General features: G+C 72.8%; 52 protein-coding genes and 1 pseudogene (1 of these 53 cut by a window edge). 21 read left to right on the top strand and 32 right to left on the bottom strand.

The window, feature by feature from the left end; translation table 11 throughout:
- Together ACFCY1_RS02585 and ACFCY1_RS02580 are read left to right on the top strand one after the other, a co-directional pair.
- On the top strand, window positions 1-801 hold the 3' portion of the coding sequence (locus tag ACFCY1_RS02585; protein ID WP_049650591.1) for an ABC transporter ATP-binding protein. It extends 126 nt beyond the left edge of the window; only the last 801 of its 927 coding nucleotides appear in the window; its start codon lies beyond the left edge, outside the window; its stop codon occupies window positions 799-801.
- Window positions 802-821: 20 nt separating this feature from the next.
- Window positions 822-1598: an ABC transporter permease gene (locus tag ACFCY1_RS02580; RefSeq protein ID WP_074001670.1), complete on the top strand. Its 777-nt coding sequence runs from the start codon at window positions 822-824 to the stop codon at window positions 1596-1598.
- A gap of 75 nt (window positions 1599-1673) precedes the next feature.
- Here ACFCY1_RS02580 and ACFCY1_RS02575 read toward each other — a convergent pair whose 3' ends face one another.
- A complete protein-coding gene (locus ACFCY1_RS02575; RefSeq protein WP_181970706.1) occupies window positions 1674-2348 on the bottom strand; it encodes an LAETG motif-containing sortase-dependent surface protein in 675 nt (224 codons plus the stop codon).
- A gap of 423 nt (window positions 2349-2771) precedes the next feature.
- Entirely contained in the window at window positions 2772-4091 is a 1320-nt protein-coding gene (locus ACFCY1_RS02570; protein ID WP_375873242.1) for a choice-of-anchor A family protein, read from the bottom strand.
- Window positions 4092-4349: 258 nt separating this feature from the next.
- Between ACFCY1_RS02570 and ACFCY1_RS02565 the strand changes: the two genes are divergently transcribed.
- The gene (locus tag ACFCY1_RS02565) at window positions 4350-5330 is read left to right on the top strand and encodes a heme A synthase (RefSeq protein ID WP_074002120.1); all 981 of its coding nucleotides are present in this window, start codon (window positions 4350-4352) and stop codon (window positions 5328-5330) included.
- Window positions 5331-5399: 69 nt separating this feature from the next.
- On the opposite strand, the gene ACFCY1_RS02560 is transcribed toward ACFCY1_RS02565, so the two are convergent.
- Window positions 5400-5726: a hypothetical protein gene (locus tag ACFCY1_RS02560; RefSeq protein ID WP_053111946.1), complete on the bottom strand. Its 327-nt coding sequence runs from the start codon at window positions 5724-5726 to the stop codon at window positions 5400-5402.
- A 73-nt stretch (window positions 5727-5799) separates the two neighbouring features.
- On the opposite strand from ACFCY1_RS02560, the gene ACFCY1_RS02555 reads away from it, so the two are divergent.
- The gene (locus ACFCY1_RS02555) at window positions 5800-6441 is read left to right on the top strand and encodes a DUF2461 domain-containing protein (protein WP_049649621.1); all 642 of its coding nucleotides are present in this window, start codon (window positions 5800-5802) and stop codon (window positions 6439-6441) included.
- Window positions 6442-6506: 65 nt separating this feature from the next.
- Here ACFCY1_RS02555 and ACFCY1_RS02550 read toward each other — a convergent pair whose 3' ends face one another.
- Window positions 6507-7454 (bottom strand): heme o synthase, encoded by a 948-nt coding sequence (locus ACFCY1_RS02550; protein ID WP_074001672.1) that lies wholly within the window; start codon window positions 7452-7454, stop codon window positions 6507-6509.
- Window positions 7455-7916: 462 nt separating this feature from the next.
- Between ACFCY1_RS02550 and tkt the strand changes: the two genes are divergently transcribed.
- The 5 genes from tkt (at window position 7917) to pgl (ending at window position 14747) form a co-directional block, all read left to right on the top strand.
- Window positions 7917-10016 (top strand): transketolase, encoded by a 2100-nt coding sequence (gene tkt / locus ACFCY1_RS02545; protein ID WP_375873241.1) that lies wholly within the window; start codon window positions 7917-7919, stop codon window positions 10014-10016.
- Window positions 10017-10104: 88 nt separating this feature from the next.
- The gene (tal, locus tag ACFCY1_RS02540) at window positions 10105-11247 is read left to right on the top strand and encodes a transaldolase (protein WP_074001674.1); all 1143 of its coding nucleotides are present in this window, start codon (window positions 10105-10107) and stop codon (window positions 11245-11247) included.
- Window positions 11248-11308: 61 nt separating this feature from the next.
- Entirely contained in the window at window positions 11309-12865 is a 1557-nt protein-coding gene (gene zwf, locus ACFCY1_RS02535; protein WP_049649618.1) for a glucose-6-phosphate dehydrogenase, read from the top strand.
- Window positions 12862-13962: a glucose-6-phosphate dehydrogenase assembly protein OpcA gene (gene opcA / locus ACFCY1_RS02530; RefSeq protein WP_117489956.1), complete on the top strand. Its 1101-nt coding sequence runs from the start codon at window positions 12862-12864 to the stop codon at window positions 13960-13962. The genes zwf and opcA overlap by 4 nt, the downstream gene beginning before the upstream one ends.
- A complete protein-coding gene (gene pgl, locus ACFCY1_RS02525) occupies window positions 13959-14747 on the top strand; it encodes a 6-phosphogluconolactonase (RefSeq protein WP_049649616.1) in 789 nt (262 codons plus the stop codon). Before opcA ends, pgl begins: the two co-directional genes overlap by 4 nt.
- A gap of 96 nt (window positions 14748-14843) precedes the next feature.
- On the opposite strand, the gene ACFCY1_RS02520 is transcribed toward pgl, so the two are convergent.
- From ACFCY1_RS02520 to uvrA, 11 genes are all read right to left on the bottom strand, one after another.
- Window positions 14844-15131, bottom strand: coding sequence for an RNA polymerase-binding protein RbpA (locus ACFCY1_RS02520; protein WP_030238413.1), 288 nt, complete (start codon window positions 15129-15131; stop codon window positions 14844-14846).
- 205 nt (window positions 15132-15336) lie between these two features.
- Window positions 15337-15573 carry a preprotein translocase subunit SecG gene (gene secG / locus ACFCY1_RS02515; protein ID WP_049649615.1) on the bottom strand — a complete coding sequence of 79 codons (237 nt, stop codon included), beginning with the start codon at window positions 15571-15573 and terminating at the stop codon, window positions 15337-15339.
- A gap of 87 nt (window positions 15574-15660) precedes the next feature.
- Entirely contained in the window at window positions 15661-16446 is a 786-nt protein-coding gene (gene tpiA, locus ACFCY1_RS02510; protein ID WP_049649614.1) for a triose-phosphate isomerase, read from the bottom strand.
- Window positions 16447-16452: 6 nt separating this feature from the next.
- Entirely contained in the window at window positions 16453-17664 is a 1212-nt protein-coding gene (locus ACFCY1_RS02505) for a phosphoglycerate kinase (protein ID WP_074001676.1), read from the bottom strand.
- A 154-nt stretch (window positions 17665-17818) separates the two neighbouring features.
- Window positions 17819-18826 (bottom strand): type I glyceraldehyde-3-phosphate dehydrogenase, encoded by a 1008-nt coding sequence (gene gap, locus ACFCY1_RS02500; protein ID WP_049649612.1) that lies wholly within the window; start codon window positions 18824-18826, stop codon window positions 17819-17821.
- Between the two features lie 306 nt (window positions 18827-19132).
- Window positions 19133-20113 carry a DNA-binding protein WhiA gene (gene whiA, locus ACFCY1_RS02495; protein WP_049649611.1) on the bottom strand — a complete coding sequence of 327 codons (981 nt, stop codon included), beginning with the start codon at window positions 20111-20113 and terminating at the stop codon, window positions 19133-19135.
- The gene (gene yvcK / locus ACFCY1_RS02490) at window positions 20104-21201 is read right to left on the bottom strand and encodes a uridine diphosphate-N-acetylglucosamine-binding protein YvcK (RefSeq protein WP_079271949.1); all 1098 of its coding nucleotides are present in this window, start codon (window positions 21199-21201) and stop codon (window positions 20104-20106) included. Before yvcK ends, whiA begins: the two co-directional genes overlap by 10 nt.
- Window positions 21202-21264: 63 nt before the next feature.
- A complete protein-coding gene (gene rapZ, locus ACFCY1_RS02485; protein ID WP_234348205.1) occupies window positions 21265-22149 on the bottom strand; it encodes an RNase adapter RapZ in 885 nt (294 codons plus the stop codon).
- 118 nt (window positions 22150-22267) lie between these two features.
- Complete coding sequence (gene uvrC, locus ACFCY1_RS02480; RefSeq protein WP_117489951.1) at window positions 22268-24307, bottom strand: excinuclease ABC subunit UvrC; 2040 nt, start codon at window positions 24305-24307, stop codon at window positions 22268-22270.
- An 84-nt stretch (window positions 24308-24391) separates the two neighbouring features.
- Window positions 24392-24826: a Rieske (2Fe-2S) protein gene (locus ACFCY1_RS02475; protein ID WP_049649608.1), complete on the bottom strand. Its 435-nt coding sequence runs from the start codon at window positions 24824-24826 to the stop codon at window positions 24392-24394.
- A gap of 107 nt (window positions 24827-24933) precedes the next feature.
- The gene (uvrA, locus tag ACFCY1_RS02470) at window positions 24934-27846 is read right to left on the bottom strand and encodes an excinuclease ABC subunit UvrA (protein ID WP_049649607.1); all 2913 of its coding nucleotides are present in this window, start codon (window positions 27844-27846) and stop codon (window positions 24934-24936) included.
- A 279-nt stretch (window positions 27847-28125) separates the two neighbouring features.
- Between uvrA and ACFCY1_RS02465 the strand changes: the two genes are divergently transcribed.
- Together ACFCY1_RS02465 and ACFCY1_RS02460 are read left to right on the top strand one after the other, a co-directional pair.
- On the top strand, window positions 28126-28854 hold the full coding sequence (locus tag ACFCY1_RS02465) for a maleylpyruvate isomerase family mycothiol-dependent enzyme (RefSeq protein WP_117489947.1): 729 nt from the start codon (window positions 28126-28128) through the stop codon (window positions 28852-28854).
- Window positions 28855-28902: 48 nt separating this feature from the next.
- Window positions 28903-29556 (top strand): MBL fold metallo-hydrolase, encoded by a 654-nt coding sequence (locus ACFCY1_RS02460; protein ID WP_049649605.1) that lies wholly within the window; start codon window positions 28903-28905, stop codon window positions 29554-29556.
- 131 nt (window positions 29557-29687) lie between these two features.
- Here the strand turns inward: ACFCY1_RS02460 and ACFCY1_RS02455 are convergent, their stop codons facing one another.
- The 6 genes from ACFCY1_RS02455 to zapE form a co-directional block, all read right to left on the bottom strand.
- The gene (locus ACFCY1_RS02455; protein ID WP_375873240.1) at window positions 29688-30668 is read right to left on the bottom strand and encodes a TerC family protein; all 981 of its coding nucleotides are present in this window, start codon (window positions 30666-30668) and stop codon (window positions 29688-29690) included.
- Window positions 30669-30894: 226 nt separating this feature from the next.
- Window positions 30895-31473 carry a TerD family protein gene (locus ACFCY1_RS02450; protein WP_375873239.1) on the bottom strand — a complete coding sequence of 193 codons (579 nt, stop codon included), beginning with the start codon at window positions 31471-31473 and terminating at the stop codon, window positions 30895-30897.
- Between the two features lie 280 nt (window positions 31474-31753).
- Window positions 31754-33844, bottom strand: coding sequence for an excinuclease ABC subunit UvrB (gene uvrB, locus ACFCY1_RS02445; RefSeq protein WP_049649602.1), 2091 nt, complete (start codon window positions 33842-33844; stop codon window positions 31754-31756).
- Window positions 33845-33888: 44 nt separating this feature from the next.
- Window positions 33889-34197, bottom strand: coding sequence for a helix-turn-helix domain-containing protein (locus ACFCY1_RS02440; protein ID WP_049649601.1), 309 nt, complete (start codon window positions 34195-34197; stop codon window positions 33889-33891).
- The gene (locus tag ACFCY1_RS02435) at window positions 34194-34571 is read right to left on the bottom strand and encodes a type II toxin-antitoxin system RelE/ParE family toxin (protein ID WP_049649600.1); all 378 of its coding nucleotides are present in this window, start codon (window positions 34569-34571) and stop codon (window positions 34194-34196) included. Before ACFCY1_RS02435 ends, ACFCY1_RS02440 begins: the two co-directional genes overlap by 4 nt.
- Before the next feature lie 58 nt (window positions 34572-34629).
- Complete coding sequence (gene zapE / locus ACFCY1_RS02430; protein ID WP_375873311.1) at window positions 34630-35676, bottom strand: cell division protein ZapE; 1047 nt, start codon at window positions 35674-35676, stop codon at window positions 34630-34632.
- 126 nt (window positions 35677-35802) lie between these two features.
- Here zapE and ACFCY1_RS02425 point away from each other — a divergent pair, with 126 nt between their 5' ends.
- The 4 genes from ACFCY1_RS02425 to msrB all read left to right on the top strand — a co-directional run bounded on the left by ACFCY1_RS02425 (window position 35803) and on the right by msrB (window position 39082).
- The gene (locus ACFCY1_RS02425) at window positions 35803-36588 is read left to right on the top strand and encodes a pyrimidine reductase family protein (protein WP_074001682.1); all 786 of its coding nucleotides are present in this window, start codon (window positions 35803-35805) and stop codon (window positions 36586-36588) included.
- A 57-nt stretch (window positions 36589-36645) separates the two neighbouring features.
- Entirely contained in the window at window positions 36646-37107 is a 462-nt protein-coding gene (locus ACFCY1_RS02420; protein ID WP_107086353.1) for an indole-3-glycerol phosphate synthase, read from the top strand.
- A gap of 120 nt (window positions 37108-37227) precedes the next feature.
- Complete coding sequence (gene murC / locus ACFCY1_RS02415; protein ID WP_375873238.1) at window positions 37228-38637, top strand: UDP-N-acetylmuramate--L-alanine ligase; 1410 nt, start codon at window positions 37228-37230, stop codon at window positions 38635-38637.
- Between the two features lie 40 nt (window positions 38638-38677).
- Complete coding sequence (msrB, locus tag ACFCY1_RS02410) at window positions 38678-39082, top strand: peptide-methionine (R)-S-oxide reductase MsrB (protein WP_049649595.1); 405 nt, start codon at window positions 38678-38680, stop codon at window positions 39080-39082.
- Window positions 39083-39154: 72 nt separating this feature from the next.
- On the opposite strand, the gene ACFCY1_RS02405 is transcribed toward msrB, so the two are convergent.
- From ACFCY1_RS02405 to ACFCY1_RS02375, 7 genes are all read right to left on the bottom strand, one after another.
- Entirely contained in the window at window positions 39155-40348 is a 1194-nt protein-coding gene (locus tag ACFCY1_RS02405; RefSeq protein WP_049649594.1) for a cytochrome P450, read from the bottom strand.
- Window positions 40345-40977, bottom strand: a complete 633-nt coding sequence (locus ACFCY1_RS02400; RefSeq protein ID WP_375873310.1) for an ATP/GTP-binding protein — start codon at window positions 40975-40977, stop codon at window positions 40345-40347. The genes ACFCY1_RS02405 and ACFCY1_RS02400 overlap by 4 nt, the downstream gene beginning before the upstream one ends.
- A gap of 70 nt (window positions 40978-41047) precedes the next feature.
- Entirely contained in the window at window positions 41048-41401 is a 354-nt protein-coding gene (locus ACFCY1_RS02395) for a DUF742 domain-containing protein (RefSeq protein WP_049649592.1), read from the bottom strand.
- Complete coding sequence (locus ACFCY1_RS02390) at window positions 41398-41829, bottom strand: roadblock/LC7 domain-containing protein (RefSeq protein ID WP_049649591.1); 432 nt, start codon at window positions 41827-41829, stop codon at window positions 41398-41400. The genes ACFCY1_RS02395 and ACFCY1_RS02390 overlap by 4 nt, the downstream gene beginning before the upstream one ends.
- Window positions 41826-43757 carry an ATP-binding protein gene (locus ACFCY1_RS02385; protein ID WP_375873237.1) on the bottom strand — a complete coding sequence of 644 codons (1932 nt, stop codon included), beginning with the start codon at window positions 43755-43757 and terminating at the stop codon, window positions 41826-41828. Before ACFCY1_RS02385 ends, ACFCY1_RS02390 begins: the two co-directional genes overlap by 4 nt.
- Before the next feature lie 107 nt (window positions 43758-43864).
- Entirely contained in the window at window positions 43865-44875 is a 1011-nt protein-coding gene (locus ACFCY1_RS02380) for an MBL fold metallo-hydrolase (RefSeq protein WP_049651288.1), read from the bottom strand.
- A gap of 220 nt (window positions 44876-45095) precedes the next feature.
- The gene (locus ACFCY1_RS02375) at window positions 45096-46055 is read right to left on the bottom strand and encodes a GNAT family N-acetyltransferase (protein WP_375873236.1); all 960 of its coding nucleotides are present in this window, start codon (window positions 46053-46055) and stop codon (window positions 45096-45098) included.
- Window positions 46056-46382: 327 nt separating this feature from the next.
- On the opposite strand from ACFCY1_RS02375, the pseudogene ACFCY1_RS02370 reads away from it, so the two are divergent.
- From ACFCY1_RS02370 to ACFCY1_RS02360, 3 genes and pseudogenes are all read left to right on the top strand, one after another.
- Window positions 46383-47671, top strand: a pseudogene (locus tag ACFCY1_RS02370) (DUF692 domain-containing protein).
- Between the two features lie 110 nt (window positions 47672-47781).
- The gene (locus ACFCY1_RS02365) at window positions 47782-48867 is read left to right on the top strand and encodes a TIGR04222 domain-containing membrane protein (RefSeq protein WP_375873235.1); all 1086 of its coding nucleotides are present in this window, start codon (window positions 47782-47784) and stop codon (window positions 48865-48867) included.
- Window positions 48868-48956: 89 nt separating this feature from the next.
- On the top strand, window positions 48957-49739 hold the full coding sequence (locus ACFCY1_RS02360) for a TIGR04222 domain-containing membrane protein (RefSeq protein ID WP_074001688.1): 783 nt from the start codon (window positions 48957-48959) through the stop codon (window positions 49737-49739).
- 394 nt (window positions 49740-50133) lie between these two features.
- On the opposite strand, the gene hemQ is transcribed toward ACFCY1_RS02360, so the two are convergent.
- From hemQ to ACFCY1_RS02345, 3 genes are read right to left on the bottom strand one after another with little or no spacing between them, the layout of a single operon-like run.
- Entirely contained in the window at window positions 50134-50859 is a 726-nt protein-coding gene (gene hemQ, locus ACFCY1_RS02355; RefSeq protein ID WP_117489931.1) for a hydrogen peroxide-dependent heme synthase, read from the bottom strand.
- The gene (gene hemG, locus ACFCY1_RS02350; RefSeq protein WP_375873234.1) at window positions 50856-52286 is read right to left on the bottom strand and encodes a protoporphyrinogen oxidase; all 1431 of its coding nucleotides are present in this window, start codon (window positions 52284-52286) and stop codon (window positions 50856-50858) included. The genes hemQ and hemG overlap by 4 nt, the downstream gene beginning before the upstream one ends.
- Window positions 52287-52320: 34 nt before the next feature.
- Window positions 52321-52893, bottom strand: coding sequence for a Uma2 family endonuclease (locus ACFCY1_RS02345; protein ID WP_375873309.1), 573 nt, complete (start codon window positions 52891-52893; stop codon window positions 52321-52323).
- Window positions 52894-52938: 45 nt separating this feature from the next.
- Between ACFCY1_RS02345 and ACFCY1_RS02340 the strand changes: the two genes are divergently transcribed.
- Window positions 52939-53379: a DUF523 domain-containing protein gene (locus ACFCY1_RS02340; protein ID WP_049651282.1), complete on the top strand. Its 441-nt coding sequence runs from the start codon at window positions 52939-52941 to the stop codon at window positions 53377-53379.
- A 36-nt stretch (window positions 53380-53415) separates the two neighbouring features.
- On the opposite strand, the gene hemE is transcribed toward ACFCY1_RS02340, so the two are convergent.
- A complete protein-coding gene (hemE, locus tag ACFCY1_RS02335) occupies window positions 53416-54429 on the bottom strand; it encodes a uroporphyrinogen decarboxylase (RefSeq protein WP_234348351.1) in 1014 nt (337 codons plus the stop codon).
- Between the two features lie 235 nt (window positions 54430-54664).
- On the opposite strand from hemE, the gene ACFCY1_RS02330 reads away from it, so the two are divergent.
- Window positions 54665-55327, top strand: a complete 663-nt coding sequence (locus ACFCY1_RS02330; RefSeq protein ID WP_074005620.1) for a DUF3000 domain-containing protein — start codon at window positions 54665-54667, stop codon at window positions 55325-55327.
- A gap of 320 nt (window positions 55328-55647) precedes the next feature.
- A complete protein-coding gene (locus tag ACFCY1_RS02325) occupies window positions 55648-56364 on the top strand; it encodes a LuxR C-terminal-related transcriptional regulator (RefSeq protein ID WP_375873233.1) in 717 nt (238 codons plus the stop codon).
- The last annotated feature ends 142 nt before the right edge of the window (window positions 56365-56506 follow it).

Here is a 56506-nt window from a genome sequence, read left to right as displayed (position 1 = left end):
GCCGGCAAGACCACCACCATCGAGACCTGCGAGGGGTACCGCCGTCCGGACGGCGGCACCGTCCGCGTCCTCGGCCTCGACCCGGTCACCCAGGGCGCCGCGCTCCGGCCCCGGATCGGCGTCATGTTGCAGTCCGGCGGCGTGTACGCGGGCGCGCGCGCCGTCGAGATGCTGCGGCACACCGCCAAGCTGCACGCCCACCCGCTGGACGTGGACGCCCTGGTCGAACGCCTCGGCCTCGGCTCCTGCGGCCGCACCACCTACCGCCGGCTGTCCGGCGGCCAGCAGCAGCGGCTCGCCCTGGCGATGGCCGTGGTCGGCCGCCCCGAGCTGGTCTTCCTGGACGAGCCCACCGCGGGCCTCGACCCGCAGGCCCGCCGGGCCACCTGGGAGCTGGTGCGCGACCTGCGCCGGGACGGCGTCACCGTGGTCGTCACCACCCACCACATGGACGAGGCCGAGCAGCTCGCCGACCGGGTCGCCATCGTCGACCGCGGCAAGGTGATCGCCGACGGCACCACCGAGGAGCTGTGCCGCGGCGGCGCCGAGGGCGCGCTGCACTTCGACGGCCCGCCCGGCCTCGACCTCGGCCCGCTGCTCAAGGAGCTGCCCGAGGGCGCCACCGCCACCGAGACCGCCCCCGGCAACTACCGCGTCGAGGCGCCCGTCGACCCGCAACTGGTGGCCGCCGTCACCGGCTGGTGCGCGGCCTCCGGCATCCTGCCCGAACGGCTGTCCGTCCAGCGCCGCAGCCTGGAGGACGTCTTCCTCGACCTGACCGGACGGGAGCTCCGCTCATGAGCGAACGCAGTGAGGCAACCATGAGCGCCGCCACGACGGACTACTCCCCCAAGCCGGGCCCCGCGCCCGTCGGCCGGATGCTGCTCGCCCAGACCGCGTTCGAGACCCGGATGCTGCTGCGCAACGGCGAGCAGCTGCTGCTCACCGTGGTCATCCCGACCGTGCTGCTGGTGCTGTTCTCCGCCGTGGACATCGTCGCGGTCGAGGGCCCCGGCAAGCGGGTCGACTTCCTGGCCCCCGGCCTGCTCGCGCTGGCCGTGATGTCCACCGCCTTCACCGGCCAGGCCATCGCCACCGGCTTCGAGCGCCGCTACGGCGTGCTGAAGCGGCTCGGCGCCAGCCCGCTGCCGCGCTGGGCGCTGCTGACCGCCAAGACCGGCTGCGTCCTGGTGACGGAGGCGCTGCAGGTCGCGCTGCTGTCGGTGATCGCCCTGGCCCTCGGCTGGTCCCCGCACGGCAACCCGCTGACGGTCGCCGCGCTGCTGGTCCTCGGCACCGCCGCCTTCTCCGGGCTCGGCCTGCTGATGGCCGGCACCCTGAAGGCCGAGGCCACCCTGGCCGGCGCCAACCTGGTGTTCATCCTGCTACTGCTCGCCGGCGGGGTGATCGTGCCGCTGGGCAGGTTCCCCGACGCGGTGCGCCCGGTGCTGGAGCTGCTGCCGATCTCGGCGCTCTCGGACGGCCTGCGGTCGGTGCTCCAGGCCGGCGCCGGGGTGCCGTGGGCGGACCTCGGCATCCTGGCCGGCTGGTCGGTGCTCGGCCTGGCCGCGGCCGCCCGCTTCTTCCGCTGGGAGTGACCGGCGGCGGCAACGCACAACGCCCCCCGGCCACTTGGCGGCCGGGGGGCGTTGCCGTTGTCGACTGACCGGGCGTCAGCTCTCGCTGCCGCCACGGCGCTTGCGGGCGAGCAGCACGAGCGCGCCGCCGACCAGCAGCACGCCGCCGCCGGCCGCCGCGATCATCGGGGTCGCGTCGCTGCTACCGGTCTGGGCGAGCGCCGGCGCGCTGGCGGAGGGCGACGGGGTCGGGGTCTTGCTCGGGGTGTGGGTCACCGACGGGGTCGGGGTGGCCGGGGGCGTCGTGACCGGCGGCGGGGTGCTCGGGGTCACGGTCGGCGTCGGGGTGGGAGTCGGGGTCGGGGTCTTGGTGGGGGTCGGGGTCGGAGTCGGCGTGTGGCACGGCTCGATGGTCTTGGTCTCGTTGATGTTCCAGCCCTTCTCGTTCGGGTTCTCCGTGGTGGTGACCACCAGGTTCGCCTTGATCGGGGCATCGTGGTCCTTCACCGGGAAGGAGCCGTGGAACTCCGCGGGGAAGGCCTTGGCGTCCAGGACCTTCTCGCCGTCGATGGTGAGGCTGACGGTGTTCTTCACGTCGGCCTTGGGGCTGTAGTTGATCAGATCGATCACGATCTTGTCGCAGGTCACCGACCAACTCGGCACGTGCGCCGAGGCATTGGTGGCCAGTGCCAGAGGCAGGAGAAAACCGGCCGCAGCCGTGCCGGCGAGTGCCGTCGCGCCGATCGCGAAGTGCCGCTGCTGTCGCGCCATTACTTTGTTCCCCTCCGAACGGTCGTGCGCAGCAGGCGTGTTGAGTGGTACGCGGTGGCCCGCTACGACTGTCCGGGGGACTCTACCGGCACTCCCGCACCCCGCCACACCCCGCCACACCCCGCCGCACGACCGGATATCGACTGTCCGTCCGTCTTCCGATGTGCTTGGGCCAGCCCATCACAGCCGTCACCTCGCAGAACGCGGATTCGGCAAACCTGAATGGACTTCGCCACTTCAGGGAAGAACGGAGCCCCCGGTGATCAGGTTCAATCACCGAGGGCTCCGATTCGGTCAGCCGACGAACGCCGGGCCATTCCGGCCTTTCCGTCGTTTCCGACCTTTCCGTTCTTTCCGACACTCCCGTGCCTCCGACGCGCCCGCCTTTCCGGCGTTCCCGTCCGGATCGCGGGCTCAGCCGGTTCAGGCCTTCCGGGCCGCCTTGCGCCGGGCGGCCACCACGATCGCGCCGCCGGCCGCGAGCACGACCGCGCCGCCGATCGCCAGCGGCAGCACCGGACCGGAACCGGTGTGCGCCAGGTTGCCCCCGGCGTCCGGCTGGGCGGACGGGCTGCCCGAGGCCGTCGGAGCGGCCGTCGAGCCGCCGGCCGACGGGCTGCCGCTCGCGCCGGGCTTGCCGCTCGTCGACGCGGACGGGCCGCCCGAGGGGCTCGCCGAACCGCTCGGGGCGGTCGACGCGCTCGGCGTGGCCGACGGCGAGCCGCTCGGCACGGTCGGCGGGACGGTCGGCGGCACCGTCGGGGTGCCGGACGGCGTCGGGACGGTGGTGCCCGGCAGGCAGCCGGCGAAGGGGTAGTGGTGCGTCTCGGCGCCGCCCTTGCCGGTCAGCGAGGCGGCGATCACCGAGCCGTTGACCGGGCCGCCGCTGCCGAGGTCGAAGGCGGCGTTCGGCGCGAGCACGGTGCCGGCCCAGGCGGCCTGGCTGTTCTTGACCACCTTGGTGGCGGTCGGGAAGTTCCAGAGCAGCCTGGACCGGATCGCCCCGCCCGCGGCGCTCTGGAGCTTGTCGTCCAGCACGAAGGCCTTCTTGCCCTCGTCCCACAGGTGGAAGCCGGTGGTCCCGGCCGCCGCCATGTCGTACGAGCCGCCGGTGACGTTGACCACCGTCACCGAACCGGCCGGCACCTTGAGGTAGACGTCCTTGGCGCCCTGCAGCTTCGCCGCGTCGACGGTGAAGCTGTTGTACTTCGCGTCGCCGCCGGTGAGCGTCAGCTTGCCGCCCTCGGCCTGGACGGTGGCGCCGGCGGTCTGCGGGACGGCGGCCAGCGAGGTGGCGGCGGCCCGCAGCTTGGCGAACTCGGCCTTGAAGTCGATCGGCGAGGGGCCCTGGTTGACGGTGCCGGCGTGGGCCTGGGCCACCGCGCCGTCGGCCTTGGAGCCGAAGACGCCGTTGCCCTTCATCACCTGGGTGTTGTGGCCGGTGAGCTTGCCGGCCACGACCAGGGCGTTCTTGCCCGGCAGCGCGTCGACCTGGGCCTGGGTGAGCTCCTGGCCGACCGAGAAGCCGCCGGTGAAGTCGGCGTTGCCGCCGACCGCGACCGCGCCCTCGGCGTCGGGGGTGTGGGTGTCGTCGCCCTCGATGAACTCGCCGTAGAGGTTGGCGACCCCGAGGCTGCGGCACTCCTGGTCGGTGCCGACGGCCTGGGCGGCCGGCGCGACGAGCCCGGCCAGTGCGAGCGAGCCGCCTACCGCGAGCGCGGCGGCGGAAATGGGTATGCGCATGTGCAGGTCTCCGCTTGCGTGCGGGCGTAGATGGGGGGAGGGGTCCTCAAAAAGGTATGGACCAATCCGCACTCTTTCGGCCAAACGGGTGATTGGTCAAGACCAATAACCTCCTTGACCGAACCACCCCGGTTTGTCCGCGTGTCGCACCCCAGCGTGTCGCCGCCCGCCGGCTCCGCCGCCTCCCGCCGCACCACCCGCGCCACACCGCCGCGCGGCCCGTGCCCCGCCCCAAGATCGCCTGTAAGGCCGCCTACGATTGACCGCGTGCCTAATCCCTTCTCCCTGCTCGCCGAGCGCTGGCAGCCATCCGCCGAGATGGTCCGGCGTGCCACGTTCGCCGCGCTGGTGATGAGCGTGGTGATCGTCGTCACCGGCGGCGCCGTCCGCCTCACCGCCTCCGGCCTCGGCTGTACGACCTGGCCCCGGTGCACCGACGAGAGCCTGACGCCCACCGCCGAGATGGGCTTCCACGGCATCGTCGAGTTCACCAACCGGATGCTCACCTACGTGCTGAGCGCCGCCGTCGGCTGGGCCATCCTGGCCGCCCGCTGCCACCGGCCCTGGCGGCACAGCATGACCCGGCTCGGCTGGGCCCAGTTCTGGCTGGTGATGAGCAACGCCGTGCTCGGCGGCATCACCGTGCTGACCGGCCTCAACCCGTACACCGTGGCGCTGCACATGATCGCCGCGATGGCCCTGGTCTGGGTCGCGCTGCTGATGTGGGAGCGGTCCAAGGAGGGCGACGGCCCGCCGACGCTCGTGGTGCCCCGCCCGGTCCACCAGCTGTCCTACGTCCTGGTCACCGTGATCGGCCTGCTCGTCGCGGCCGGCACCCTGGTGACCGGCGCCGGCCACCACCCCGGCACGCCCAAGGACAACAAGATCGTCCCGCGCATCCCGATCGACTACGACCGCCTCGCCCAGTTCCACGCCGACTTCGCGTTCGTGTCCGTGGGCCTGGCCATCGCGGTGATCTTCGTCCTCGCCGCCGTGAAGGCCCCCCAGGCGGCCAGGTCCCGCACCAAGGAGCTGCTGGCCGTCCTCCTCCTCCAGGGCGTCCTGGGCTTCATCCAGTACTTCACCGACGCCCCCGAGCTGATGGTCGGCCTCCACATGCTCCTCGCGGCACTGACCTGGATCGCCGCCCTGCGCGTCCCCCTCGCCCTGCGCACCCGCGGCGCCGAGGCGGTCACCGACCAGCTCCCCGCCCAGACCCCGCAGCCCGCCTCGGTCTGACCGCGCACACGCCGACGGCCCGGCTCCCCCGCGTGGGGGAACCGGGCCGTTCGTCGTACCGGGACGCGGTCAGATCTGGATGCCGGCCATCCGCTTCCACTCGTACGCGCCGGTCTTGACCTTGAGGCCCAGCTCGCCCTCGAAGTCGTCGTGCAGGGTCAGCCCGGCCAGCTCGGCGGCGCGCTTGCCCACGGCGTAGCTGGGGGCGACCTGGTCGCCCCAGGCGCCGTCCGCGCCGACGACCACGATGCGGGTGGCCACGGAGCCGACGTACTCGACGACGGCGTCGCCGCCCCCGTGCTCGCGGGCGAAGCTGGTGAGGTGCTTGGCGATGCGCTTGGCGCGGCGCTCGGTGCGGGCGTCCGGCGCGGCGGTGGCGGTCTCTGCGCTGCTCATGCCCCGCATGCTACCCACCGGTAGCGCCGCTGGCGACGGGAGCGCCCTGTGCACCGGGCCACATACTGGAGGGGTGACCTTCTCCGGCTGGCCGGCCGAGGCGCTCGACTTCTACGAGCACCTGGAAGCCGACAACTCCAAGACCTTCTGGCAGGCCCACAAGGACGTCTACGACGGCGTCGTCCGGGCCCCGATGGAGCTGCTGCTCGCCGAACTGGAGCCGGAGTTCGGGCCGGGGAAGATCTTCCGGCCCAACCGCGACGTCCGGTTCAGCGCCGACAAGTCCCCGTACAAGACCCACATCGGCGCCCATCTGGAGAGCGGCGGCTACATCCAGCTCTCCGCCGACGGTCTGGCCTGCGGCAACGGCCTCTACCAGCTCGCCCCCGACCAGCTGGAGCGCTACCGCGCCGCCGTCGCGGAGGACGTCACCGGTGCGGAGCTGGAGCGGGTGATCGCCCGGGTGGAGCAGCAGGGCCCGCTGGTCGTGGGCCGGGACTCCCTCAAGTCGGCCCCGCGCGGCTACCCCAAGGACCACCCCCGGATCGGGCTGCTGCGCCACAAGGGCCTGGTGGCCTGGCAGGAGTGGGAGCCCGCGAAGTGGCTGGGCACCCGCGCCGCCCACACCCGGATCGCCGGCTTCCTGCACGCCTCCCAGCCGCTGCGGGACTGGCTGGACGGCCACGTCGGCCCCTCCGAGCTGCCCGCCCGCTGAGAACGCGAAGAGCCCCGGTCCGCCTGGACCGGGGCTCTTCGCGTAAGCCTCTGCTTCGTAAGCCTCTACTTCACGAACGGGTCGATCGCGCAGACCACCATCAGCAGCGACAGGTAGGTGATCGACCAGTGGAACAGCCGCATCTCCTTGAGCTTCGCGCCCACGATCCCGGCCTTGGCCCGCCCGTACAGCGCGTGCGCCTCGCGCAGCCAGGCCCCGCCCAGCAGCACCGCGGCGACCGGGTACAGCCAGCTCATGTGGCCCAGCGGCCAGACCGCCAGCGAGACCGCCACCATCACCCAGGAGTAGGCGACGACCTGCTTGCCGACCGCCACGTTGCCCTTGACGACCGGCAGCATCGGCACGCCGGCCCGCTCGTAGTCGTCGCGGACCTTCATCGACAGCACCCAGGTGTGCGGCGGCGTCCAGAAGAACACGACCAGGAACAGCATCACCGCGGCCCAGGACACCGAGTTGGTCACCGAGGACCAGCCGATCAGGACGGGCATGCAGCCGGCGATGCCGCCCCAGACGATGTTCTGCGAGGTGCGCCGCTTGAGCCCGAGCGTGTAGACGAACACGTAGAACAGCAGCGCGCCGAGCGCCAGCCAGGCCGACAGCCAGTTGACCCCGAAGCCCAGCAGCAGGGTGGAGACGACGGCGAGGACGATGCCGAACACCAGCGCCTCGCGCGGCGACACCATCCCGGTGACGATCGGACGCCGCTCGGTGCGCGACATGACCGCGTCGATGTCGCGGTCGATGTACATGTTGAGGGCGTTGGCGCCGCCGGCCGAGAGGTAGCCGCCGACAACGACCTTCAGCACCAACAGCATGTTCGGCACGCCCTGCTGGGCCAGGAACATCACCGGCACGGTGCTCATCAGCAGCAGCTCGATGATCCGCGGCTTGGTCAATGCGACGAACGCGCCGACACGGGCCCCGAACGGCCGGTGCGCAGGAGTCGCCCCGGTGACCCCGGCGGGACGGGTTTCGACGGCGGTCACTAACACCCCAACTGAAGATGAATCTTCGCAGGCGTCCACAGGAACGAAGGGTCCCGAATCGTCCGCTCTGCGCGTACCACGACACCATAGACGTTCCATATATCCCATCCGGCTCCGGGGTCCCCCGGCGAGGCGGAACGCACACCCCCGGGTGAACCGCCCGGGCGGGGCCGTCGAGCGCCTCCGCCGGGTCCGCTAGCCCGTCCTGACCACCGGAGCGGCGCGACGGCGCGAACCGGGAGAGTCTGGGACAAATCCATCCGCACCGCTCCAGTGGGAATCTGCATGCGGAATTGCCGGTTGTCCCAGCACGGAGGGTGAGCCGCACCCCGGACGGTAGGCTCGCGGACAGAAGCGGGATCTACCCTCCGTGACCGGCACCCCCCAGCGTCGGGACCACAGCGCCGTGGCCGACCCGGTCCCCATTCACGGGGTCACTCTTCACAATGGAAGGAGCCCTGAGACAGGGTGAGCACTGCGCCGACGAACGCATTCGAGTGGACCGATCTGGATGAGCGCACCGTTGACACGGCGCGCGTCCTGGCCATGGACGCTGTCCAGAAGGTCGGTAACGGACACCCCGGGACGGCCATGTCGCTGGCCCCGGCCGCGTACCTGATCTTCCAGCGGTTCCTGCGCCACGACCCGACCGACCCGTCCTGGGTCGGACGTGACCGCTTCGTCCTCTCCCCCGGCCACACCAGCCTGACGCTCTACACCCAGCTCTACCTCGCCGGCTACGGCCTGGAGCTGGACGACCTGAAGGCCTTCCGCGTCGCGGGCAGCCGTACCCCCGGCCACCCCGAGCACGGCCACACCGCGGGTGTGGAGACCACCACCGGCCCGCTGGGCCAGGGCATCGCCAACGCGGTCGGCATGGCGATGGCCGCCCGCTACGAGCGCGGCCTGTTCGACCCGGAGGCCCCGGCCGGCGAGTCCCCCTTCGACCACACGATCTGGGCGATCGTCTCCGACGGCGACCTGGAGGAGGGCATCTCCGCCGAGGCCTCGTCGCTGGCGGGCCACCAGAAGCTGGGCAACCTGGTCGCCGTCTACGACGACAACCACATCTCGATCGAGGGCGACACCGAGACCGCCTTCTCCGAGGACGTCCTCAAGCGCTACGAGGCGTACGGCTGGCACGTCCAGCGCGTCACCCCGAAGTCCAACGGCGACATCGACGTGGCCGCCCTGGCCGAGGCGCTGGCCGCGGCCAAGGCCGAGACCTCCCGCCCGTCGATGATCGCGATGCGGACGATCATCGCCTGGCCGGCCCCGGACGCCCAGAACACCGCCAAGGCCCACGGCTCCGCGCTCGGCGCCGCCGAGATCGCCGCCACCAAGAAGGTCCTGGGCTTCGACCCGGAGAAGACCTTCGAGGTCAGCGACCAGGTCATCGGGCACGCCCGCCAGGTCATCAAGCGCGGCAAGGCCGCCCGCGACCAGTGGCAGCAGGGCTTCGAGGCCTGGCGCGCCGCCAACCCGCACCGCGCGGCCGAGTTCGACCGCATCGAGGCCGGCGAGCTGCCCGAGGGCTGGAAGAAGGCCGTCCCGTCCTTCCCGGCCGGCAAGGACGTCGCCACCCGCAAGGCCTCCGGCGACACCCTCAAGGCGATCGGCGCGGTGATCCCGGAGCTGTGGGGCGGCTCGGCCGACCTCGCCGAGTCCAACCTCACCACCATCGACGAGGACAGCTCCTTCCTGCCCGAGGGCAACCCGCTGAAGTCGGCGAGCCCGTACGGCCGGACGATCCACTTCGGCATCCGCGAGCACGCCATGGGCTCGACCATGAACGGCATCGCCCTGCACGGGAAGACCCGGGTCTACGGCGGCACCTTCCTGGTCTTCGCCGACTACATGCGCCCGGCCGTCCGCCTGGCCGCGCTGATGAAGCTGCCGGTCACCTACGTGTGGACGCACGACTCGATCGGCCTCGGCGAGGACGGCCCGACCCACCAGCCGGTCGAGCACATGGCCTCGCTGCGCGCCATCCCGGGCCTGGCCATGGTCCGCCCGGCCGACGCCAACGAGACCGCCGTCGCCTGGCGCACCATCGTCGAGCGCCACACCAGCCACCCCGGCCCGGTCGGCCTGGCGCTGACCCGCCAGGGCGTCCCGACCTTCGACCGCGAGGTCTTCGGCTCCGCCGAGGGCACCGCGAAGGGCGGCTACATCCTGGCCGAGGCCTCCACCGGCGACCCGCAGGTGATCCTGCTCGGCACCGGCTCCGAGGTCCAGCTGGCCGTCCAGGCCCGCGAGGCGCTGGAGGCCGAGGGCATCGCCACCCGGGTGGTCTCGCTGCCGTCCTTCGAGTGGTTCCAGGAGCAGGACCAGGCCTACCGCGACAGCGTGCTGCCGCCGTCGGTCAAGGCCCGCGTCTCGGTCGAGGCCGGCATCGCCCAGGGCTGGCGCGAGCTGGTCGGCGACCACGGCCGGATCGTCTCGCTGGAGCACTTCGGCGCCTCCGCCGACTACAAGGTGCTGTTCGAGGAGTTCGGCATCACCACCGAGCGCGTGGTGGCCGAGGCCCACAACGCCCTGCGCTCCCTCGAGGCCGTCAACCGCTAGCGGCCCCCGGGCCGCGTGCCCGCCCGCACGCGGGCACGCGACCCCCTCCCGACCACCCCACGAAGCAAGAACAAGGGACTGAAGCACCATGACTGACGCACTGAAGCGCCTCAGCGACGAAGGCGTTGCGATCTGGCTGGACGACCTCAGCCGCAAGCGGCTGAACTCCGGCAACCTGGCCGAACTGGTGCAGAACAAGCACGTGGTGGGCGTGACCACCAACCCGACCATCTTCCAGAAGGCCATCGCCGGCTCCGGCGACGACTCCTACGACGGCCAGCTGCGCGACCTCGCCGTCCGCAAGGTCACCACCGACGAGGCGATCCGCATGATCACCACCTCGGACGTGCGCGACGCGGCCGACGTGCTGCGCCCGGTCTACGACGCCTCCAACGGCCGCGACGGCCGGGTCTCCATCGAGGTCGACCCGCGCCTGGCGCACGAGACCGCCACCACCGTGGCCGAGGCCAAGCAGCTGTGGTGGCTGGTCGACCGCCCGAACGTCTTCATCAAGATCCCCGCCACCAAGGCCGGCCTGCCCGCGATCGCCGAGGTCATCGGCAAGGGCATCAGCGTCAACGTCACGCTGATCTTCTCGCTGGAGCGCTACAAGGCCGTCATCGACGCCTACCTGACCGGCCTGGAGACCGCCAAGGCCAAGGGCCTGGACCTCTCCCAGATCGAGTCGGTCGCCTCCTTCTTCGTCTCCCGCGTGGACACCGAGATCGACAAGCGCCTGGACAAGATCGGCGGCGAGGCGAAGGACCTGCGCTCCAAGGCCGCACTGGCCAACGCCCGCCTCGCCTACCAGGCGTACGAGGAGGTCTTCGGCAGCGTCGACGGCAAGACCGCCGGCAGCGCCCGCTGGGCCGCCCTGGAGGCCGCCGGCGCCAAGCCGCAGCGCCCGCTGTGGGCCTCCACCGGCGTCAAGGACCCGGCCCTGCCGGACACCCTGTACGTCACCGAGCTGGTCGCCCCCGGCACCGTCAACACGATGCCCGAGGCCACCCTGGAGGCCACCGGCGACCACGGCGTGGTCACCGGCAACACGATCGTCCCCAACTACGCCGACGCCAAGGCCGTGCTGGACGCGATCGCCGCCGCCGGCGTGGACTACGACGACGTCGTCCAGCTCCTGGAGGACGAGGGCGTCGAGAAGTTCGAGCAGTCCTGGAACGAGCTGCTCGACACCGTCACCGCCTCGCTCGCCTCCTTCGCCGACGAGAAGTGACCCCTGCTCACAGCCAGCGCACGAAAGCGGAGCCCATCAAGTGAGCACTGATTTCCCCGAGTTGACTCCGGAATCGGACGCGGACGACCTCCCGCCCGCCCCCGTCAACCCGCTTCGTGACCCCTCCGACCGACGGCTCCCGCGCATCGCGGGGCCGTCCGGTCTGGTCATCTTCGGGGTCACCGGCGACCTGTCCCGCAAGAAGCTGATGCCGGCCATCTACGACCTGGCCAACCGCGGTCTGCTTCCGCCGGGCTTCTCCCTCGTCGGCTTCGCCCGCCGCGAGTGGGACGACGAGGACTTCGCCAAGGAGGTCCACGACGCCGTCCGGGACCACGCCCGCACCCCGTTCCGGGAGGAGGTCTGGCAGCAGCTCGCCAAGGGCATGCGGTTCGTCCACGGAACCTTCGACGACGACGAGGCCTTCGACAAGCTGCGCGAGACCATCGAGGAGCTGGACAAGGCCCAGGGCACCGGCGGCAACTTCGCCTTCTACCTGTCCGTCCCGCCGAAGTTCTTCCCGACGGTCGTCCAGCAGCTCAAGAAGCACGGCCTGGCCGACCCGCCGCAGGGCTCCTGGCGCCGCGCGGTCATCGAGAAGCCCTTCGGCCACGACCTGGAGAGCGCTCAGGAGCTCAACAAGGTCGTCCACGAGGTCTTCCCCCGGGACGAGGTCTTCCGGATCGACCACTACCTGGGCAAGGAGACGGTCCAGAACATCCTGGCGCTGCGCTTCGCCAACCAGATGTTCGAGCCGATCTGGAACCGGTCGTACGTCGACCACGTGCAGATCACCATGGCCGAGGACATCGGCATCGGCGGCCGGGCCGGCTACTACGACGGCATCGGCTCCGCCCGTGACGTGATCCAGAACCACCTGCTCCAGCTGATGGCGCTCACCGCCATCGAGGAGCCCGCCTCCTTCCACCCGAAGGCGCTGGTGGCCGAGAAGCTCAAGGTGCTCAGCGCCGTCAAGCTCCCGGCCGACCTCGGCCGGCACACCGTGCGCGGCCAGTACGCGGCCGGCTGGCAGGGCGGCGAGGAGGTCGTCGGCTACCTGGACGAGGACGGCATCGACCCCGACTCCAAGACCGACACCTACGCGGCCATCAAGCTGGAGATCAACAACCGCCGCTGGGCGGGCGTCCCGTTCTACCTGCGCACCGGCAAGCGCCTGGGCCGCCGGGTCACCGAGATCGCGGTCGTCTTCCAGCGCGCCCCGTACCTGCCCTTCGACTCCTACGCGACCGAGGAGCTGGGGCAGAACGCCCTGGTCATCCGGGTCCAGCCGGACGAGGGCGTGACGGTGCGGTTCGGCTCCAAGGTGCCGGGCACCTCCTTCGAGGTGCGGGACGTCACGATGGACTTCGCCTACGGCGAGTCCTTCACCGAGTCCAGCCCGGAGGCGTACGAGCGGCTCATCCTCGACGTGCTGCTCGGCGACGCCAACCTGTTCCCGCGCCACCAGGAGGTCGAGCTCTCCTGGCAGATCCTCGACCCGATCGAGAAGTACTGGGACACCCACGGCAAGCCCGCCCAGTACGCGGCGGGGACCTGGGGTCCCGTCGAGGCGGACGAGATGCTCGCACGAGACGGCAGGAGCTGGCGCCGGCCATGAAGATCGACCTCACCAACACGACGTCCAGCAAGATCAACGCCGCGCTGATGGAGGCGCGCCGGGCCCGCGGCTCAGGCGCCGCCGGCATGGTGCTCACCCTGGTGATCGTGACCGACGAGGGCAGCGCCTACGACGCCCTCAAGGCCGCCAACGACGCCTCCCGCGAGCACCCGATGCGCACCCTCGCGGTGATCAAGCGCGCCGGGCGCTCGCCCCGGGCCCGCGCCGAGACCCGGCTGGACGCCGAGATCCTGGTCGGCTCCGACGCCGGCTCCGGCGAGACGGTCGTCCTGCGGATGCACGGCGAACTCGCCGCGCACGCCCAGTCGGTGGTCCTGCCGCTGCTGCTGCCGGACGCCCCGACCGTCGTCTGGTGGCCGGACAACGCTCCGCACCACCCGGCGCAGGACCCGCTGGGCTCGATCGCCCAGCGCCGGATCACCGACGCCGTCACCGCCGAGTCCCCGGTCGGCCAGCTCGCCCAGCGCGCGCAGAGCTACACCCCGGGCGACACCGACCTGGCCTGGACCCGGGTCACCGGCTGGCGCTCGATGCTGGCCGCCGCGCTGGACCAGCGGCCGTCCACGATCGTCTCCGCGGTGGTCGAGGGCGAGTCCTACAACCCCAGCGTCGAGCTGCTCGGCCTCTGGCTGACCAACCGGCTCCAGGTGCCCGTCGAGCGGGTCGTCACCAACGGCCCCGGCATCACCGCGGTGCACCTGCGCACCAAGGACGGGGACATCACCCTGGACCGCCCGGACGGCCTGCTGGGCACGCTCTCCATGCCCGGCTCGCCGGACCGCCAGGTGGCGCTCAAGCGGCGCGAGACCTCGGAGCTGATCGCCGAGGAGCTGCGCCGCCTGGACCCGGACGACATCTACGCGACGGCCGTGCGCACGCCCGTCGACCGGCTGCACGAGCCGTCCAACGCCGAGACCGCGGCGGCCGAGCAGGTCGCCCGCGAGGTCGCGGAGGAGGCCGTCGAGGAGGCCGCCGAGGCGGCCGTGGCCAACCCCGAGCGGGTGACCGCCGGGACGGCGGAGAAGAAGCCCGCCCGCAAGGCCGCCGGCAAGCGCACCGGCAAGGACGGCGCATGACCAACGCGACCCCGCAGCTGGTCGTCCACCGGGACAAGGAGCTGATGGCCCAGGCGGCCGCGGCCCGGCTGATCACCCGGATCGTGGACGCCCAGGCCGCCCGCGGCAGCGCCTCGGTGGTGCTCACCGGCGGGCGCAACGGCAACGCCCTGCTGGCCGCTATCGCCGCCTCCCCGGCGCGCGACGCGGTCGACTGGGGCCGGCTGGACCTCTGGTGGGGCGACGAGCGCTTCCTGCCCGCCGCCGACCCGGAGCGCAACGCCGTCCAGGCCCGCGCCGAGCTGCTGGACGCCGTCCCGCTCGACCCGGCGCGGGTGCACGAGATGCCCGCCTCGGACGGAGTGGACGGCTCGGACGTGGAGGCCGCCGCCGCCCGCTACGCCGAGGAGCTGGCGAAGGCGGCCGGGCCGGGCGACCGGCTCGGCGTCCCGGCCTTCGACGTGCTGCTGCTCGGTGTCGGCCCGGACACCCACGTCGCCTCGCTCTTCCCCGAGCACCCGGGCGTCCGGGAGACCGAGCTGACCGTGGTCGGCGTGCGCGGGGCCCCCAAGCCCCCGCCGACCCGGGTCTCGCTCACCCTCCCGGCGATCCGCACCGCCCGCGAGGTCTGGCTGCTGGCCGCCGGCGAGGACAAGGCGGGCGCGGTCGCGCTGGCCCTGTCCGGCCCCGGCGAACTCCAGGCGCCCGCCTCCGGCGCGTACGGCCGCAGCCGCACCCTGTGGCTGCTGGACCGCGCCGCCGCGGAGCGGATCCCGCCGCAGCTCTACCCGCCGGCCTCGGCCTGACCGGATCCGGCAACGCCGAAGGGCGCCACCGTCACCGACGGGGGCGCCCTTCGCGCTGTTCTGTCCGGACCGCTGCGTTCCGCTCCGGCGCTCCGCTCAGATCTCGCCGCGGAGCTTCGCCAGCGCCTCGGCCAGGATCGCCTCGCCGTCGGCGTCGGTGCGCCGCTCGCGGACGTAGGCGAGGTGGGTCTTGTACGGCTCGTTGCGCGAGGGCGCCGGCGGGTTGTGCTGGTCCTGGCCGGCCGGGAAGCCGCAGCGCGGGCAGTCCCAGGTGTCCGGGATCGCCGCTTCGGCCGCGAAGCTGGGACGGGTCTCGTGCTTGTTCGCGCACCAGAAGGAGATCCGGTTGCGCGGGGCGGACTCGCCGCGCTCCGCCTCGCCCATCGGGCCGGCCCCGACCCTGCTGCCACGGATGGCATTGCCACTTGCCACGGTCTGACTCCCTGCGTACTGGTGCGCCGACCCGCCGCGGTGCGCGTCGGTGGCGAAAGTCGTCCTAGTGTAAGCAGGAGTTAAGCCTCCGCCACCACCGCCTCCGCACCCGACCGTCCCAGGATAGGCGCTCGGGCGACGGGGCGTCAGGGTTACGTCAGACCGAGGACTTCATCAGCAGGCCGAGGACGATGATGGAGGCGAACCAGCCCAGGCCGACCACGATGGTGATGCGGTCCAGGTTGCGCTCGGCCACCGCCGAACCGCCGCCGGTGGACATCGAGCCACCGCCGAACATGTCGGACAGGCCGCCGCCCTTCCCCTTGTGCAGCAGCACCAGAAGGATCATCAGCAGACTGAAGATGATCAGGGCAATCGAGAACCCGAGAACCACGACGGGACCAACTCTCTCGTATCTTCGGCGAAGGGGCCGGGCCGCGTACGGCGGTCCGGCCCCAAAGCCTACGTTGCTGCGGCGGCGTTAGCCTACTGCCTGCTCACGGTAGCGCACGATCTTGACGAACTCGTCGGCGTCCAGCGAGGCACCGCCGACCAGGCCGCCGTCGATGTCGGGCTTGGCCATCAGGCCGGCCGCGCTCGACGACTTCACCGAACCGCCGTACAGCACCCGGACCTTGCCGGCCAGCTCGGCGTCGTACAGCTCGGCGATCCGCCCGCGGATGGCGGCGCAGACCTCCTGCGCGTCCTCCGGGGTGGCCACCTCGCCGGTGCCGATCGCCCAGACCGGCTCGTAGGCGACCACGATCGACTCGGCCTGGTGCGCCGGGACGTCGGCCAGGCCGCCGTCCAGCTGGGCCAGGGTGTACTCGACGTGGGTGCCCGCCTTGCGGATCTCCAGCGGCTCGCCGACGCACAGGATCGGGGTGACCCCGGCGCGGTAGGCGGCCTTCACCTTGGCGTTGACGATCTCCTCGTTCTCGCCGTGGTACTGGCGGCGCTCGGAGTGGCCGATCACCGCGTAGGTGCACTGGAGCTTGGCCAGCATCGGGCCGGAGACCTCGCCGGTGTAGGCCCCGCCGTCGTGCTGCGAGATGTCCTGCGAGCCGTACTTGATCTTCAGCTTGTCGCCGAAGACCAGGGTCTGCACCGAGCGCAGGTCGGTGAACGGCACCAGGACGGCGACCTCGACGGCCGCGTAGTCCTTGTCGGCCAGCGCGAAGGCCAGCTTCTGGGTGTGCTGGATGGCCTCAAGGTGGTTGAGGTTCATCTTCCAGTTGCCCGCCATCAGCGGGAGACGGTCGGTCATGTGCTGTCAGTCCTCCAGAGCGGCGAGACCGGGGAGGGTCTTGCCCTCCAGGTACTCGAGGCTGGCGCCGCCGCCGGTCGAAATGTGCCCGAACTTCGTCTCGTCGAAGCCCAGGATGCGGACGGCCGCGGCGGAGTCGCCGCCACCGACCACGGTGAACGCGTCGCTGTCGAGCAGGGCCTGCGCGACGGCCTTGGTGCCGTTCGCGTAGTCCGGGTGCTCGAAGACGCCCATCGGGCCGTTCCAGAACACGGTGCCCGCGTCGGCCAGCTTGGCCGCGTACAGCTCGCGGGTCCCGGGGCCGATGTCCAGGCCCTCCTGGTCGGCCGGGATGGCGTCCGCGGCGACGGTCGAGGGGTTCGCCGGGGCCTTGGTCTTGAGGTCCGGGAACTCGGCGGAGACCAGGACGTCGACCGGCAGCACGAACTCGACGCCGCGCGCCTCGGCCCGGGCCAGGTACTCCAGGACGGTCGGGATCTGGTCGGCCTGGAGCAGCGAGATGCCGACCTCGTGGCCCTTGGCCTTGAGGAAGGTGTACGCCATGCCGCCGCCGATCAGGATCCGGTCGGCCTTCTCCAGCAGGTTGTCGATCACGCCGAGCTTGTCGGAGACCTTGGCGCCGCCGAGCACCACCACGTACGGGCGGGCCACGTCCTCGGTGAGCTTCTTCAGCACGCCGACCTCGGTGGCGATCAGGTCGCCCGCGGCGTGCGGCAGCAGGGCCGGCAGGTCGAAGACCGAGGCGTGCTTGCGGTGCACGGCGCCGAAGCCGTCGCCCACGTACAGGTCGGCCAGCGCGGCCAGCTGCTCGGCGAAGGCCTTGCGCTCGGCGTCGTCCTTGCTGGTCTCGCCCGCGTTGAAGCGCAGGTTCTCCAGCAGCGCGACCTCGCCGTTCGCCAGCGCGGCGACGGTGGCCGCGGCGCTGTCACCGACGGTGTCGGTGGCGAAGGCGACGCCCTTGCCGAGGATCTCGCCGAGGCGCTCGGCCGCCGGGGCGAGCGAGAACTGCGGGTCCGGCGCGCCCTTGGGACGGCCGAGGTGCGAGGCGACGACCACCTTCGCGCCGGCCGCGGCCAGCTTGGCGATGGTCGGCGCGACGGCGCGGATGCGGCCGTCGTCGGTGATCGTGCGGCCGTCCAGCGGCACGTTCAGGTCGGCGCGCACGAAGACGCGCTTGCCTTCGACACCGGCTTCGATGAGCTCTTCGATGGTCTTCACGGGGATTCGGATTCTCCTGGGGAGATGGTTGATGCGCAGTGAGGCGGCACGGCGCAGGGGCCGCCTGAGAAGTCCTTGAGCGCGGAACGAGGGCCCGGTCGGCACCGTACGCCGACCAGGCCCTCGCCCCTACATCACGTCAGCTCCCGCGAGGTCAGAGCTGCCCGCCGACGAGGCCGACCAGGTCGACCACGCGGTTCGAGTAGCCCCACTCGTTGTCGTACCAGCCGAGCACCTTGACCTGGTTGCCCTGGACCATGGTCAGCTGCGAGTCGAAGATGCAGGAGTGCGGGTCGTTCACGATGTCCGAGGAGACGATCGGGTCCTCGGTGTAGGCCAGGATGCCCTTGAGCGGGCCCTCCTGGGCGGCCTTCTGGAAGGCCGCGTTGACCTCGTCCTTGGTGACCTCGCGCTCGAGGGTCACGACCAGGTCGGTGATGGAGCCGGTCGGGACCGGGACGCGCAGCGAGGTGCCGTCCAGCTTGCCCTTCAGCTCCGGCAGGACCAGGGCGGTCGCCTTGGCGGCACCGGTCGAGGTCGGGATGATGTTCTGCGAGGCCGCACGAGCACGGCGCAGGTCCTTGTGCGGGAAGTCCAGGGTCACCTGGTCGTTGGTGAACGCGTGGACGGTGGTCATCAGACCCTTGACGATGCCGAAGCTCTCGTTCAGGACCTTCGCCATCGGCGCCACGCAGTTGGTGGTGCACGAGGCGTTGGAGATGACGTGGTGGTTGGCGGCGTCGTACTTCTCGTCGTTGACACCCAGGACGATGGTGACGTCCTCGTCGGTGGCGGGCGCCGAGATGATGACCTTCTTCGCGCCGGCGGCGAGGTGCTTCTTCGCGGCCTCGGCCTTGGTGAAGATGCCGGTGGACTCGACGACGATGTCGGCGCCCAGGGCGGCCCACGGGAGGTTCGCGGGGTCACGCTCGGCGGTCACCTTGAAGGTGTGGCCGTCGACGGTGATGCTGTCCTCGGTGTGCGAGACCTCGGCCTGGAGGGTGCCCAGGGTGGTGTCGTACTTGAGCAGGTGAGCCAGGGTCTTCGTGTCGGTGAGGTCGTTGACACCGACGATCTCGATGTCCGCGCCCTGAGCCTTGACCGCGCGGAAGAAGTTGCGGCCGATGCGGCCGAAGCCGTTGATGCCTACCCGGATCGTCACGAACCGATCTCCTCGTTAGGTACGCCGGGCGCGAGGCCCGGCGGGGGTGAGATTTGGGAAGTCCCCGACCGCCTACGACCCTACCCCTCCGGGGCCTGGGACGGCACATCGCGCCGCCTGGTGAGACCGGGCGTGGCGTGCCCCAAACCCCATTTCAGGCCGTCCGGCCCTGGCCCGCCGGGCAGTTGGTCCCAGCTCAGTGGTCTCTACCAATTCGGGAGTGTCGCGGCTGTCCGGAAACGACCGCGGCCGGCGCCCGGGGGTCCGGGCACCGGCCTTCGTGATCACGGGGTGTGACCGTGGGCGTCAGTTCATCGCCATCTCGTCGGTGAGGCTCGCCTCGGTGCTGGGCAGGCCCAGCTCGGAGGCCCGCTTGTCGGCCATCGCCAGCAGGCGGCGGATCCGGCCGGCCACCGCGTCCTTGGTCAGCGGCGGGTCGGCGAGCGCGCCCAGCTCCTCCAGCGAGGCCTGCTTGTGCTGCATCCGCAGCTGGCCGGCCGCGGCCAGGTGCTCGGGCACCTCGTCGCCGAGGATCTCCAGCGCGCGGGCCACCCGGGCGCCGGCCGCCACCGCGGCGCGGGCCGAGCGGCGCAGGTTGGCGTCGTCGAAGTTGGCCAGCCGGTTGGCGGTGGCGCGCACCTCGCGCCGCATCCGGCGCTCCTCCCAGGCGAGCACCGACTCGTGCGCGCCGAGCCGGGTCAGCAGGGCGCCGATCGCGTCGCCGTCGCGGATCACCACCCGGTCCACGCCGCGCACCTCGCGGGCCTTGGCCGGGATGCCGAGCCGACGGGCGGCGCCGACCAGGGCGAGGGCGGCCTCGGAGCCGGGGCAGGTGATCTCCAGCGAGGAGGAGCGGCCCGGCTCGGTGAGCGAGCCGTGCGCCAGGAAGGCCCCGCGCCAGGCCGCCTCGGCGTCGCAGGTGGCCCCGGAGACGACTGCCGGGGGCAGGCCCCGGATCGGGCGTCCGCGCCCGTCCACGAGCCCGGTCTGGCGCGCGAGCAGCTCGCCGTCCTTGACGACCCGGACCACGAAGCGGCTGCCTCGGCGCAGCCCGCCGGGGGCCATCACCACCAGGTCGGAGGAGTGCCCGAAGATCTCCAGCAGGTCCTTGCGCAGCCGCCGTGCCGCCGCTCCGGTGTCGAGCTCCGCCTCGATCACGATGCGGCCGCTCACGATGTGCAGCCCGCCCGCGAACCGCAGGATCGCCGACACCTCCGCCTTGCGACAGCAGGCCCGGGTGACCGGGAGCCGGCTGATCTCGTCCTTCACCGCTGGAGTCATCGCCATGGCCCGATCCTTCCATGTGTCCGGAAAATCCGGTCGTACGCTGCCGCCAACAGCTCGGGGTCGTGTCGCGGCGTCCCGTCGGTGCGGGCCACCGAGCCGAGCACCAGAGCCGCGCCCATCCGTTCGGCGGCCTTCGCCAGGCCGTCCAGGTCGGCCTGGCCGAAGGCCCCGCCGGTGACGGCGCGCTCGTCCACCAGGATCGCATCCACCGCGAGGTTCGGAGCGTGGTCGGCGATGACCTCCAGGTGGCGCTGCGGGGTGAAGCCCTCGGTCTCCCCGGGCTGGGGGGCCAGGTTCAGGGTGAGCAGGCGGCGGGCGCGGGTCTCGGTGAGCGCCGCGGCCAGCTCGGGCACCAGCAGGTGCGGCAGCACGCTGGTGAACCAGGAGCCGGGGCCGAGCACCACCCAGTCCGCCTCCCGGACGGCGGTGACCGCCTCCGGGACGGCGGGCGGCTCGTCCGGCAGCAGCCGGATCGACTGCACGGTGCCCGGGGTGACCGCGACGTCGGCCTGGCCGCGGACGGCCGTGACCTCGCCGGGGCGCGCCGGGTCGTGGCCGCGGACGGTCGCCTCGATGTCCAGCGGCACCGCCGACATCGGCAGCACCCGGCCCTGCACGTTGAGCAGCCGGCCGACCCAGTCCAGCGCGGCGACCGGGTCGCCCAGCTTCTCCCAGAGCGCGACGATCAGCAGGTTGCCGACGGCGTGGCCGCCGAGCTCGCCGTTGCCGGTGAAGCGCTGCTGGATCACCTCGGACCAGGTGCGGCCCCAGTCGTCGTCCCCGCACAGCGCGGCCAGCGCCTTGCGCAGGTCGCCCGGAGGCAGCACGCCCAGCTCCTCGCGCAGCCGGCCGCTGGAGCCGCCGTCGTCGGCGACGGTGACCACGGCGGTGAGGTCGCTGGTGAGCCGGCGCAGCGCGGACAGCGAGGCCGACAGGCCCTGCCCGCCGCCGAGCGCGGTGATCCTCGGGGCCGGGTTGGCGCGGGCGGGACTGCTGCGCGGACGGCCCGGCGCCGTGGGCCGGGCCGGGCTGCCCGCCCGGTCACCGGTCCTGCTCTGCGGCTGCCGCCCGGGCACGTATCCCGCCACACTCACCTCGCGTTCCTCGGCCCGCCGACCACTCCGCCGGCGGGCCCGGCAGGGCGGCGGCGGTTACTCCCGTCCCATGTCACGGTGGACGAGCACCGTCTCGACTCCGTCGGCGATGAGACGCTTGGTCAGACGCTCGGACATGGCGACGCTTCGGTGCTTGCCACCGGTGCAGCCTACGGCAAGCGTCATGTAGCGCTTCCCCTCGCGGCGGTATCCCTCGGTGATGATGCGCAGCAGCTGGGCGTAGCCGTCCAGGAACTCGTTGGCTCCGGGCTGCTGGAAGACGTAGCCGGCGACGTCCGCGTCGGTGCCGGTACGGGCCCGCAGTTCGGGCACCCAGTGCGGGTTGGGCAGGAAGCGGCAGTCCACCACGAGGTCGGCGTCGACCGGCAAGCCGTACTTGAAGCCGAAGGACATCACGGTGGCGCGCAGCTCGGGCTCGTCGTGGTCGGCGAACTGGGCGTCCAGCTTGGCGCGCAGCTGGTGCACGTTGAGGTTGGAGGTGTCGATCACCAGGTCGGCCTCGCCGCGCAGGTCGCGCAGCAGGTCGCGCTCCAGGGCGATGCCGTCCACGATCCGGCCGTCGGCCTGCAGCGGGTGCGGGCGGCGGACGCTCTCGAAGCGGCGCACCAGCGCCTCGTCGGAGGAGTCCAGGAAGACGACCCGCAGCCGGACGCCGCGCTTCTCCAGCTCGTCCAGCGAGGTGAGCAGGTCGTCGAAGAACTGCCGGCCGCGGACGTCCACGACCACGCCGATCCGGGCGACGTTGCCCTGGGAACGGGCGCCCAGGTCGACCATGGTCGGGATCAGGGCCGGCGGCAGGTTGTCCACCACGAACCAGCCGAGGTCCTCCAGGCACTTGGCGGCGGTGGAGCGGCCGGCTCCGGACATACCGGAGATGATCACCAGCTCCGGCGCGTTCTCGGCCACGTCTGACACGGTCACTTCGGTTCCCCGCTCTCGGTCTTTCTGCTGGGGAGTACGCGTACGGCTCGGCCGCCCTTCCCCGGCCCGGGCAGGCGGGCGGGGCCGGGGCACACCGGCTGACGGGCGGCGTCGGCCGTCATGGCGTCTCCTGGGATGGTGCGGTCTGGGGTGCTGCGGCCACCGGCCCGGCGGCCTGCTCGGCCCCGTCCTCGATGATCTCGCCGGTCGCGGTGTTGACCGCGGGTGCGGCGGGTGTACGGGACGACAACGCCTCCGCAACAGTCTGCGCGGTGCGGCGTCCGATGCCGGGTACCTCGCAGAGCTCGTCCACGGTGGCGGCCCGGAGCTTCTTCAGCGAACCGAAGTGCTTGAGCAGCGCCCGGCGGCGAGTCTCGCCGAGGCCCGGGACGGAGTCCAGTTCCCCGGCGGTGAGTCGCTTGGAACGCTTGTTGCGCTGATAGCTGATCGCGAAGCGGTGCGCCTCGTCGCGGACCCGCTGGAGCAGGTAGAGGCCCTCGCTGGAGCGGGGCAGCACCACCGGGTCGTCCTCGCCGGGCAGCCAGACCTCCTCCAGGCGCTTGGCCAGGCCGCACAGCGCGACGTCGTCGATGCCGAGTTCGTCCAGGGCGCGCCTGGCGGCGGCGACCTGCGGCTGGCCGCCGTCGACGACCAGCAGCTGGGGCGGGTAGGCGAAGCGCTTGGGGCGGCCCTCCTCGTCCCGGGTGCCGCCGGCGGCGGTGTCGGGGTCGTCCTCCTCGGGGACGGCCCACTCGCCGGTCTGCTCGCGCTCCTGGAGGTAGCGGCGGAAGCGGCGGCTGATCACCTCGTGCATCGAGCGGACGTCGTCCTGGCCCTCGAAGCCCCTGATCTGGAAGCGCCGGTACTCGCTCTTGCGGGCCAGGCCGTCCTCGAAGACGACCATGGAGGCGACCACGTCCTCGCCCTGGAGGTGGGAGATGTCGTAGCACTCGATGCGCAGCGGGACGGAGTCCAGCTCCAGCGCGTCGGCGATCTCCTGGAGGGCGCGGCTGCGGGTGGTGAGGTCGGAGGCGCGCTTGGTCTTGTGCAGTGCCAGCGCCTGCTGGGCGTTGCGCTGCACGGTGGCCATCAGGTCCTTCTTGTCCCCGCGCTGGGGCACGCGCAGGTCGACCTGGCTGCCGCGCAGGCCGCCGAGCCACTCGCGGACCGGCTCCGCGGGCTCCGGCAGGGCGGGGACGAGCACCTCGCGCGGGACGGACTCGCCGCCGCCGTAGAGCTGCTGGAGGGCGTGCTCGACCAGGCCCGCGGTGTCGACGTCCTCGACCTTGTCGGTGACCCAGCCGCGCTGGCCGCGCACCCGGCCGCCGCGGACGTGGAAGATCTGCACGGCGGCCTCGAGTTCGTCCTCGGCCAGGGCCAGCAGGTCGGCGTCGGTGGCGTCGGCGAGCACGATGGCGTTCTTCTCCATCGCGCGCTTGAGGGCGCCGATGTCGTCCCGCAGCCGGGCCGCCTTCTCGTACTCCAGCTCGGCGGCGGCCTCCTGCATCTCGTCTTCCAGCCGGCGCAGGTAGTTGCCGGTGCGCCCGGCCATGAAGTCGCAGAAGTCCTCGGCCAGCGCGCGGTGTTCGTCCGCCGAGACCTTGCCGACGCAGGGCGCGGCGCACTTGCCGATGTAGCCGAGCAGGCAGGGCCGGCCGACCTGGCGGGCGCGCTTGAAGACGCCGTTGGAGCAGGTGCGGACGGGGAAGACGCGCAGCAGCAGGTCGACCGTCTCGCGGATCGCCCAGGCGTGCCCGTACGGGCCGAAGTAGCGCACGCCCTTCTTGTGCGCCCCGCGCATCACCTGGACCCGCGGGTACTCCTCGTTCAGGGTGACGGCGAGCTCCGGATAGCTCTTGTCGTCGCGGTACTTGACGTTGAACCGCGGGTCGTACTCCTTGATCCAGGAGTACTCCAGCTGGAGCGCCTCGACCTCGGTGGCGACCACCGTCCACTCCACCGAGGCGGCGGTGGTGACCATGGTCGCGGTGCGCGGGTGCAGGCCGGCCAGGTCCTGGAAGTAGGACGACAGGCGCGGCCGCAGGCTCTTGGCCTTGCCGACGTAGATGACCCGGCCGTGGGCGTCGCGGAACTTGTAGACGCCGGGGGAGGTCGGGATCGCACCGGGCGCCGGGCGGTAGGTGCTCGGGTCAGCCATGGGTCCACCGTACCGAGTGGGGCCGGGGCCGCGGGGCGGAGATCGTCAGGGGGGACCGTGGCGGTCGGGAGGCGCTCAACTCGGTCAGCTCGGGGTCACCTTGAGGTTGCCGGCCTCGACCGTGACGGTGTAGGCGGGCAGCGGGGAGGAGGCCGGTCCGTCCTGCACGGCGCCGTCGGTGACGGCGAACCGGCTGCCGTGGCAGGGGCACTGGATCTGGTTGTTCTTGACCTGGTCCACGAGGCAGCCGGCGTGGGTGCACCGGGCGTTGAACGCCTTGTACTGGCCGGCGGTGGGCTGGGTCACCACGATCTTCTGCTCGCGGAAGACCTTGCCGCCGCCCTCCGGCACGGCAGAGGCCGGGCCGAGGTCGACCGGGCCCTTGGGGGCGCTGCCACCGGAGGACGAGGAGCTGCACCCGGTGACCGCCACGGTGCCGCCGGCCGCCAGGACGGCCGCGGCCCCGCAGAGCACGGTGCGGCGGGAGGCGGTGGGGCTGGTCTCGGGGGCCTCGGACATCGGTGCGCTCCTACGGGTACGGCTGTTGCGGGGACCACGGAAGTCTATGTCGCGCCCACCCCGCCGCTCCCGGGAGTCCCCGGGTGCGGCGGGGTGGGCGGACGGGGCTACTTCTTCGCGGCGGCCGCGCGCTTGCGCGGCGCCTTCTTCGCCGGGGCGGCGGCCGGGGCGTCCGCGAAACCGGCCGGCAGGATGTCCCGCAGGAACTTGCCGGTGTGGCTCTCCGGGACGGCGGCGATCTGCTCCGGGGTGCCCTCGGCGACCACCGTGCCGCCGCCGGAGCCGCCCTCGGGGCCCATGTCGACGATCCAGTCGGCGGTCTTGATCACATCGAGGTTGTGCTCGATGACGATCACCGTGTTGCCCTTCTCCACCAGCCCGCTGAGCACCTTGATCAGCTTGCTGATGTCCTCGAAGTGCAGGCCGGTGGTGGGCTCGTCCAGCACGTAGACCGTCCGCCCGGTGGAGCGCTTCTGGAGCTCCGAGGCGAGCTTGACGCGCTGCGCCTCGCCGCCGGAGAGCGTCGGCGCCGACTGGCCGAGCCGGACGTAGCCGAGGCCGACGTCGTTGAGCGTCCGCAGGTGCCGGGCGATCGCCGGGACGGCCTCGAAGAAGCCCAGCGCCTCCTCGATCGGCATGTCCAGCACCTCGGCGATGGACTTGCCCTTGTAGTGGACCTCCAGCGTCTCCCGGTTGTACCGGGCGCCGTGGCAGACCTCGCACGGCACGTAGACGTCCGGCAGGAAGTTCATCTCGATCTTGATGGTGCCGTCGCCCGAGCAGTTCTCGCAGCGGCCGCCCTTGACGTTGAAGGAGAACCGGCCGGGCAGGTAGCCGCGGACCTTGGCCTCCTGCGTCTCCGCGAAGAGCCGGCGGACGTGGTCGAACACCCCGGTGTAGGTGGCCGGGTTGGAGCGCGGGGTGCGGCCGATCGGCGACTGGTCGACGTGCACCACCTTGTCCACCTGGTCGGTGCCGGTGATCCGGGTGTGCCGGCCGGGCACGCTGCGGGCGCCGTTCAGCTCCCGGGCGAGGTGGGTGTACAGGATGTCGTTGACCAGCGTCGACTTGCCGGAGCCGGAGACACCGGTGATCGCGGTGAAGGTGCCGAGCGGGAAGCCGACCGTGACGTCCTTGAGGTTGTGCTCGCGGGCGCCGTGGACCGTCAGCTGGCGCTTCTTGTCCCGCTCGCGGCGGGTGGCCGGGATCGGGATGGACCGCTTGCCGGAGAGGTACTGGCCGGTCAGCGACTCCTTGTTGGTGAGCAGCTGCTTCAGCGAACCGGAGTGCACCACCTTGCCGCCGTGCTCGCCGGCGCCCGGGCCGATGTCGACCACCCAGTCCGCCGTCTTGATGGTGTCCTCGTCGTGCTCGACGACGATCAGGGTGTTGCCGATGTCGCGCAGCCGCACCAGCGTCTCGATCAGCCGGTGGTTGTCCCGCTGGTGCAGGCCGATGGACGGCTCGTCCAGCACGTACAGCACGCCGACCAGGCCGGAGCCGATCTGGGTGGCCAGCCGGATGCGCTGGGCCTCGCCGCCGGACAGGGTGCCGGCCGCGCGGTCGAGCGAGAGGTAGTCCAGGCCGACGTCGACCAGGAAGCGCAGCCGCTCGTTGACCTCCTTGAGGACCCGCTCGGCGATCTGCTTGTCCCGGGCGTTGAGCCGCATCGCGCCGAGGAACTCGGAGCAGTCGCTGATCGACATCGAGGAGACGTCGGCGATCGACCTGCCCTCGACGGTGACCGCGAGGACCACCGGCTTGAGCCGGGTGCCCTGGCACGTCGGGCAGGGCACCTCGCGCATGTAGCCCTCGAAGCGCTCGCGGCTGCTGTCGCTCTCCGCCTCGGTGTGCCGGCGCTGGATGAACGGGATCGCGCCCTCGAAGCCGGTGCTGTACGAGCGCTCGCGGCCGAAGCGGTTGCGGTAGCGGACCTCCACCTGGTGCTTGTGCCCGTACAGCAGCGCCTTCTTCGCGCGGGCGGGCAGCCCGGCCCAGGGGATGTCGGTGCGGAAGCCGAGCTCCCCGGCCAGCGCGTCGATCAGGCGCTGGAAGTACTCCTTGGCGTGCCCGGCCGACCACGGGTGGATCGCGCCCTCGTCCAGCGAGCGCTCGACGTCGGGCACGACCAGCTCCGGGTCGACCTCCATCCGGTTGCCCAGGCCCGAGCAGTCCGGGCAGGCGCCGAACGGCGAGTTGAAGGAGAACGAGCGCGGCTCCAGCTCCTCGAACGACACGTCGTCGTACGGGCAGTAGAGGTGCTCGGAGTACATCCGCTCGCGCTCCGGGTCGTCCTCGGGGAGGTCGACGAAGTCGAGCACGACCATGCCGCCGGACAGCCGCAGGGCCGTCTCCACCGAGTCGGTGAGCCGCCGCTTGGCGCTGTCCTTCACGGTCAGGCGGTCGATGACCACCTCGATGGTGTGCTTCTCCTGCTTCTTGAGCTTCGGCGGCTCGGCGAGCTGGATCGTCCCGCCGTCGACCCGGGCGCGGGAGTAGCCCTTGGACTGGAGGTCGGCGAAGAGGTCGACGAACTCGCCCTTGCGCTCGCGCACCACCGGGCTGAGCACCTGGAACCGGGTGCCCTCGGCGAGCTCCAGCACCTTGTCCACGATCGCCTGCGGCGACTGCTTGGCGATCGGGCGGCCGCAGTGCGGACAGTGCGGCTTGCCGATCCGGGCGAACAGCAGGCGCAGGTAGTCGTAGACCTCGGTGATGGTGCCGACGGTCGAACGGGGGTTGCGGTTGGTGGACTTCTGGTCGATCGAGACGGCCGGGGAGAGGCCCTCGATGAAGTCCACGTCGGGCTTGTCCATCTGCCCGAGGAACTGACGGGCGTAGGAGGACAGCGACTCGACGTAGCGGCGCTGGCCCTCGGCGAAGATCGTGTCGAAGGCGAGCGAGGACTTGCCGGAGCCGGAGAGGCCCGTGAAGACGATGAGGGAGTCGCGGGGCAGGTCGAGCGAGACGTTCTTGAGGTTGTGCTCGCGAGCACCGCGGACGATGAGGCGGTCGGCCACTGCTGCTGGCGCCTTTCTCCGGGGCGAGAGGGCTTGCGTTGGGATGTGCTGCTTCTTCCAGGATGCGGCAGCCAGCCTATAGCTCAGACGTTCGAATATCGACCTTGTCCAGCCGGGACCACCCGAACGAGTGAGGCCACCCCCCGGGCCGTCCGTACCCGCACGGTGCGCGTACCCGAAAACCCCCTGCTCAGGGCCCGGATTCGGCGGTAGCGTCACCTGGTCAACGAGCGAAGCCCGCTCCGGGCAACGCCCCGTTCCGCACGGAAGGCAGATTCGATGACCGACCCGAGGTCCGCCGCCGACTCCTGGCTCGGCCAGGTCGAGGAGAGCACCGGGCGCCTGCTGCGCACCGTCGCCGGGCTGAAGCCCGACGCCGTCGCCGAGCCCTCCGCCCTCCCCGGCTGGACGAAGGGCCACGTACTGGCCCACCTCGCCCGCAACGCCGACTCCCTGGTCAACCTGCTGACCGGCGCCCGCACCGGCACCGACGTCCCGCAGTACGCCAGCCACGAGGCCCGCGACCAGGACATCGAGCGCGACGCGCCCCGCCCGCTCGACGCCCACCTCGCCGACCTGCGCGCGTCCCACGAGCGCTTCCTGGCCGCCGCCGCGCAGCTGACCGACGACGCCTGGGCGGCGTCCGTCAAGCACCGCTTCGGCTACGTCTTCCCGGCCCACCAGATCCCGCACAAGCGCCTGCTGGAGCTGGAGTACCACCACGTCGACCTGGCCGCCGGCCACACCCCGGCGGACTGGCCGGAGGACTTCGCCGTCGCCCAGTTCCGCAAGCTCGCCGCCGGCCTGGCCGGGGAGGCCGGCCTGCCCGCCGTCGAGCTGGTCGCCGACGACACCGACGACCGCGCCGTCATCGGCACCGGCGAGCCCGCCCTCACCGTGCGGGGCCCCGTCCGCGCCCTCACCGCCTGGCTCTCCGGCCGCTCCGCCGGCGACGCCCTGCACCGCACCCCCGACACCGCCCTGCCCCCGCTTCCCCCCATGGGCTGACGGCGCGAGGATGATGCCAGGGAGATCCACACGACGAGGAGCAGACGGATGACGTACCACGGAGCGGTCAAGGTCGGCGGACCGCCGGACGTGCGGGAACTGGCCCACCTGATCATCACCAAGGTGGCCGTCGGCCCGTACGACAACAACGCCTACCTGCTGCGCTGCCGGGCCACCGACGAACAGCTCCTGATCGACGCGGCCGCCGACGCGCCGGTGCTGCTGGAGACCGTCGGGGACGACCTCGAAACGGTGGTCACCACCCACCGCCACCACGACCACTGGGGCGCGCTGGCCGAGGTGGTCGCCACCACCGGTGCCCGGACGGCCGCCGGCGAGCACGACGCCGAGGGCATCGACGTCCCCACCGAGCTGCTGCTCGCGGACGGCGACACGCTCCGGGTCGGCGAGGTGGAGCTCACCGTCCGGCACCTGGTCGGCCACACCCCGGGCGCCATCGTGCTCGTCTACGACGACCCGCAGGGCCACCAGCACGTCTTCACCGGCGACTGCCTCTTCCCGGGCGGCGTCGGCAACACCTGGGGCGACCCGGAGGCCTTCCGGACCCTCTACCGGGACGTCACCGAGAAGATCTTCGACGCCCTCCCCGACGAGGCCTGGGTCTACCCCGGCCACGGCTCCGACACCACCGTCGGCGCCGAGCGCCCGCACCTCGACGAGTGGCGCGAGCGCGGCTGGTAGCCCCTCCCCCGCCGCACGGCCGAGGCCCCCGTGACCGTCTCCGGTCGCGGGGGCCTCGGCGGTGCCCGGCGCCGTGCGGCGCACGAACGTCAGGCGTCAGGCATCAGGCGTCAGGCGTCAGGCGTCAGGCGTCAGGCGTCGAGCTTCTCGTGCTCGGCGGACTCGGCCTTCTTCGCGGCCCGCAGGCTGGTGAAGGTGGTGATCGCCAGGACGACCACGATGAAGCCCAGCGAGAACGGGATGCCGATCTCCGGGGCCCAGGTCGCGCCCGCCTCGTGCGCGGCGTGCAGCACCAGCTTCACGCCGATGAAGCCGAGGATCACCGACAGGCCGTACGACAGGTGGACCAGCTTCTTCAGCAGGCCGCCGATCAGGAAGTACAGCTGGCGCAGCCCCATCAGGGCGAAGGCGTTGGCGGTGAAGACGATGTACGGGTCCTGGGTCAGGCCGAAGATCGCCGGGATCGAGTCCAGCGCGAACAGCACGTCGGTGGTGCCGATCGCCAGCATGACGACCAGCATCGGGGTGATCAGCCGGCGGCCGTTCTCCCGGACGAACAGCTTGGTGCCGCGGTAGTCCTCGGTGGCCGGGAAGCGGCGGGTGATCGACTTGAGGACGCGGTTCTCCTCGAACTCCTCGTCGCCCTCGTCCTCGGCGCGGGCCTCCTTGATCAGCTTCCAGGCCGTCCAGATCAGGAAGGCGCCGAAGATGAAGAACACCCAGGAGAACTCGGCGACCAGCGCGGCGCCGCCGGCGATGAACACCGCCCGGAGCACCAGCGCGATGATCACACCGAACATCAGCACGCGCTGCTGGTAGATCCTGGGCACCGCGAACTTGCCCATGATCAGGATGAACACGAAGAGGTTGTCGACACTGAGCGACTTCTCGGTGATGTAGCCGGCGAAGAACTCGCCCGCCGGCTCCCCACCGGAGTGCCACCAGAGGAAGCCGCCGAAGAGCACCGCCAGGGCGACCCAGACGGCCGTCCAGATCCCGGCCTCCTTGATCGAGACCTCGTGCGGCTTGCGCCCTCCGATGAAGAAGTCCGCCACGACCAGTGCGATCAGCACCAGGATCGTGGAAACCCACATGGTTACGGAAACGTCCACTACTGCTCCTCCGGCAGGTAGGCGAGACAGTCATCGTCACTGCCGGAGGTCTCTTCCGCCCGTCGGGCCAGCGCCCCGGGGTGCCACGACGGGCACCCGTGATGACGGGGTCGGCTGTCGAGGAATACTCCCCTCCGCTGCCAACGAGAGTAACAGCAATCCCAAGGGAAGGTAAAGAAGGTAAAGAACCGTGCGGAGCGGGCTGCTGGACCGGCTACGTGGTCGGCTACAGGAACGGCTCGATCGCCGGCAGCAGGTCCTGGAAGGTCCGCCCCTTCGCCGGCGCGCCGATCGCCTGCATCTCCCAGCCGCCGTCGCCGTCCCGGACCACCTTGGCCATGATCTGCCCGGTGTGCGGCCCGCCGCCCGCCAGCTCGTAGCGGGCCAGCTCCAGCCCGGTGGCCTCGTCCACCAGCCGGCAGTGCGCCCGCTGCACCTCGGCGAAGGTCTGCCCGGTGTACGAGCTCACCGTGAACACCACCTGGGTGATGTTCACGGGCACGTGCACCAGGTCGACCAGGATCGCCTCGTCGTCCTCGGTCCCGGAGCCGCCCTCCAGGTTGTCTCCGGTGTGCCGCACGGAGCCGTCGTTGCTCTCCAGGTGCGAGAAGAACACCACGTCGGACGGGGTCCGCTCGGCGTACAGCAGCGCCGAGGCGTCCAGGTCGATCTTCCGGGTGCGGCTGCCGAACAGCCCGCGCTTGGGGGCGGCCTGCCAGCCGAGGCCCATCCGGACCACGGTCAGGGCGCCGCCCTGCCCCTTCTGGAGGCTGACCCGCTGCCCCTTGGCCAGGTTCACCGACACGACGTTGTCCTCTCTGCCGGCCGCGCGGTCACAGCCGAGCGGCTCCACGGTGGAACACCCCGTCGCCGTCCCCCGGCTGAGGCCCCCTCTGCGTACGGCCCGCAAACCCCGTCCCGAGGGCACGATGCCGCAGGCCAGCCTAGGGCCTGCGGCACCCCGGGCTCCCCCGGGTCTGCCCGTTTGTGGCAAGGCTGAGACACCCGCGGACTTGACCGGTGTCATTCCGGCCAGGCCCGGCGCCGTACGGGTGCGCCCCGCGGGTGCGCCCCCGCGGGTGCGGCTACGCCACTCCGGCCTCGCGCATCTGCCGCAGTTCCCTCTTCAGCTCCTTGACCTCGTCGCGCAGCCGGGCCGCGACCTCGAACTGGAGGTCGGCGGCGGCCGTGTGCATCCGGTCGGTCATCTCCTGGATCAGGTCCGCCAGTTCGGCGGCCGGCAGGGACTTGGCCGGCTTGCGCTCCGCCCCCAGCGCCGGGACCGGGGCCTTGCCCTTGCCCTGGTTCCGGTAGCCGGTGGAGAGCAGCTCGTCGGTGTCCACGTCCTCGCGGGCGAGGGTGTCCAGGATGTCGCCGATCTTCTTGCGCAGCGGCTGCGGGTCGATCCCGTGCTCCTTGTTGTAGGCCTGCTGCACGGCCCGGCGGCGGTTGGTCTCGTCGATGGCCTTCTCCATCGCGGGGGTGATCTTGTCCGCGTACATGTGGACCTGGCCGGAGACGTTGCGGGCCGCACGGCCGATCGTCTGGATCAGCGAGGTGCCGGAGCGCAGGAAGCCCTCCTTGTCGGCGTCCAGGATCGCCACCAGCGACACCTCGGGCAGGTCCAGGCCCTCGCGCAGCAGGTTGATGCCGACCAGCACGTCGTACCGGCCCGCCCGCAGCTCGCGCAGCAGCTCCACCCGGCGCAGGGTGTCCACGTCGCTGTGCAGGTACCGGACCCGGATGTCCAGGCCGAGCATGTAGTCGGTGAGGTCCTCGGCCATCTTCTTGGTCAGCGTGGTGACCAGGACGCGTTCGTCCCGCTCGACCCGCTTGCGGACCTCGTGCACCAGGTCGTCGATCTGGCCCTCGGTCGGCTTGACGATCACCTCGGGGTCGATCAGGCCGGTCGGGCGGATGATCTGCTCGACCTGGCCGTCGCCGCGCGACAGCTCGTACGGGCCGGGCGTCGCCGACAGGTAGACCGTCTGGTCCGTCCGCTCCAGGAACTCCTCCCACTTCAGCGGGCGGTTGTCCATCGCGGAGGGCAGCCGGAAGCCGTGCTCGACCAGGGTGCGCTTGCGCGAGGCGTCGCCCTCGTACATCGCGCCGATCTGCGGGACGGTGACGTGCGACTCGTCGATGACCAGGAGGAAGTCCTCCGGGAAGTAGTCGAGCAGGGTGTTCGGCGGGGAGCCGGGCTCGCGGCCGTCGAAGTGCATCGAGTAGTTCTCGACGCCGGAGCAGGTGCCGATCTGGCGCAGCATCTCGATGTCGTAGGTGGTGCGCATCCGCAGCCGCTGGGCCTCCAGCAGCTTGCCCTGCTTCTCCAGCTTCGCGAGCGTCAGCGCAAGCTCCGCCTCGATGCCGTTGACCGCGCGCTCCATCCGCTCGGGGCCGGCCACGTAGTGCGAGGCGGGGAAGACGTGGACCGAGTCGTCCTGGCTGATGATCTCGCCGGTGAGCGGGTGCAGGGTGTACAGCGCCTCGATCTCGTCGCCGAACATCTCGATCCGGACGGCGAGCTCCTCGTAGACCGGGAAGATCTCGATGGTGTCGCCGCGGACCCGGAAGGTGCCGCGCGTGAAGGCCACGTCGTTGCGGGCGTACTGGATGTCGACGAAGCGGCGCAGCAGCTCGTCCCGGTCGATCTCCTCGCCGACCTTGAGCCGCACCATCCGGTCCACGTACTCCTGCGGGGTGCCGAGGCCGTAGATGCAGGAGACCGAGGCCACCACCACCACGTCCCGGCGGGTGAGCAGCGAGTTCGTCGCCGAGTGGCGCAGCCGCTCGACCTCCTCGTTGATCGAGGAGTCCTTCTCGATGTAGGTGTCCGTCTGCGGGACGTACGCCTCGGGCTGGTAGTAGTCGTAGTACGAGACGAAGTACTCGACCGCGTTGTTCGGCAGCAGCTCGCGGAACTCGTTCGCCAGCTGCGCGGCCAGCGTCTTGTTCGGCGCCATCACCAGGGTGGGCCGCTGCAGCTTCTCGATCATCCAGGCCGTGGTGGCCGACTTGCCGGTGCCGGTGGCACCGAGCAGCACGACGTCCTTCTCCCCTCCCCTGATCCGCCGTTCCAGCTCGGCGATCGCCGCCGGCTGGTCACCGTTCGGCTGGAAGGGGCTGACGACCTCGAAAGGCGCCACGGACCGCTCAATACTCGTGATGGGACGCACCACTCAACGGTACGACCCACCACCGACAAGCGAGGCCGGTTCGATCAGGCCGCGTGGGCCTCGAAGCTCATGGCCGGCTCCCGGGCGGGGTCGATCCGCACGACGGAGTCGAAGGCGGCGGCGAGTCGCTCGATCAGCGGAAGGGTCGGATCGACCCCGCTCTCCTCGATGCCCTCGACGGTCTCCTCGTCCAGCCCGGCCCGCTCGGCGAGTTCGGCGGGTGTCCACCCGAGCGCGGAGCGTCGGGCGTACACGGCCTCGGCCAGCGCCATCCGCCGCCCGGCCGCGCGGTACTCCTCGCTCTCCCGGTGCTCCGCCGGCACGGTCCAACGGGTGTGGTAGCCGCTGCTCATCGCTGCTCCTCCCGGTCGTAGATCTCGTGATCGGCGGCGGGCCCGTGCTCCGCCTCGCAGACCTTCTGCGCGCGGCGCGCCCGTTCGACCTGATCGGTCTCGCGGTTCCCAGTCTTGCGGAAGACCGTCAGCAGCACAGCCCTCCGCCCCGGCGCGAGCCAGTACGTGATGCGCATGGACCCGATCCGCAACTCGCGCAGCGGGCCGCCCAGGTGGCTCGCCAACGGGAACGACAGCGCCTCGCCGTCCTCGGCGAGGCGGTCGGCGGCGCGTTCGGCCGCCCGGTACTCGACGGTCGGGCAGTTCTGGAGCCACACCCGCACCTCGGGCTCGATCTCGATCCCGTAGCCCGCCCTGGACTCGTCACCGGTCATGCCTCTCCCCCTCGCTCGGCAGTGGGAACAACTGCCGGGCGAGGGGGAGGGTCACGGGTCAGGCCTTGGCGCTGTCCCGGGCGAGGGCGACCAGGCGGGAGATGGCGCGCAGGTACTTCTTGCGGTAGCCGCCGCGCAGCATCTCCTCCGGGAAGACCTGGTCGAAGGGGAGGCCGGAGGCGGTGATCGGCAGCTCGCGGTCGTACATCCGGTCGGCCAGCACGACCAGGCGCAGCGCGGTGGACTGGTCGTCGATCTGGCGGACGCCGCGCAGGCAGACCGCGGCGACGTCGTCCAGCAGCGCGCCGTAGCGGCTGGGGTGGACGGCGGAGAGGTGGGCGAGCAGGGCGTCGAAGTCGTCCAGCGAGGCGCCGGGGGTGCGGGCCGCGGCGGCCGTGACGGCCTCGTTGGTGTACGGCGGCGGGGCGTCCGGCAGGCCGCGGTGGCGGTAGTCCTGGCCGTCGATCCGCATCGGGCGGAAGTGCGCGGACAGGCCCTGGATCTCGCGCAGGAAGTCGGCGGCGGCGAAGCGGCCCTCGCCGAGCTTCTCCGGCAGGGTGTTCGAGGTGGCGCACAGCTTCACGCCGTTGTCGACCAGCCGGCCGAGCAGGGTGGAGACCAGCACGGTGTCGCCCGGGTCGTCGAGCTCGAACTCGTCGATGCAGAGCAGCGTGTGCCCGGAGAGGGTCCGCACGGCCTGCTGGAAGCCGAGCGCGCCGACCAGGTTGGTCAGCTCGACGAAGGTGCCGAAGGCCTTGGGGCCGGGGGCGGCGTGCCAGAGCGAGGCGAGCAGGTGGGTCTTGCCGACGCCGTAGCCGCCGTCGAGGTAGACCCCGGCCGGGCCGGTGGGCGCGGGGGCGGAGCGGCGGAACCAGCTGCGCTTGGGCGCGGAACCGTTTCCTCCGCCGAGGGTCGCCGCGAACTGCTCCAGGACCTGGACGGCCTCGTACTGGCTCGGCTGGGTCGGGTCCGGAATGTACGTCCCGAAGCTCACGTCGGCGAACCGGGGCGGCGGGACCATCTCGGCGACCAGCCGCTCGGCGGGCACGACGGGTCGGCGGTCGGTGAGCGCGATCGGGGAGCCGGAGGCGTGTGCGGCTGCTATCGGCTCGGTCGCGGTTGCGGAGTGGGAGGCTGCGGGCACATCAGTAGAGGGTACGCCTGCCCCGTACGCCGTCCGAACGACCCGCGGCCCCGAACGGCCCACGGCCCGCGGTGGAAGACTGGGGACATGCAACAGTTGATCAGCCCGCTGGGCGGGCGGCTCGCCGATCCGGCCGCACTGGAATCGCTCGCCGCCGTCTACGCGTACCCCGAACAGGTGAATCAGGGGCGCCCCTGGCTGCGCGCCAACATGGTGTCCGGCCTGGACGGCGGGGCCAAGCTGGACGGGCTGTCCGAGGGCCTCTCCGGCGATGCCGACAAGCGGATCTTCGGGGTGCTGCGGGCGCTGTCGGACGTGGTAGTGGTGGGCGCGGAGACGGTCCGCGCCGAGGGCTACCGGCCGGCCCGGGCCCGCAAGGAGTTCGCGGCGGCCCGGGCGGCGGCGGGGCAGGCGCCCGCCCCGGCGATCGCCGTGGTGAGCCGCTCGCTGGAGCTGGACCTGACCGCGCCGCTGTTCACCGAGCCGCTGGTCAGGACGGTGGTCGTCACCACCGAGGACGCCCCCGCGGAGCGCCGCCGGGCGGTCGCCGGGGTGGCCGACCTGGTGCTCGCCGGCACCGGTTCGGTGGACCTGCGGGCGGGCGTGGCGGCCCTGGCCGAACGGGGCTGGACCAGGCTGTTGACCGAGGGCGGCCCGCGCCTGCTGGGGCAGCTGGCGGCGGCCGGCCTGCTGGACGAGCTGTGCCTGTCGCTGGCTCCGCTGCTCACCGGCGGCGACGCGCCGCGCATCCTGCACGATGCCCGAATGCCGGACGTGCAGCGGATGCGGCTGGTCTCATTGATCGAGCAGAAAGGATTCCTCTTCACCCGCTACCTGCGTCACCCCGGTTCGGACAACCCCGTGACCCCCTGATCGTGATCCCGTTATGGGATGCCGGGGCCCGGGGGCCGGCCACTGGAAGGGACTCACGTGTTCAAGACGGTACTGATGATCGAAAAGGCTCTCTCCGACGCGGACGTGGAGCTCGTCACCACGCTCCACGGCGAGGAGAAGGTGTCCTTCGTCGTCCTGATGCAGCCGCGCGGCCGGCAGGACGAACTGCTGCGGGCGCTCGACGACGTCGCCCTCGGCCACCTCGACAAGGTGGTGCACGAGCACGACGAGTCCGAGAGCGGTCCGACCGTGGCCGGCGAGTCGCTGGAGCACAGCCTGCGCCACCTGCGCTCGGCCGGGGCCGAGGCGGTCGGCGAGCTGGTCGGGGAGAAGCCGCTGGAGCGGCTGCGCGCGGTCGTCGGGGAGCAGCGGGCGGACGAGGTCGTGGTGCTCACCTCACCGCACTTCGTGGAGGAGTTCTTCCACCGCGACTGGGCCTCCCAGGCCCGGCACAAGGTGGGCGTCCCCGTGCTCAGGCTCTTCGCCAGCGACTCCTGACCCGACCGGCCCGGCACGCCGGTGGTGCAGAATCGTCCTTGCGGTCCGCCCGCGAGGACGATTCCGTCTTCCCGACCCGTCCGCCCGCCCTGTCTGCCCCCGCCCCTACGGAGCCACGCCTTGAACGACGCCGCGCACGACCTGCACGCCCCGCACTTCATCGGCATCGGCGGCGCCGGGATGTCCGGCCTGGCGAAGATCCTCGCCGTGCGCGGGGCCAGCGTCTCGGGCAGCGACTCCAAGGAGTCCGAGACCGTCCTCGCGCTGCGCGCCCTCGGCGCCACCGTGCACGTCGGCCACGCCGCCGAGCACGTGCCGGACGGCACCAGCAGCGTGGTCGTCTCCAGCGCGATCCGGGCCGACAACCCGGAGCTGGTGGCCGCCCACGAGCGCGGCATCCCGGTGGTGCACCGCTCCGACGCGCTGGCGGCGCTGATGGGCGGGCGCCGGGCGCTGGCGGTGGCCGGCACCCACGGCAAGACCACCACCACCAGCATGCTCGCCGTCGCCCTCGGCGAGCTGGGCCTGGACCCGTCCTACGCGATCGGCGGCGACCTCGACGCGCCCGGCTCCAACGCCCACCACGGCACCGGCGAGATCTTCGTCGCCGAGGCGGACGAGAGCGACCGCAGCTTCCACAAGTACGCGCCCGAGGTGGCGATCGTGCTCAACGTGGAGCTGGACCACCACGCCAACTACGCCTCGATCGAGGAGATCTACGAGTCCTTCGAGACCTTCGTCGGCCGGATCGTCCCCGGCGGCACCCTGGTGGTCTCGGCCGACCACGACGGCGCCCGCGAGCTCACCTCCCGGGTGGCCGGCCGCGAGGGCCTGAACGTGGTGACGGTCGGCTCCGCCGAGGACGCCGACCTGCGGGTGCTCTCGGTGGTCGCCCACGGCATGACCAGCGAGGTCACCGTCCTGCTGGACGGCACCGAGCTGAGCTTCACCGTCTCGGTGCCCGGCCGCCACTACGCCCACAACGCGGTGTCCGCGCTGGCCGCCGGCGTCGCGCTGGGCGTCCCGGCCGCCGACCTGGCCAAGGCGCTCGGCGCCTACACCGGCGTGCGCCGCCGCCTCCAGCTCAAGGGCGAGGCCGGCGGGGTCCAGGTGATCGACTCCTACGCCCACCACCCCACCGAGATGACCGCCGACCTGGAGGCGATCCGCGAGGGCCTGACCGGCGGGGGCCGGGTGCTGGTGGTCTTCCAGCCGCACCTGTTCAGCCGCACCCAGCAGCTCTCCGAGGAGATGGGCCAGGCGCTGGCGCTGGCCGACGCCTCGGTGGTGCTGGACATCTACCCGGCCCGCGAGGACCCGATCCCCGGCGTGACCAGCGAGCTGATCATCGACGCGGCCCGCCGGGCCGGCGCCGAGGTCACCGCGGAGCACTCCTTCGCCGCCGCCCCCGCCCTGCTGGCCGGCCTCGCCCGCCCGGGCGACCTGCTGCTCACCATGGGCGCCGGGGACGTCACCAACCTCGGCCCGGAAATCCTGCGGCACCTCGCGAACGTTGCTTCCAACGTCTGACGTACGTCCGTCCGACGTCCACCGCGACCGGGAGCCCGTGATGAGCTACGAGATCGAGAAGACCGAGGCCGAGTGGCGCGCCCAGCTCAGCCCCGAGGAGTACCACGTGCTCCGCGAGGCGGGCACCGAGCGGCCGTTCACCGGTGAGTACACCGACTCCAAGACCGTCGGCGTCTACGGCTGCCGGGCCTGCGGGGCCGAACTGTTCAGCTCCGAGACCAAGTTCGACAGCCACTGCGGCTGGCCGTCCTACTACGCGCCGCTGGCCGGGGACCGGGTCCAGTACATCGAGGACACCTCGCTCGGCATGCGCCGGGTCGAGGTGCGCTGCGCCCGCTGCGGCGGGCACCTCGGGCACGTCTTCGAGGGCGAGGGCTACGGCACGCCGACGGACCAGCGGTACTGCATCAACAGCGTCTCGCTGACGCTGAAGCCGGCCGAGTAGGGCCGGACCCGCGCGCGGAGGCCCGGACACGTACGGTGTCCGGGCCTCCGCGCCGTCCGGGCCCGTCCGGGCCTACCCCTCGACCGGTGCGAAGCGGACCGGGAGGTGCGTCAGGGCCCGGTGGAACGGGCCCGGGCGCCAGAGCAGGTCCTCGGCGGGGGTGGACAGTTCGAGGTCGCTGAGGCGGCTGCCCAGCTGCTCGATGGCGGTGATCGCGATCAGCAGGGCCGGGTCCCGGGCCGGGCAGGCGTGCGGGCCGGCCGCCCAGGCCAGGTGGGCGCTCTCGCCGCTGCGCAGCCCGCCGCCGTCGGTGGGCGGCGCGGCCTGGGAGTTGGCGGCCGCGTACGAGACCAGCACCAGCGTGCCCGCCTTGATCTCGCGGCCGTGGAAGGTGATGTCGTACCGGGGGTAGTGGGCCGAGAGGTTGGCCATCGGCGGCTCGTGCCAGAGCACCTCGTCGATCGCCTGGTGGGCGGTCATCGCCCCGCCGAACAGCGAGCCGGCGTAGCGGGCGTCGGTGAGCAGGCGCAGCAGGGCGTTGCCGATCAGGTTGGTGGTCGGCTCGTGTCCGGCGATCAGGGTCAGGGTGATCTGCCGGATCACCTCGTCGTCGTCCAGCCCGACCGGGTGGGTGACGTACATCGAGGTGAGGTCGTGCCGGGGGCGCTCGCGGCGCTCGGCGACCATCGCGGTGACCACCGCCAGGAGCTTCCCGTACGAGGCGCCGGCCCGGGCGGTGGACTCGATCAGCCCGGTGATCGCGTCCACCACCTCCTCGCGCTGCTCCTGCGGCACGCCGAACCAGGTGGTGAGCGCGAAGGCGGGCAGCCGGCGGGCGTACTCGGCGATCAGGTCGGCGTGCCCGACGGCGGCGAAGCGGTCGATCAGCCGGTGCGCGGTCTCGGCGACCTGCCGCTGGAGCCGGTGCGGCTCGAACAGCGCGAGGGCGTCGGTGATCACCGCCCGGTAGCGCGCGTGGGTCTCGCCGTCGCTGAACAGCGCGGTCGGGCGGTAGCCGAGCACCGGCAGCAGCGGGGAGTCCGGCGGGACGGTCCGCTGCCAGGCCCGGGAGTCCTTGGAGAAGGTGTCGGTGTCGCGCAGCAGGTCCAGCGCGGCCTGGTAGTCGGTGACCAGCAGGGCCTCGACGCCGGGCGCGATCTCCACCGGGGCGACCGCGCCGTGCCGCCGCAGCCGCTCGTAGACCAGCTGGGGGTCGGCGGCGAAGACCGGGCCGTGGATCGGGGTCGGGCGGGACTCGACGGTCACGGCTGCTCCGGGGTGGCGGGGTCCGAGGTGGCTGGGTCCGGGCCGGCGGGGTCCGGGCCGGCGGGGTCCGGGCCGTCGGGGTCCGGGCCGTCGGGGGCGGCGGGCAGGGCCTCCAGGACGTGCTCGGCCAGCGCGATCAGCGCGTCCAGGCTGCTGTCGCGCTCGCGCGCGTCGCAGAGCAGCAGCGGGGTGGCGGCGTGCAGGTCCAGGTGGGTGCGCAGCACCTCGACCGGGTGGTCCGGCGCGTCCGGGAAGCGGTTGACGGCGACGGCGTACGGCAGGCCCTGCTCCTCGACCATGTCCATGATCTCGAAGGAGTCGGCCAGCCGGCGGGTGTCGGCGAGCACCAGGGCGCCCACCGCGCCGCGGGCGATGTCCTGCCAGAGCGGGAAGAAGCGGCGCTGGCCGGGGGTGCCGAACATGTAGAGCACCACGTTGCCGGGCAGGGTGAGCCGGCCGAAGTCGACGGCGACGGTGGTGGTGGACTTCCCGGGTACGCCGGCCAGGTCGTCCACCGGGCGGCCGGTCTCGGTCATCGCCTCCTCGGTGTGCAGGGTGGCGATCTCGGAGAGGGTCCGGATGAGGGTGGTCTTGCCGACCCCGAACGGGCCGGCCACCACCAGTTTCATCAGCGTCTGGTCCTGGTCGGGCAGGTAGCCCACCCGGCTCTGGTCTTCCGGTTCCGGCCGGGCGGCCGGGTCACCGGAGCGCACGGAGTCCAACGAGGAGCCTCTCGACGATGGAGCGGTCGGTCTGCTGGGCGCGCGGGATCGGCGCGCGGGCGTGCAGGCAGCCCGCCTCGACCAGGTCGGCCGCGAGGAAGACGGTGGCGCTGACCGGCAGGCTCAGGTGCGCGGCGGCCTCCACCACGGTCAGCGCGCCGGGGCGCAGCAGTTCCCAGAGCCGGCGGTGTTCGGGGTCGAGCGCCTCCGGCGGGTCCGCGCGGTCGGCGAACAGCACGGTCAGCCGCTCGAAGCCCTTGGTGCCGGGGCGGCTGCGGCCGCCGGTGGCCAGGTAGGCGGGTACCATCCGCCTGCGGGGGACGGCGGTCATGACCGGACGTCGTCGTCCTGCCGCCGGGTCGGGCTCGCGAGCGCGCGACCGAGGGCGGCGACCTGCAGCTGCATCTGGTAGGCGACGTTGCCGAGTTGGGCGTCCGGCGAGGTGAAGACGGCGAGCGAGGTGTTCTCCCCGGCGGGCACCACGACGGCGTAGCCGAGGTCGGACTCCACCACGGTCTGGGCCAGCCGGGGCCGTTCGACGTCGGTGAACGCGGCGGTGAAGGCCCGGGCGGCGGCGTGCACGGTGGCGGTCATCGCGGCGACCCGCTCGGCCGAGGCGCGCTCCAGGCCGTCCGAGGCACCCTCGACCAGGCCGTCCCCGGTGGCGATGACGGCGTGCAGCACCCCCGGGAGCTCCAGCAGCGGGGTCAGCACCCACGAGATCTCGTCGGTGGCGGTCGGGCTGGGCGTGCTGCTCACTGCTCGGCTCCTTCTGAGGTCGGACCGGTGCTCGGGTCACCGGGGTCGCGGTCGGCGGTGGTGTCGCCGGGGGTGGTGGCGGTCATGCCGCCGGTGGCGCTCATGCCGGTGGTGCCGGTCGTGCCGGTGGTGCTGTCGCTGTTTCCGGGGGCGGTCCGGCCGGGGGCGGCGCCGGCGGCCTCCTCGCGCTCGGCCCGGGCCACGGCGGCCCGGCCGGAGTCGGTGCCCTGCTGCAGCGCCTGCCAGTGGGCGGCGGCCTGCTCGGGGGTGCGCGCGGCCGCGCGGGCGGGGGCGGGCTTGGCGGCGGCCGGCCGTACGGCGGCGGGCTGCTCGGCGGCCAGCGGACGGCGGCGGCGCCGGGTCGGCAGGCCGGTGCCGTCGTCGGCCGCGGACGCGTCCGTCGAGGGGGTGTCCGTCGCGGGGGCGTCCGGGCCGGGCTCGGCCGGGACGGACGCACCTGCCTGGCCCTCCCCCGCCGGGCCGTCCGCGACCGGGTCGGGCACCACGCGGATGGCCGGGGCCGGGTGCGGGCCCGGCTGGTTGTGGCGGTCGGCGAGCCGCGGGCCGTCCTGCTCGTCCGCGTCGCGCATCGGCGGGACGGCCGCGACGGTGGGCGCCGGGGCCGGGCCGGAGCCGGCCCGCAGCGGCAGCGGGGTGAGCACCGACAGCGGCTGCTCGTCGTCCACGACGGTCACCAGCGCGGCCGGGATGCGCAGGATGGTCCGCATGCCGCCGTACGGCGAGGGCTCGATGTGACAGGAGAAGCCGTACTGGCGGGCCAGCTTGCCGATCACCGCGAAGCCGGTCTTGGGCGGGTTGCCGAGCTCGGTGAGCAGCATGTCGGGCGGGCCGGCCAGCAGCCGGCGGGCGCGGCGCAGCTGGTCCTCGTCCATGCCGATGCCGCTGTCGTCGATGATCACCAGCGCGCCGCGGCCGCCCTGCTGGACGGTGACCGGGACGTCGGTCTCCGGGTGGGAGCAGGCGGTGGCGTTGGCGAGCAGCTCGGCGATGGTGACGGCGATCGGCTCGGCGGCCCGGGCGACCACGGCGAGGCGCTGCTCGCGCAGGTGGTTGGCGACCTTGATCCGGGCGTAGCCGGGCACCCGGGAGAGCGCGCCGACGACCACCTCGGCGAGCGGCGAGTCGGTGCGGGCCAGTCCCGGCCAGGCCTCGCAGAGCACCGCGATGGTCTGGATCCGGCGCAGCGCGACCTCGTTGCGGAAGTCGACCTCCAGCAGCCGGGGGTCGTCGTTCTCGTGCTGGAGCCGCTGGACCAGGCTCTGGATCTGGTACAGCAGGGTCTGGATCCGGGAGGTGGCGCCGCGCATGGCGGCGCGGGCGGCGGCGTCCACCCGCTCGCGCTCGTCGGCGAGGGCGGCCTGGGCGGCGTCCAGGACGCCCTGCAGCGCCCGGACCGCCTCCGGGCCGACGGCCTGCGGGTCCAGCGGGCCGACCAGCGGGGCGTTGCCGTGGGTGAGCCGTACGGCGGTGGCGGCGACCCGCTCCTGGGCGAGGTGGCCGATCTCGGCGAGCAGCGCGGTGCCGCGCGCCTCGGCCTCGGCGAGCGCGCGCTCGGCCTGCTCGGCCCGGGCGGTCGCGGCGGAGCCCTGCTGCATGGCGTCCCGGACGGTGTCCTGCGCCTGCCGGGCCGCCTCCTGCGCCTCGCGGACGCTGTCCTCGGCGGCCCGGGTGCGCTCCTCCGCCCGCCGGGCCTCCTCGGCGGAGCGCCGGGCGGCCTCCTGCGCGTCGCGCTGCTGCTGCTCCGCGCGGGCGAGCCGGCCCTCGGCGGTCCGGGCGCGCTCCTCGCCCCGGCCGAGCGCGGTCTCGGCGGCCGTCGCCCGGGTGACGGCGACGGCCCGGCCGCGGGCGAGCACGGCCGCGGCCGCGGCGGCGACCAGCGCCAGGACGATCAGCGCGATCTGCGTCATCGAAGTCCTCGGGGGTGCTTGCGGGGTGGACCGGGTGGTGCGGCCGGGACGACCGGGCGACGGGGCCGGACGGGATCAGGATCGGGCGGTGCCGGGCCCTGGCGGGGTCAGGGCCGGGCGGTGCGCGGGCGCTGGGCGCGGGCCTCGTCCTCGGCCAGTTCCCGGGCCACCAGGGCGACCTGGCCCAGGGCCTCCAAGGCGCCGGGGGCCGCCGAGCCGTCCAGGTGCCGGTACTCGGCCGCGACGGTGATCACCAGCCGCTCGGGCAGGCCGAGTTCGGGGTGGCGCTGCTCGGCTATCACCCGCCGGGCGGCGTCCAGCGCGGGTATCCCGGCGGCGTGCAGGGCGTGGGCGCGCTCGCGGACGTAGGCGAGGTAGCCGATGTGCTCGCGGACGCCGTCGCGGTCGAGCACCGGGCCGTGGCCGGGGACGAAGATCTCCGCGCCGGTGGCCAGGGCCTGCTCGCAGGCGCCGATGACGTTCTCCAGCGGTCCGGCCCAGTGCGAGGGGTGGTCGCCGGGCTGCTCGGGCGTCGAGGAGAAGATCACGTCGCCGGTGAACACCGCGCGCTGGTGCGGGAGGTGGACCAGCAGGTCGCCGCCGGTGTGGGCGGCGGGCAGGCTGGTGATCCGCACCGGGTAGCGGCCGACGGTCAGTTCCAGCTCGCCGGTGAAGACGGTGTCGGGGCGCACCGGCTCGGTGCCGGACCAGTCGAACTGCCCGAAGTGCTCCTTCAGGTAGCCGCCGAGCGGCGAGTCCGGGTCGCTGTTGGTGACCAGCGCGTGCTGCTGCTGCGGGGTGGGCTCCCAGTGGATGTGCTCCAGCGCCTCGCGGGTGGCGATCACCTCGGCGTCCGGCAGCACCCCGGCGCCCCACAGGTGGTCCCCGTTGGCGTGGGTGACGACCACCCGGTCGACCCCGACCCCGTCCGGCAGCAGCCGCCGGCTCGCGGCGAGGAACTCCCCGGCCATCGAGGGGTCGTACGGCGTGTCGATCCAGAGCGCGGTGGTCTCCGAGGCCAGCAGGCCGCAGTTGGCCAGGCCCCACCCCCGCTTCGGCGGGAGCCACACGTACAGGTCCTCGGCAATCGCGCTCACGTTCGCACGGCTGATCGTCATGTGCGCGATTATGCCCAGGTCGTGACAGGAGTGGAGCAAAACCATTACAGTTCAAGCCACTTCGCGCCCGAAGCAGCCCGGGCTGTCCCGATTCGTCCCACGTGGTCTGGACCACATCTGGCCGAAGTGGCCCGGCCCCCGCCACTGCGAAACCGGGGGCGAAACGGGCACGGCTACAGGTACGGGCGCGGGCCGCGTCCGGGGACGCGGCCCGGCGGCGTCAGGCGTCCTGCTCCGACGGCCGCCCCAGCCGCTTGATCCCCTTGCGCTCCGCCGCGCAGCGCTCGTAGCCCAGCCAGGCGTTGATCGCCAGCATCGGCCCATTGGTCGTGTCGTTGCTGGTGTACGCGTGCCGGAGGCCCGCCGCGGCGGCGAGCCGCAGGGACTCCAGCTTGGCCGACTTGGTCAGCCCGCGGCCGCGGAACTCCCGGTGGCAGGCGGTGAACGCGGACCAGTAGCGGTCCACCCCGTCGGTCTGCGCCATGCTGAACGCGGCCGGCCGGCCGTCCACCACGGCGACGACGCTCAGGGCCAGGTCCCGGTCCGGCCGGTTCCAGTCGTCGCGCAGCCAGTCCTCGTACTCCAGGGCGTCCATCGGCACCTCGCTGCCGGGCTCGTCCAGGATGGCGTCCGCCTCGACCAGGAACACCGGGTGCGGGTCGGCCGCCCAGTCCGCGGCCGGACGCAGCTCGACGCCGGGCGGCAGTACGGGCGCCGGCGGCAGCGGCAGCGCCAGGTCCCGCCCGGCGAACTGCATGGTGCGCCCGAGCCGGTACCCCCGGGCGGTGGCGAAGGCCACCGAGGCGGGCTCGTCGTCCATCCAGGTGTGCAGTTCCGTCACCCCGTGCCCGACCAGGTGCCGTTCGGCCGCCGCCAGCAGCGCGGTGGCCGCGCCGCGCCGCCGGAACCCGGGCAGCACACTGCCGTTGGCGTAGCCGACACCCGCGACCGACGTCCCGAGCACCACCCCGCAGCGCACCGCGCCGACCACCCGGCCGTCCAGCTCGGCGACGAAGGTGCGGAAGTGCTCCTCGGGGCTCGGCCGGCCGTTCAGCCAGAGCAGGGTCTCGGCGGAGAGCACCAGGTGCTCGCGCCCGGCCCGGTGGGCCGCGGCCACGGCCTCGGCGTCCTCGGGACGGAAGTCCCGGATCGTCAGGGGGGAGGAATTCGAAGAAGTCATGGATTCCCACGCTAGTCGCGCCCACCCGCCCGGCGCCTCCGATTTATCCGCCGGAGGGCACCCCCACCTGCGGGGGACGGCCCGGGCTCGGGACCCAAGTCCCTCACGACCGGAACGACATGCTCAAATAATGCTCTGAGAAGACCGGGTGAGGCTTGGCAGCCACCCCACCCGGGGACATCCTCAGCAACACGGCCGCACGGGTCCGGCGACGACGCCGCACCGGTCGACGGCCCTCCCACCCGGCCCTCCGAAGGGGGCGAACCGATGACTTCCCCTGCCCTGGCCACCGCACCCCGGGACACCGCGCCCCAGGACGCCGCACCGCTGGCGACCGCGCCCCGGGACACCGCCTCCCGGGACACTGCGCCCCGCCTGGGCGTCGGCCTCGGCTGGCGCGGCGAGATCGACACCGTGGTCGAGCGCCAGCCCGGCCTGGACTGGGTCGAGGTGGTCGCCGAGAACATCTGCGCCGACCACCTGCCCGACTCCCTGACCGTCCTGCGCGGACGCGGCGTCACCGTCGTCCCGCACGGCGTCGGCCTCGGCCTCGGCGGCGCCGACCTGCCCGACCCCGCCCGCCTCGCCCGGCTCGCCGAGGCCGCGCTGGCGCTCGGCTCCCCGTTGGTCACCGAGCACCTGGCGTTCGTCCGGGCCGGCGGCCTGGAGGCCGGCCACCTGCTGCCCGTCCCCCGCACCCGGGACTCGCTGCGGGTGATCGCCGAGAACGTCCGGATCGCCCAGGACCAGCTGCCGGTGCCGCTCGCCCTGGAGAACATCGCCGCCCAGCTCGCCTGGCCGGACGACGAGTTCACCGAGGGCCAGTTCCTCGCCGAGCTGGTCGAGCGCACCGGCGTCCGGCTGCTGATCGACGTCGCCAACCTGCACACCAACCGGGTCAACCTCGGCATCGACCCGGCCGCCGAGCTCGACCGCCTGCCGCTGGAGGCGCTCGCCTACGTCCACGTCGCGGGCGGCACCCTGGTCGACGGCGTCTGGCACGACACCCACGCCCACCCCGTCACCGAGCCGGTGCTGGAGGTGCTGGCCGAGCTGTGCGCGCGGACCGCGCCGCCCGGGGTCCTGCTGGAGCGGGACGCCAACTTCCCGCCGCCCAGCGAGCTGGCCGGTGAACTGGACGCCATCCGCCGGGTGCTGGAGGGGAGCACCCGGCGATGACCGACCTGACCGGGACCGCGCGGGACACCGCCGACCAGGACCTCGCCGCCGCCCGGCGGCGCCTGGCCCGGCGCCAGGAGGAGCTGCTGGCCGCCCTGGTGGCCGGCGGCCCCGTCCCGCCCGGCTTCGACGAACGCCAGGTCCGCGCCCAGTCCACCGGCCTGGCCGCCAAGCGGCGGGACACCACCGCCAAGGTGGCCCCCGACCTGCCCCGTACGCTCGGGGCGGGGTACGGGCCGCTCTTCCTCGACTACGCCCGCTCCCACCCGCAGACCGGCGGCTACCGGGCCGACGCCCGGGCCTTCGCGCAGTGGGTGCTCACCGACGGCGGCCCGCTCGCCGCCGACCACCGCCGGGCCCTGGAGCAGTGGCTCCACCCGGCCCCCGTACGACCGCCGGGCCCGCTCACCCGCCTGCGCCGGGCCCTGCGCCGGTAACCGGTAACCGGTAACCGGTAGCCGTCGACTGTCGGACACCCGGCCGGCCGTCGGCGACCGCGGGGCCACCGGGCCCTGACGAACCATCACCACCTCGGGGGGAACCGCCCATGTGGCACAACAGCTACTTCATCGTCCCGGCCGTCCTGCTGGCGGCCGCCGCGGTCCACGCGGTCCGGACCCGGCAGCGCATCGGCCAGGTCCGGTACGCCAAGGGCCTGCCCGGCCGCGGCCTGCCGCTGCTCGACACCGCGTTCCTGTCCGGCGGGCCGGCGCGGGTGTTCGACACCGCCCTGGTCCGGATGCACATGAGCGAGCAGGCCGTGGTCAGCCGCTCCGGCCTGGTCACGCTCACCGGCGCCAAGCCGTACGACGCCGTCGACAAGGCCGTCCAGGACGCCGTCGGACCGACCGGGAGCCGTCAGCTCGACCCGCTGCGCCGCACCGTGATGCGCTCCACCGCCGTCCAGGAGATCGGCGACCGGCTCGCCGACCGCGGCCTGATGCGCCGCCCCGAGCGGCTGCGGCGGGCCCGCACCGCCCGCCGGCTGCTCTGGCTCGCGCTGCTCCTGGTGGCGGCCTCCATGGTGGCCGCCCCGCTGCTCGACGACGGCGCCGCCGGCCACGAGCGCCCGAAGCTCTGGATCCCGGTCATCCTGCTGATCGTGGGCGTCGTCTCGCTGCTCGTCACCCCGCTCGTCAAGAGCCGGATCACCCCGGCCGGGCAGCGCCAGCTGTCCCTGATGCAGGGGCCGTGGAAGCCCAATGCCGGGGTGTCGCCGCGGCTGGCCGGCGGCGCGCTGCTGGGCGCGCTCGCGCTCGGCGGCCTGGCCGCCGCCGGACTGGGGGAGCCGGAGCTGGAGGCCGCGATGCTGGCCGCGTCGACCGACGACGAGGAGTTCTTCCGGCAGGCCACCGCCGCGAACGGCTCCGCGACCTCCTCGTCCTCGTCGTCGGGCACGTCCGGGTCCTCCTGCTCCTCCGGCTCCGACGGCGGCTCCGCCGCCTGGTGCGGCTCCTCCGACTCCGGTTCCTCCGGCTCCTCCGGCTCCGGCTGCGGCTCGTCCGGCTGCGGGTCCTCCTCGTCGAGCTGCGGCTCCTCTTCCTCCAGCTGCGGCTCCAGCTCGTCGAGTTGCGGCTCCTCGTCGTCCTCCAGCTGCGGGTCGAGCTGCGGCGGTGGCGGCTGCGGCTCCTGACTCCGGCGGCACCCGGCGGAAGTCACAGTTCGGTATCGCGAACCGGGAAGGCGTTCCGCGCGCAGTCGGCACAGGCATACAACAAGCCCATGTGGTTGCTGTTCCTCATACCGGCCTGTGTCGCGGCTGTCCTGTCCTGCGTCCGACTGGTCCGGATGACCGCCACCGCCGACGCCCTCGCCGACCAGAACGGCCTGCGGCCCCCCGAAGCCGTGGGCATCGGCCTGTACGAGACCGCCTACCTGGCCGGCGGCCCGGGCCGGGTGGTCGAACTCGCCCTCGTCCTGATGGCCGGCCGCGGACGGCTCCACCTGGCGCACACCGGCTGGACCACCGTGGTCGACCCCAGGGGCCGCAGCCGCCTGGAGCGGGCGGTCATCGCCACCGTCGGCCCCGAGGGCCAGTGCCGCACCGACGAGCTGCGCCAGGCGGTCGCCGAGCACCCCAACGTGCTGGAGATCGGCGCCCGGCTCGCCCTGGCCGGCCTGGCCACCCCGGCCCTGGTACAGCGCAACACCGTGGTGGTGATCCGGCAGGTCCGGCACGCGCTGCTGCTGTCCCTGCTCCTGCTGGCCGCCTCGCTGGCCCTCGACGGCTTCACCGGCGGTGACACCCTCGCCCCGCTCGCCTGGTTCTCGCTGCCGCTGGTGCTCACCTCCGGCACCCTGCTGATGGCCCGCGTCGACGTCTACCCGTACACCCGCTGGGCCTCCCCGATCGGGCAGGAGGTGCTGCGCGAGGTCCGCCCGGCCCGCCAGCGCGGCCTGGCCGACGACGAGGAACGCGAACTGCTCACCGCCGTCGCCATGAACGGCCCCGCCGCCCTGCCCGACGCCCGGCTCCGCGCCGCCCTGCGCCCGCACCGCGGCTAGGGCGGCGGCCTGTGGCCGGTCCGCCCGCCCGGCGCCGACCTGCCGCTGGACGACCTGCCCGGGCTGCTCACCGCCGCCTGCGCCGAGTACGGCCTGATCACCCTGCACACCGAACAGCTGGATCCGGACGTCTGCCGGGTCGGCACCGTCACCGGGCTGCGCCCCCGCTCACTGCGGCTGCACGAGGTCGACACCGAGGCGCGCTGGTACCCGCAGCCGACCAAGTACCGGCTCCGCGACGTCACCCGGGTCGGCCTCGGCGACCACTACACCTCCGTGCTGCGCGAGTTCGCCGGTCCGCGACCGGACCGCGACGGCACGGAGGCCGGTTCCCCCGTGTGACACGGGGGAACCGGCCTCCGGGAGCCGTGGGCCGGTCAGACCAGGCCGTTCATCAGACCAGACCGTTCAGCAGCTCGCTCACCGGCTTGCGGCGCCCGGTGAAGAACGGCACCTCCTCGCGGACGTGCAGCCGGGCCCGGGAGGGGCGCAGGTCGCGCATCAGGTCGACGATCCGGTGCAGCTCGTCCGCCTCGAAGGCGAGCAGCCACTCGTAGTCGCCGAGCGCGAACGAGGCCACCGTGTTGGCCCGCACGTCCGGGTAGCCGCGCGCCATCTGGCCGTGCTCGGCGAGCATCGCGCGCCGCTCGGCGTCCGGCAGCAGGTACCACTCGTAGGAGCGGACGAACGGGTACACGCAGACGTAGTCGCGCGGGCGCTCGTCGGCCAGGAAGGCCGGGATGTGCGACTTGTTGAACTCGGCCGGGCGGTGCAGCGCCATGTTCGACCAGACCGGCTCCAGCAGCCGGCCGAGGCCGGTGCGGCGGAAGCGGTTGTACGCCTCCTGGAGGTCGTCCGAGTCTTCGGCGTGCCACCAGACCAGGATGTCGGCGTCCGCACGCAGACCGGAGACGTCGTACGTACCGCGCACGGTCACGTCCTTGGCGTCCAGCTGCGCGAACAGCTCGTCCACCTCGGCGGCCAGGGCGGTGCGGTCCTCGGGCAGGCCGCCCTTGAGCTTGAACACCGACCACATGGTGTAGCGGATGACCTGGTTCAGGTCGCGCGCCTTCTTCTTCTCGGGCCGCTGCTCCGGCTCCCGCTCAACGCTCTCAGTCATGCGCCCATTGTCCTCTCCGTGGAACCTTCCCCGGTCGCCGGGGTCAGCAGTCTGTCGACGGCGGCCGCGGCGGCGGCCGCCGAACCGATGCACGCCGGAATGCCCACCCCGTCGTACGCGGCGCCGCACAGCGCCAGCTTGCCCACCCGCCCCGCCGCCGCCCGTACCCGGGCCACCCGGTCCAGGTGTCCCACCGGGTACTGCGGCAGACCGGCCGAGAACCGCGAGACGAAGGTGTCGTACGGCCGGGCGGTCAGCCCGATCGCCTCCCTGAGATCGGCCAGCGACCGGGCCACCAGCTCCTCGTCCGGCAGCCCCAGCGCCTCCTCCTCGCGGTACCGGCCCAGCGAGGTGCGCAGCAGGAACGCGTCCGGCGCGGAGCGCTCCAGCCAGCCCCACTTGTTCGAGGAGAAGGTCGACGCCTTGATCTGCCGCCCGTCCACCGGCGGCACCAGGAAGCCGCTGCCGCTCGGCGGCTCGGCCAGGTCGGCGCGGCGGAAGGCCAGGGTGACCAGGGCCATGCCCGCGTACTCGACGGCGTCCAGCTCGGTGGCGGCCGCCGGGGCGTCCTCGCGCAGCAGCCGGGCCGCGGCGGGCGCCGGGACGGCCAGCACCACGGCGTCCGCGTGCAGCACCTCGCCGCCGGTCACCACCCGCCAGCCGTCGGGGGTGCGGCGCAGCTCGTCCACCGGGGCGTCGGTGCGCAGGTCCACCCCCGCCCGGACACAGGCCGCGGCGACCACGCCGGGCAGCGTACCGAGACCGCCGCGCAGGCCCTGGAACACCGGGGTGCCGACCACCTTCGGCCGCGAGGCCAGCTCGTGCACCCCCGCGACCAGCGAGCCGCCGTCACGCGCGATCGACAGCAACTGCGGCACGGCGGCGCGCAGCGAGATCTCCTCGGCGCGGCCCGCGTAGACGCCGCCGAGCAGCGGCTCGACCAGCCGGTCCACCACCTCCTGGCCCAGCCGGTCGGCGACGTAGCGGCCGATCGCGACGTCCTCGCCGACCTCGGTGCTCCGCTCGTGCCGGGCCCGCTCCAGGCCCTCGTCGGTCAGCACCCCGGAGGCGGCCAGCGCCTCCAGGTCACCGGGGACGCCCATCACCTGCCCGCCGGGCAGCGGCCGCAGCGCGCCGCGGGTCCAGATCGCGGCCTTCGCGGTGGTCGGCGGCTCCAGCTCCCCGCCGAGCCCGACCGCCCGCGCCAGCTCCACCGCCTCCGGCCGCCGGGCCAGTACCGACTCGGCCCCGAGGTCCACCCGGACCCCGCCGACCTCCCCGCCCCACAGCTTCCCGCCGACCCGCCCGGACGCCTCCAGCACCGTCACCCGCGCCCGCGCCGGCCCCCCGGCCGCCCCGCTCAGGAAGGCGGCCGCAGCCAGCCCCGCGATCCCACCACCGACGACGACGACCTGTGCATCCGACATGCTCCGCAGTCTCGCAGACCCTTACACCGGACCCTCAATCCGCTGCACGCCGGAGATCGATCGTGATCGGGAACGGCACCGGACGTTCCAGCGTCCCGCGGAAGATCCCGGCGGGCACGTACGAGGACGTCACCTCGTCCAGCTCGTAGACGTGCACGGCCACCCGGCTGCCCTCTTCCTCCTCGACGATCCAGTAGTGCGGGATGCCGGCCTCGGCGTACTTGCGGAACTTCACCCCGCGATCGCGGTGTTGCGACTCGCGCGACACCACCTCGACCACGAGCAGAACCTCGCCCGGGGCGTACCCGGTGCGATCGGGATCGAAGGCCGCGCGGGACACCAGCACATCCGGCTCCAACCGGTTCCGCTCGTCCAGCGTCACCGTCATCCAGCTCTCCGCCAGATCACCCTCCGGGGCGATCCGCTCCAGCGCCGAAGTCAGCCGCGACGTGACCCGGTTGTGCCACGAGCGCTGCGGCGTGAGCCGAAAGACCAACGCGCCGTGCAGCAGCTCGGTGTGCGGTGGCGCCTGCGGCAGGTGGTCGAGATCGTCGGCGAACCACCCCTCCATGCGGGGCGCGTACATCCAATCCGGAAGTTCACTCATCATCCTGCACGAACGAGTTCATCTCCCCGTCGTTACGCTCCTGCCATGGAACCGATCGTGGTGAGTGCGTGTCTGGCCGGGATTCCCTGTCGGTACGACGGGCGGGCGAAGACCTCCGACGGTGCCGTGCGGCTGGTCGAGGAGGGGCGGGCCGTGGTGGTGTGCCCGGAGGGGGCGGGCGGGCTGCCGACGCCGCGGCCGCCGGCGGAGATCGTGGGCGGGGACGGCGCGGACGTGCTGGACGGGCGGGCCCGGGTGGTGGACGCGACGGGCGCGGACTGCACCGCGGAGTTCCTGGCCGGTGCCCGGGCGGCGCTGTCCGCCGCCGAGGAGGCGGGGGCCCGGCGGGCGGTGCTGATGGCGCGCAGCCCGTCCTGCGGCTGCGGTCAGGTGTACGACGGGACGTTCTCCGGGGAGCTGCGCCCGGGTGACGGGGTGACGGCGGCGCTGCTGCGTCGGGCCGGGATCGAGGTCACGGCCGGGTAGTGGGCCCCCGGAGTCCGGGGACCCACCGCCCTGAGGTCAGCGTGCGCTGGCCTCGTGGACGAAGGCGACGAGGCGGCTGAGCGCGTCCGGGTCCATGGACGGCAGCACGCCATGGCCGAGGTTGAAGATGTGGCCGCTGGTGCCGAGCGCCTGGGCGGCGTGCAGCACCTCGCGGGCCTTGGTCTCGACGACCTTGGTGGGCGCGTACAGCACCGCCGGGTCGAGGTTGCCCTGGAGGCCCTTGCCCTGGCCGACCCGCTCGGCGGCGACGTTCAGCGGGACCCGCCAGTCGACGCCGACGATGTCGGCGCCGGCCTGGCCCATCAGGCCGAGCAGCTCGCCGGTGCCGACGCCGAAGTGGATCCGCGGCACGCCGTACCCGGCGACGGCGTCGAAGACCTTGGTGCTGGACGGCATCACCGAGCGGCGGTAGTCGTCCGGCGCGAGGGCGCCGACCCAGGAGTCGAACAGCTGGACCGCGGAGGCGCCGGCCTCGATCTGCACCTTGAGGAAGGCCGAGGTGATGTCCGCGAGCCGGTCCACCAGGGCGGCCCACAGCTCGGGCTGCCCGTACATCATGGCCTTGGTGTTCTCGTGGTTCTTGGACGGGCCGCCCTCGATCAGGTAGCTGGCCAGCGTGTACGGCGCGCCGGCGAAGCCGATCAGCGGGGTCTCGCCGAGCTCGTCCACCAGCAGGCCGACGGCCTCGGTGATGTAGGGGACGTCGTCGGGCTCCAGCGGGCGCAGCCGCTTCAGGTCCTCGGCGGTGCGGATCGGGTCGGCGATGACCGGGCCGATGCCGGGCTTGATGTCGACGTCGATGCCGACGGCCTTGAGCGGCACCACGATGTCGCTGAAGAAGATCGCGGCGTCCACCTTGTGCCGGCGCACCGGCTGGAGGGTGATCTCCTTGACCAGCTCGGGCCGCATGCAGGACTCCAGCATGGGGATGCCCTCGCGGACCTTCAGGTACTCGGGCAGCGAGCGGCCGGCCTGGCGCATGAACCACACCGGGGTGTGCGGCACGGGCTCGTGCCGGCAGGCGCGCAGGAACGCCGAGTCGTGCGCGGCGCCGCGGCGCCCGGGGGTGGTCGGGCCGTCGTGGGTGGCCGCCGTGCTGTCTGCCGTAGTCTCGCTCACCGTCAAATCTTCGCACGCGTGCCGGGCCCGGTTTCCCGGCCGGTCTCGTCGGTTCCTCCAAGATCTGTCCGGGTTTGCCGTTCCGGCACGCCGCTGGGAGAGAAGTTGCGGCGATAACCCCGTTCTTCGACCTAGTCTTCGGGACATGGCAGCGGTCGGAGGGCACCCCGCACAGGGTGGCGGAGCAGGTGGCGGAGCGGGTCGCGAGGGGGCGCCGAGCGAGTTCCGGGCGGCCGTGGCGGCCCTGGACGGGGCCCGGTTGCGGCCCGAGGTGCAGCTCTCCCCCGCGCCGGCGCCGCGCCGGCTCGCCCCGTACTCGTTCGCGGTGACCGCCTCGGTCGAGGTGGACGGCGAGGAGCTGGCGGACGGCCGGCTGGTGCTGCTGTACGACCCGGCCGGGCAGGAGGCCTGGAACGGCGAGTTCCGGGTGGTCACGATGACCCGGGCCGAGCTGGAGCCGGAGATGGCCGGGGACCCGATGCTCTCCGAGGTGGGCTGGGCCTGGCTGCTGGACTCCCTGCAGGCGCACGCCGCCGGGTTCGCGGAGCCGTCCGGCACGGTGACGCTGGCCTCCTCCCAGTACTTCGGGGGTCTGGCGGACCGCCCGTCCTCGACGGAGATCGAGATCCGGGCCTCCTGGACCCCGGCCGACGGCCGCTTCGAGCGGCACCTGGCGGCCTGGGGGGACCTGCTGTGCGTCAGCGCCGGCCTGCCGCCGGCCGCCCCGGCTCCGCAGGGTCCCGCCGAGGTTCCTTCACTCGGTGGAGTGGTCCCGATGCCGGCCCGGCGACGCCCGCGGTCGCACTGACGGGTGGTGTGCGGCTCCGGCGGCACCCGGGGGCCGGACGCCACCCCCAGGGCTGACGGAGTGTGACTTCGGACCCGCTCTGCGTCAATTCATCGGTCGATACCGACCGATCGGCACCGAATCTGATCGATTTTGTGCGAATACCAGGCATGTCGCATCAATCATTTGCGCGATTTGTCCGTATTGTTACTCACTAGATCGTGATCTTTCGCTAAAGCCGGGCACGGATGCTGCCGAAGCAGTCTGTGACCCTTTCCCAACGCGGAACACTCCGACCGCCCCCATCGGGGTTCCGTCCGCCACTCCCCGCAGGAGGCCTGGTGTCGGTCCTTCTTGAGCACCCCGCAAACGTGGTCGCCTACCGGCCGACCAAGCCCACCGCCATGGTGGTCATCGCCGATCCCCGTGTCCGAAACACCGTCACCCGCCACCTGTGGGCCCTCGGTGTCCGGGACGTGATCGAGGTGTCCTCCATCGCCGAGGCCCGCCCACGGGTCTCCACCCCCCGCGACATCTGCGTCGCCGACGTCCACCTCCCGGACGGATCCGGGCTGACCATCCTCGCCGAGACCCGCGCTGCGGGCTGGCCCAACGGCCTGGCGCTGTCCGCCGCCGACGACATCGGCGCGGTCCGCAGCGCGCTGGCCGGCGGCGTCAAGGGATACGTGGTGACCGGCACCCGGACGAACGTCGCGATGCCGGGCCGCCCCGGGATGCCGCTCGGCGCCGCCGGGCTGGCCGGCCGGATGCGCCGCCCCGGGATGCCGGGCATGCCGGGCGCGGCCGGAGCGCCGGGCACCCCCGGAGCCCCTGGTGCGCCCGGCGCGCAGCAGGCCGCCTACCGCGAGCTTTCCGGCCGCGAGGTCGAGGTGCTGCGGCTGGTCGCCGAGGGCCAGTCCAACAAGGCGATCGGCGTGGCGATGGGCCTGTCGGCGCTCACCGTGAAGAGCCACCTCGCCCGGATCGCCCGCAAGCTGGGCACCGGCGACCGCGCCGGCATGGTCGCGGTCGCGCTGCGCACCGGCATCATCCACTGAGCCGGACGCTCCGGACCGCTGCGGCGGGCCGGGGGGGGCGGTTGCGCCCCCGGCCCCCCCGCCGGGGGGCCGGGGCCCCCCCCCGCCAACCCGCGGCCACCACCCCCCCCCCCACCCCCCGCCCCCCCCGCGGGGCCCCGGC

The organism is Kitasatospora sp. NPDC056273 (assembly GCF_042268845.1).
Classification (GTDB): Bacteria; Actinomycetota; Actinomycetes; order Streptomycetales; family Streptomycetaceae; genus Kitasatospora.
This window is presented reverse-complemented; position numbering and strand designations above follow the sequence as displayed.

Bases quoted from the DNA above. Each gene is read 5' to 3' on its own strand.
- ACFCY1_RS02360 (WP_074001688.1), top strand. From the start codon at position 48,957: ATGTGGTTGCTGTTCCTCATACCGGCCTGTGTCGCGGCTGTCCTGTCC.
- tal (WP_074001674.1), top strand. From the start codon at position 10,105: ATGACTGACGCACTGAAGCGCCTCAGCGACGAAGGCGTTGCGATCTGG.
- whiA (WP_049649611.1), bottom strand. From the start codon at position 20,113: ATGGCGATGACTCCAGCGGTGAAGGACGAGATCAGCCGGCTCCCGGTC.
- ACFCY1_RS02475 (WP_049649608.1), bottom strand. From the start codon at position 24,826: ATGTCCGAGGCCCCCGAGACCAGCCCCACCGCCTCCCGCCGCACCGTG.
- ACFCY1_RS02345 (WP_375873309.1), bottom strand. From the start codon at position 52,893: ATGAGTGAACTTCCGGATTGGATGTACGCGCCCCGCATGGAGGGGTGG.
- ACFCY1_RS02400 (WP_375873310.1), bottom strand. From the start codon at position 40,977: ATGAAACTGGTGGTGGCCGGCCCGTTCGGGGTCGGCAAGACCACCCTC.
- ACFCY1_RS02365 (WP_375873235.1), top strand. From the start codon at position 47,782: ATGTGGCACAACAGCTACTTCATCGTCCCGGCCGTCCTGCTGGCGGCC.
- ACFCY1_RS02460 (WP_049649605.1), top strand. From the start codon at position 28,903: ATGACGTACCACGGAGCGGTCAAGGTCGGCGGACCGCCGGACGTGCGG.
- ACFCY1_RS02330 (WP_074005620.1), top strand. From the start codon at position 54,665: ATGGCAGCGGTCGGAGGGCACCCCGCACAGGGTGGCGGAGCAGGTGGC.
- ACFCY1_RS02340 (WP_049651282.1), top strand. From the start codon at position 52,939: ATGGAACCGATCGTGGTGAGTGCGTGTCTGGCCGGGATTCCCTGTCGG.
- ACFCY1_RS02440 (WP_049649601.1), bottom strand. From the start codon at position 34,197: ATGAGCAGCGGCTACCACACCCGTTGGACCGTGCCGGCGGAGCACCGG.
- ACFCY1_RS02570 (WP_375873242.1), bottom strand. From the start codon at position 4,091: ATGCGCATACCCATTTCCGCCGCCGCGCTCGCGGTAGGCGGCTCGCTC.
- ACFCY1_RS02465 (WP_117489947.1), top strand. From the start codon at position 28,126: ATGACCGACCCGAGGTCCGCCGCCGACTCCTGGCTCGGCCAGGTCGAG.
- hemG (WP_375873234.1), bottom strand. From the start codon at position 52,286: ATGTCGGATGCACAGGTCGTCGTCGTCGGTGGTGGGATCGCGGGGCTG.
- ACFCY1_RS02435 (WP_049649600.1), bottom strand. From the start codon at position 34,571: ATGACCGGTGACGAGTCCAGGGCGGGCTACGGGATCGAGATCGAGCCC.
- ACFCY1_RS02425 (WP_074001682.1), top strand. From the start codon at position 35,803: ATGCAACAGTTGATCAGCCCGCTGGGCGGGCGGCTCGCCGATCCGGCC.
- ACFCY1_RS02395 (WP_049649592.1), bottom strand. From the start codon at position 41,401: ATGACCGCCGTCCCCCGCAGGCGGATGGTACCCGCCTACCTGGCCACC.
- opcA (WP_117489956.1), top strand. From the start codon at position 12,862: ATGAAGATCGACCTCACCAACACGACGTCCAGCAAGATCAACGCCGCG.
- ACFCY1_RS02580 (WP_074001670.1), top strand. From the start codon at position 822: ATGAGCGCCGCCACGACGGACTACTCCCCCAAGCCGGGCCCCGCGCCC.
- ACFCY1_RS02375 (WP_375873236.1), bottom strand. From the start codon at position 46,055: ATGACTTCTTCGAATTCCTCCCCCCTGACGATCCGGGACTTCCGTCCC.
- uvrC (WP_117489951.1), bottom strand. From the start codon at position 24,307: ATGGCTGACCCGAGCACCTACCGCCCGGCGCCCGGTGCGATCCCGACC.
- ACFCY1_RS02380 (WP_049651288.1), bottom strand. From the start codon at position 44,875: ATGACGATCAGCCGTGCGAACGTGAGCGCGATTGCCGAGGACCTGTAC.
- ACFCY1_RS02520 (WP_030238413.1), bottom strand. From the start codon at position 15,131: ATGGGCGAGGCGGAGCGCGGCGAGTCCGCCCCGCGCAACCGGATCTCC.
- pgl (WP_049649616.1), top strand. From the start codon at position 13,959: ATGACCAACGCGACCCCGCAGCTGGTCGTCCACCGGGACAAGGAGCTG.
- msrB (WP_049649595.1), top strand. From the start codon at position 38,678: ATGAGCTACGAGATCGAGAAGACCGAGGCCGAGTGGCGCGCCCAGCTC.
- ACFCY1_RS02560 (WP_053111946.1), bottom strand. From the start codon at position 5,726: ATGAGCAGCGCAGAGACCGCCACCGCCGCGCCGGACGCCCGCACCGAG.
- hemQ (WP_117489931.1), bottom strand. From the start codon at position 50,859: ATGACTGAGAGCGTTGAGCGGGAGCCGGAGCAGCGGCCCGAGAAGAAG.
- ACFCY1_RS02575 (WP_181970706.1), bottom strand. From the start codon at position 2,348: ATGGCGCGACAGCAGCGGCACTTCGCGATCGGCGCGACGGCACTCGCC.
- tpiA (WP_049649614.1), bottom strand. From the start codon at position 16,446: ATGACCGACCGTCTCCCGCTGATGGCGGGCAACTGGAAGATGAACCTC.
- ACFCY1_RS02385 (WP_375873237.1), bottom strand. From the start codon at position 43,757: ATGACGCAGATCGCGCTGATCGTCCTGGCGCTGGTCGCCGCCGCGGCC.